We start from the raw sequence: 56,342 nt of genomic DNA, 5'->3' as shown, positions 1-56,342 counted from the left end.
GTCGCGGCCCGGCTTCCGGGCGCCCGTTCGCCGAACGGCGCTGTCAGGCCAGGCTGGTGAGCACCGCCGGGTCGTACGGGACGGTCCGGGCGAGGTTGCCGCGCAGCGCCTTGGCGGCCCAGTCCGGGTTGGCGAGCAGGGTGCGGCCGACGGCGACGAGGTCGAACTCGTCGCGCTTGAGGCGGGCCAGCAGCTCGTCGATGCCGGTCACGCCGGCCTGGCTGGTGTAGCCCTGGGCGAACTCGCCCTCGCCGTACTGCTGGTCCAGGCCGACCGAGCCGACCGTCACGGCGGCCTTGCCGGTGAGCTTGCGCGCCCAGCCGGCCAGGTTGAGGTCGCTGCCGTCGAACTCGGGCTGCCAGTAGCGCCGGGTGGAGCCGTGGAATGCGTCGACCCCGGCGTCGGCCAGCGGGGTCAGCAGCTGCTCCAGCTCGGCCGGGCTCTGCGCGATGCGGGCCCCGTAGTTGCCGACCTTCCACTGGGAGAACCGGAAGAAGACCGGGAAGCCCGGGCTGACGACCGCGCGGACGGCCTGCACGATCTCGGCGCCGAAGCGGGCGCGGGAGGCCGGGTCGCCGCCGTAGCGGTCGGTGCGCCGGTTGGTGCCGCTCCACAGGAAGTCGTCGATCAGGTAGCCGTGCGCGCCGTGCAGTTCGATGCCGTCGAACCCGAGCCGCTCGGCGGTCGCCGCGGCCTCGGCGAAGGCGGCGACGGTGTCGTCGACGTCCCGCTGGGTCATGGCCCGCCCGGCCGGGGCGCCGTCCAGGCCGATCCCGGACGGGCCTTCGGCGGGCGGCTCCGTCCCGGTGCGCACGACCCCGGTGTGCCACAGCTGCGGGATGATCCGGCCGCCGGCCTCGTGCACCCGCTGCACCACGCGGGCCCAGCCGGCCAGCGCCTGTTCGCCGTGGAAGTGGGGCACGTGGTCGTACGCGCGGGCGGCGGCGCGGTCGACGTAGGTGCCCTCGGTGATGATCAGTCCGACCTGGTGGGCGGCCCGGCGGGCGTAGTACTCGGCCACCTCCTCGCCCGGCACGCCGCCGGGGGACTGCATCCTGGTCATCGGGGCCATCACGATGCGGTTGGGGACCGTCAGATCACCCACGACGAACGGCTCGTCCAAGCTGGACATGCTTTTCTCCCGAGTTCTCGGCACTCATGGTGTGAACATTCCGTGTGCGCCCTCTCCGTTGCTCCGGCGAATCGCCGCCGGGTCGCGCGGAAAATGCTGTGGCCGGATGCACATGGGTAACGCACGATTATCGACCCTGTTGATCGCGGCGTCCAGCGGGTGCCGTCATCCGTCCTGCATTGCCTCAGGCGATGCAGGGCATCGACACAATCATGTTGACCGTGTCCGGGAGATCACGGATAGTGGTGCAGGTGGTTCCGCGTCGCCTTCTGGGTCGCAACTGGAGAATTGATTCCCTTGCCGACCAGTGCCGCGGAAAGGAATTTCCCAGGAACGAAAGGTGGCGGAACCCAGGGTGAGCGAGAGTCGCCTTACCGCGCAGATTTCCCATGACTTGGACGGCAAGCGGGCCGTGGTCACCGGCGGCAGCCGGGGCATCGGCGCCGCGATCGTGCAGCACCTGCTCGACGCCGGCGCCACCGTCGTCACCTCCGCCCGCAACCCCACCGAACACACCCCGTCCGCGGCCAAGTTCATCCAGGCCGACCTCAGCTCGAAGGACGGGGTGCGGGCGTTCGCCGACGCCGCGCTGGACTCCCTCGGCGGGGTCGACATCGTGGTCAACAACGCGGGCGGCTGCCGGGCCTTCCAGACCGCGCTGGAAATCGAGAACGACTGGCAGTACACGGTCGACATCAATTTCCTGGCCGCCGTCCGGCTCAATGCCGCACTCGTGCCGGCCATGCGCGCGGCGGGCGGCGGGGTCATCGTGCACCTCTCCTCCATCGCGACCATTTCCTCCTACCCGATGATCCTGCACTACGCCGCCGCGAAATCCGCGCTGGAGGTGTACAGCAAGGGTCTCGCGGTCGAGTTGGCGCCGGACGGAATCCGGGTCGTCGCGATCTCCCCGGGAAACGTGATGACTCCTGGGGCGGATGAGGCGCGCGAGAAGATCGTCGACTATCTCGGCATGGAATCGGAGGGGGACTGGGCCGACGAGGTCCCGCTCGGGCGGATCGGCCAGACCGAGGACATCGCCGAGGCGGTCGGCTTCCTGGTCTCCCGGCGCGCCTCGTGGATCACCGGCAGCAACCTCGTCATCGACGGCGGCAAGAGCGCGTCCCTGTGACCGCCCGCCAGGACTGGAAGGACTGACACGATGACCGCGACAGAAGAAGGGCCGCGGGCCTATCCGTTCGGTCCGGCCGAGCAGCTCGACGTGGACCCGAAGCTGGCCGAGGCCTGCGGCGAGCAGCCGGTGCTGCGGGTGAGCCTGCCCTACGGCGGCGACGCCTGGCTGGTCACCCGCCACGCCGACGTCAGGACGGTGCTGGCCGACCCCCGGTTCAGCCGGGCCGCCGCCGCCGGCGAGGACGTGCCCCGCATCGTCTCGGCCGGCCTGCCCCGCACCTCGATGCTGAGCATGGACCCGCCGGAGCACAGCCGGCTGCGGCGCAGGGTCGCCAATCCCTTCACCGTGCGCCGGGTCGAGGCGATGCGCCCGCGCGCCCAGCAGATCGTCGACGAACTGCTCGACACCATGATCGCCGAAGGCTCGCCCGCCGACCTGACCCAGATGCTGACCTGGCCGCTGCCGATCACGATGATCTGCGAACTGCTCGGCGTGCCCGTCGAGGACCGCGACCGGTTCAACGCCTGGGTGGACGGCCTGCTGATGCTCTCCGACCCGGCCCGCTCCGCACGGGACCGCGGGCACCTCAACGACTACCTCGGCGGCCTGGTCGCCGAGCGCCGCGTCGAGCCCACCAGCGACCTGCTCGGCGAACTGGTCGCCGTGGAGGACGAGGAGAACCGGCTCACCGAGGAGGAGTTGGTCAGCCTCGGGGTCAGCCTGCTGTCCGCCGGCCAGGAGGCCACCGCCAACCAGATCGGCAACTTCGTCTACACGCTGCTGACCAGGCCCGACCTCTGGCACGAGCTCGTCGCCGATCCCGGCCTGATCCCCGACGCGGTCGAGGAGCTCTCCCGGATCATCCCGATCAGCGCCACCGCCGGCTTCACCCGGATCGCCACCGAGGACGTGGAGCTGGGCGGGCAGACCGTCCGCGCCGGCGACGCGGTGGTCACCGAGTTCTCCCTGGCCAACCGGGATCCGGAGGTGTTCGACCGCCCCGAGGAGATCGACTTCCACCGGGGGATCGTCCCGCACGTCACCTTCGGGCACGGCATCCACCACTGCCTCGGCGCGGCGCTGGCCAGGATGGAACTGCGCGTCGTCCTGGACTCCCTGGTGCGCCGCCTGCCCGGCCTGCACCTCGCCGTGCCGGCCGACCAGGTCACCTGGCGGACGGAACGCCTCATCCGCGGAGCGGACGCGCTGCCGGTCGCCTGGTGAGACGCCCGCCGGCCGGAACGACCGCCCGGGCCCGACGGGCCGGCGGCCGCTCCGGCCGGCCCGCCCCAGGTCACACGTCGACATCAACCGGATGCCGGACATCACCCGGACGCTACGGGAGGACTCAGCATGGCCGAACCACCGGAGGCGATCACCGCGGCCGTGCGTGATCCGGACAAGGGACTCGCCGAGGCCATGGCGGCCATCATGGAGGGCTACGGCGACCGGCCCGCCCTCGGCGAACGCGCCCGGGAGCCCGTGACCGGGCGCCTGCTGCCCCGCTTCGAGACCGTCAGCTACCGCGAACTGTGGGCCCGGGTGCGCGCCGTCGCCACCGAGTGGCACCACCACCCGGACCACCCGCTGAGCGCCGGCGACCGGCTCTGCATCCTGGGCTTCACCAGCACCGACTACGCCACGCTCGACCTCGCGTGCCTGCACGCGGGCGTGGTGGTCGTGCCGTTGCAGTCCAGCGCGCCGCTGTCCCAGCTGGCGCCGATCGTCGCGGAGACCGAACCGCGCGCCCTCGCGGCGAGCATCGAGCGGCTGGACACCGCCGTCGAAGCCGTCCTCGGGGCGCCCTCGATCCGGCGCGTGATCGTGTTCGACTACCGCCCCGACGTCGCCGAGCAGCGCGACGCCCTCGCATCCGCCCGGCGGCGCCTGGCCGGGGCCGGCCGCCCGGTGGCCGTCGACCCGCTGGCCGCCGTGATCGACGCCGGAGCCGGCCTGCCGCCCGCGCCCCTGTTCGTCGCCGCCCCGGGTGAAGACCCGTTGGCGCTGCTCATCTACACCTCCGGCAGCACCGGGACCCCGAAGGGGGCGGTGTACCCCCAGCGGCTGGTCCGCACCGCGTGGAACGGCTTCAGCTACGGCGCGGAGGACGCGCCCCCGGTCAGCGTCCACTACATGCCGCAGAGCCACCTCGCCGGCCACTGGGCACTGATGGGCTCGCTCTCCCGGGGCGGCGTCGGCCACTTCACCGCCAGGAGCGACCTGTCCACCCTGCTCGACGACATCGCCCTGGTCCGCCCCACCGAGCTGACCATGGTCCCGCGCATCTGCGACCTGCTCTTCCAGCGGTACCGCAGCGAACTGGACCGGCGCTCCGGCGAACCCGGCGACGTCGACACGGCGGTCAAGACCGACCTGCGGGAGAACGTCCTGGGCGGGCGCGTCACCAAGGCCTTCTGCGGCACCGCCCCGCTCTCCGCCGAAGTGGCCGCCTTCGTCGAGTCCTGCCTGGGCTTCCACCTGTACACCGGCTACGGCTCCACCGAGGCCGGCGGGGTGCTGCTCGACTCGGTGGTGCAGCGCCCGCCGGTCATCGACTACAAGCTGGTCGACGTCCCGGAGCTCGGCTACTTCCGGACCGACTCGCCGCACCCGCGCGGGGAACTGCTGCTCAAGACCGCTACCGCCATCCCCGGCTACTACAAGCGGCCCGAACTCACCGCCGAGATCTTCGACGCGGACGGCTACTACCGGACCGGCGACATCATGGCCGAGACCGGGCCGGACCGGCTGGTCTACGTCGGTCGCACCAAGGACGTCCTGAAGCTCTCCCAGGGCGAGTTCGTGGCCGTCTCCCGCCTGGAGACCGCCTTCGTCGCCAGCCCGCTGATCCGGCAGGTCTTCGTGTACGGCAACAGCGAGCGCGCCTACCCGCTCGCCGTGGTGGTCCCCGCCCCGGACGCGCTGGCCAGGGCCGGCGGGGACACCGAGTCGCTCAAACCGCTGCTCATCGAGTCGCTCCAGCGGATCGCCAAGGAGGCCGAGCTCAACTCCTACGAGATCCCGCGCGACATCCTGATCGAGACCGAACCCTTCAGCGCCGCGAACGGACTGCTCGCCGACAGCCACAAACCGCTGCGCCCCCGGCTCCGGGAGCGCTACGGCGAGGCCCTGGAACGGCTCTACGCCGAACTCGCCGACGGGCAGGAGCGCCGGTTGCACGACCTGCGCCGGGCCGGGCCCGACCAGCCGGTGCTGGACACGGTCGGCCGGGCCGCCCAGGCGCTGCTGGGCTGCGCGGGCGCCGAGTTGAGCGCCGACGCGCACTTCACCGACCTGGGCGGGGACTCGCTGTCCGCGCTGTCCTTCGCCGCCCTCATGACGGAGATCTTCCGGGTCGAGGTCCCGGTCGGGGTGGTGATCAGCCCGGCCAACGACCTGGCACGGGTGGCGGGTTACATCGAGGAGCGGCGCCGCTCCGGCGCCGCGCGGCCCACCGCCGCCTCCGTCCACGGCGAGCACGCCGCCGAGGCCCGCGCCGGCGACCTCACCCTGGACAGGTTCCTCGACGCGGCGACGCTCGCCGCCGCCCCGACGCTGCCCCGCCCCGACGGCGCCGTCCGCACCGTCCTGCTCACCGGGGCCACCGGCTACCTCGGCCGCTTCCTGTGCCTGGAGTGGCTGGAACGGCTGGCGCCCGCGGGCGGCAGGCTGGTCTGCGTGGTCCGCGGCGCCGACGCGGCCGTCGCGGCGAAGCGGCTGGAGGCCGCCTTCGACAGCGGCGACGACGAACTGCTCCGGAGGTACCGGGAGTTGGCCGACGGGACGCTGGAGGTGCTGGCGGGCGACATCGGCGAGCAGCGCCTCGGCCTGGCCGAGGACACCTGGCAGCGGCTGGCCGACACCGTGGACCTGATCGTCCACCCGGCCGCCCTGGTCAACCACGTGCTGCCCTACGACCAGCTGTTCGGGCCCAACGTCGTCGGCACGGCCGAACTGATCCGGCTGGCGCTCACCGCCCGGCTCAAGCCCGTCACCTACGTGTCCACCGTCGCCGTGGTGGCCGGCGCCGCGGCCGCGGCCCTCGACGAGGACGGCGACATCCGCGTCACCAGCCCGGTGCGCCACCTCGCCCGGGGCACCGGCGGCGACGCGCACGGGTACGACGGGTACGCGCAGGGGTACGCGACCAGCAAATGGGCCGGCGAGGTGCTGCTCCGCGAGGCCCACGACCTGTGTGGACTGCCGGTCGTCACCCTGCGGTCGGACATGATCCTCGCGCACGGCAGGTACCGGGGGCAGCTGAACGTGCCCGACGTGTTCACCCGCCTGCTGCTCAGCCTGCTCGCCACCGGCATCGCCCCGGGCTCCTTCTACCGGGGCGGCGGGCGCGCCCACTACGACGGCCTGCCGGTCGACTTCACCGCCGAGGCCGTCACCGCGCTGGGCGCGCGGGCCACCGAGGGCTACCGGACCTTCAACGCGCTGAACCCGCACGACGACGGCGTCTGCCTGGACACCTTCGTCGACTGGCTCATCGAGGCCGGCCACCCGATCCGGCGGGTCGACGACTACGACGACTGGCTCGCCCGGATCACCACCGCGCTGCGCGCCCTGCCGGAGAAGCAGCGCCAGCACTCACTGCTGCCCCTGCTGCGCGCCTTCGCGCGGCCCGGGGAGGCCGTCCCCGGGTCGGCGATCCCCGCCGCCGGGTTCCGGGCCGCCGTGCGGGCCGCCAAGGCCGGCGCCGACCAGGACATCCCGCACCTGTCGGCGGCCCTCGTCCGCAAGTACGTCACCGACCTGCGCCACCTCGGCCTGCTTCACCGCTGAGAGCACCACCGCACCACCGCGCCACCATCCCCGCATTCGACCCGACGGACACAGGAGTTCGGCATGGCACAGAGCATCGGCGAGACGGTCATCTCGGGTCTGCGGCGGCTGGAGGCGAACGACTTCGCCGGCTTCCGGGCGCTGTGCACCGAGAAGGCCACGGTGTGGCAGAACGACGGCAAGGACGAGCAGGCGATCGACGAGCGGCTCGTGCACTTCAAGGCCTTCGCCGCCGGTGTCGAGTCCCTGCGGTTCGAGGTCCTCCGCCAGTTCGAGAAGCCGGACGAGGTGCTCCAGCAGCACGTCATCCACCTGCTGTCGGCCGACGGGGTCGTCCAGGAGGTCCCGACCGTCGTGTACTTCCGGTTCGAGGGCGGCCTGATCGACCGGATCGAGGAGTGCCTCTACACCGTGCCGAAGGGCAGCACGGCCTGACGGACCGACCGCCCGCGCGGACCGGGCGCGCGGGCCCGGCGAGCAGCCGCCGGCCGCCGGGGCGGCCCCCGCTCAGCCGTCGGCACGCCCGGCGGTGAGCAGGACGGGGAGCGACCGGTGGCCGTTGGAGATCAGCGACGCGACCGGGCTCAGCTCGGCGCCCGGGGCGAGCGTGAGGTCCGGGAAGCGCTCGAAGAGCTTGCGCAGCGCCGTCCCGGCCTCCATCCGGGCCAGCGGCGCGCCCAGGCAGAAGTGCGGGCCGTGTCCGAAGGCGAGGTGGTCCTTCACGGGCCGGGTGACGTCGAAGACGTCGCCGGTGGTGCCGTACCGGCAGGGGTGGCGCCCGGCGGCCGCGTACGAGGGGAGGATGACCTCTCCCCGGCGGATCGTCACCTCGTCCGACAGCCGGATGTCCTCGACGGCGAAGCGCAGCGGCAGGTGCGCCAGCGGGGCGTCGCGGCGCAGCGCCTCCTCCACGACGTCGCTCCACTGCGCCCGGCCCGCCCGGACCGCGGCGAGCTGTTCGGGGTGGGTGAGCAGCAGCGCGATGCCGTTGTCGATCAGGTTCACCGTCGTCTCGTAGCCGGCCGAGACCACCAGCAACAGGGTGTCGCGGAGCTCCTCCTCGGTCAGCGCGGCGCCGTCGCCCTCGGTGTCGCGGGCGGCGATCAGCAGGGACGTCATGTCGTCGCCCGGGTGCCGGCGCTTCGCGGCGATCAGCCCTTCGAGCATGGTGAAGAACGCCGCCGCGTTGGCTTCGGACTCCTCGGGCGTGAGGGTGGTGGAGAAGACCCGGTCGACGATGTGCCGGAACCCCTCCTGGAGGTCGTCCGGCAGGCCCAGGAGCCGGCTGATCACCTGGATCGGCAGCGGGTAGGCCAGCCGCTCGCGGAGGTCGACCGGCACGCCGGGCGGCGTCGCGGCCAGGTCGTCGAGCAGCGCGTCGGTCAGCTGCTCGATGCGCTCGGCGAGGGCGCCGATCTGACGGGCCGTGAAGGCGGAGCCGACGAGCCGGCGCAGCCGGCGGTGGTCGGCGCCGTGCGCGTTGAACATGTTCCGGACGGTGATCCACAGGGCCAGCGGCCAGGTGGGGACGACCTCGGCGAAGTCCGGCCAGTGCTGGTGGCCGTCCTTGGAGACCCGGGGGTCCTTGAGGAGCTCTTCGAGCAGGACGGGGTCGGCCACGGCCCAGGCCTCGACGCCGAGGATGTCGACGGGCGTCGCCGGGCCGCGGGCGCACAGTTCGGCGGTCTCGGCGTCACGGTCGCGGCCGGTGGGGTCCAGGACGAGGCGGGGGCGGTCCAGCGGGCGGTCCATGGGGCTCCTTCGCTCGGGTCGGGGCGGGCGGGAGGCGCCGGAACAGCGCACCGGATCGAGGATGCGGCCGCAACCCCGCCGCAGTCGAGAGGGCGTCCCGGCCCAGGGTGGCGGACGTACGGCAGCAGCGGTGCCCGACCGTCAGGCGGGCGCTGCGGCGCGGGAGTCCCGGAGGCTGCGGCGGGCGGCGGCGGTGATGAGCAGGACCCAGAGCAGGCTGAGGCCGCCCAGGGCGTAGACGCCGCCGTGCAGGAAGGCGAGGTCCAGGTCCGTGCCGGCCGGCGGGGCCCAGCCGTCGGGGTCGACGAGGACGGTGGTGGTGGTGCCGGCGGAGGAGGACCCGGAGCAGCCCGAGCCCTGGAACCTGGGGTGCGGCAGCGGCTTCCCGTCCGTGCGGCGGATCGCGCAGGACCAGCTGATCCGGCCGCTGCGGTCCTTCGAGCTGTGGGCCTCGGTGACGATGACCTCGGTCCGCTCCCCGCGGTGCGCGAGCACCTCCGCCCGGATGGTGGTGGGTGGCAGGGCCAGCAGCAGGACGCCCAGCAGGACGCCGGGCCAGAGCACCCAGCCGGCGGCCCGGACCACCATCAGCCCGCCCAGCGAGGCGATGAGCACCAGCACGGCGAGGACCGTGAACAGGGCGGAGTAGTCCGGGTCCACGGCGAGCGCCATCAGGCCGACGAGCAGCAGCGGGGCGAGCACCGCGACCAGGACCGCCGCCCGGCGGATGGTGCGGGGCGCGAGCGGCTTGTCCTTCCGGGGCTTCCGCTTGGCGCTCTTCGGCCGCTGGGCGGCGGCGGCCGCCGCGCTCAGTGGCCGCTTCTGCTTCTTCCTGCCCTGTGCCATGTGGCCCCCGTTCGGTGCTGCGTCGGACTGCTCGCGACAGTCTGACCTGCGGTGCGGGGGCGCGGAAGACCGGGGGCCGCAAGCCGTCACGGCCGGCCGGGTCAGGCCGGTCAGACCCGCCCGAGTCCGGCCTGCTCCAGGTCGAGGTCGCGCTGGAGGCGGCGCAGGGTGGTGTCGCTGATGAGGTGTTCCTCGTAGAGGCGGTGCAGCCGGGCGTTCTGCACGGTGATGACCTCGCGCCGGAGTTGACGGTAGGCGGCGTCGGCGGTGGTGCCGTCGGGGGTCTCGGGGGTGCGGTCGAGGCGGGCGGCGAGGCCGCGCCGGACCCGGTCGATCGCGGTGTCGGGCATGACCTCCAGGGCGGCGAGGTGGTCGACGTGGTCGAGGGCGGCGCGGTTGAGGGCGGCGCGGGCGTCGTCCTCCTCGCGGGCGGTGTGCTCGGGCTCCAGGGCGAGCCCGGAGCGGTGGACCACGGCGGCGAGGGTCAGGCCCTGCACGACCAGGGTGAGGACGACCACCGCCGTGGTCAGCACCAGGACGAGCGGGCGCCCGGGGATCCGGTTGCCGTCCGCGGTGAGCAGCGGGATGGACAGGGCCGCCGCCAGCGGCATGACGCCCCGGGTGCCGGCCCAGGTGACGACCCCGGCGACCCGCCAGGACAGCCGGCCGCGGGAGGGCTTGACCCCGCGGGTCAGCGGCAGCGTCCACAGCACGCGGACGGCGATCAGCACGGCCGCCAGCGCGAGCGCCTGGAGCGGCCACCAGCCGGTGCCGGCCGGCAGGTCCCGGACCAGGGCGGGCAGTTGCAGGCCGACGATGCCGAAAACGACGCTCTCCAGCAGGAACACCACCACCGCGGAGACGGCGTGCAGTTGGAGCCGGATGCGGGCGTCGGTGAGGCGGTGGCCGGAGCGGCCGAGCAGGACGCCGGCGACCACGACCGAGGTCACCCCGGAGGTGTGCGCGGACTCCGCGAGCACGTACGCCGCGTACGGGGTGACCAGGGCTATCACCGTCTCCAGGACGGGGTCGACGGTGCGGCGCCGGATCAGCCACACCAGGCCGGCCACGGCGGCGCCGACCAGGCTGCCGCCCCCGCCGAGCAGCAGGAGCTCGCCGCCCGCCGCCGGCAGGTCCACCGTGCCGCCCACGGCCACGGCGACGCCGACGGCGACCTTGAACAGCACCAGCGAGGTGGCGTCGTTGAACAGGCTCTCGGCCTGCACCAGCACCTGGACGCGCCCCGGCAGCGCCAGCCGGCGGCCGAGCGCGGTGACGGCCACCGGGTCGGTGCTGGACAGGACGGCCCCCAGCACGAACGCCATCGCGGGCGGGAGCCCGGCGACGGCGACGGCGACGAAGCCCACGGCGGCGGCGGAGGCGAAGACCAGGCCGAAGGAGAGGATCGTCACCGGGCGCCACACCGTGCGCAGATCACGCAGCGACAGTTCCTCGGCGGAGGAGTAGAGCAGGGGCGGGAGCACCACCAGGGCGATGGCCTGCGGCGGTACGTGCAGCGCGGGCACGCCCGGGACCATCGCGACCGCGAGGCCGACCAGGACCAGCAGGGAGGGCGCGGGCACCCGCAACCGCTGGGCGAAGGTGGCCACGCTCGTGGCCAGAACCACCAGAACCAGAACGATCCCCACGGCGCGCATTTGCGGAAACGACCCATCACGACGATCGGGGTCGCCGCCGCCCGAGCGCTGCAGTCGTCCCCCGAGCCGACCAGACTTCCCGGCACACCGCCAGTCATCTTATCGGGTCGTTTGCGCGGGACGGCAGGGTGCCCGGCCGGTCGTGCCTCAGCGGCGCCCGAGCAGCCTCGCCAGGAAGCCGCCGCCCTTGCCCTTCGTCCGGTCGCAGGCGCAGCGGCCGGACTTGGGCACCCCGGCGAGCACCTGCTCGACGTGCATGCCGCACCCCGCGTAGCTTGCCTTGCCACACGTCCGGCAGGTGGTTCGTCGACACATCGCGCTGCTCCTCACGTCGCACCCCCGGATGGGGCGGCCAGTTCTTTCAGGATACCCCACCCGGTATTTTTGGACGTGTGCCCCGGGGTCGGCGGATCGGCGCCCCGGACCCGCCGTGCCCGGCCGGGGCTGTCCGGCCTGGCACGACGGGCGTTCCTCGTGGTGTGCCGTGCGGTCAGACGGCCTGTAGGTAGAACAGGTCCGGTCGGCTGTCCTGGACGATCTGGTAGCCCAGGCCGTCGCTGTGGTTCTGGGCGGCGACCCACTTGCCGGAGTTCACGTTCTGGAGGGCGAAGCGGTTGCTGCCCGGAACCTTCGCCATCCAGAACGCCTGGTTCTCGGGGACGACGTCGCCGCAGCCGACCGTGATGATCCAGTTGCCGTCGTCCTTTCCCCAGCGGTCGACGACCATGCACCAACCGCGCCAGCTGTCGCGGAAGTACACCAGCTCGCGGCCGTCGGAGGCGTGCTTGCGACAGACCTGCCACTTCTGGTTCGACTCGTCGCCCCAGAAGTACTGGATGACCGAGCCGTGGTTCCCGGAGGAGAGGGCGACGGTCAGCGGCCGGTCGGCCCCGGCGGTGTTGATGCGGTAGAGGCCGGGGTCGCAGGGGTACTCGCTCTCCGGGTCCGCGGCGAGTGCGGTGGCCGACGTGGGGGCGGCCAGGGCGGCGGGGGAGGCGGTGAACAGCAGGGCGCCGACGGCGGCCGCCGTGCCGAGGACGTTCAGCGGGCGTCGGGCCCGGGAGCGTCGAGGGTGCGGTTCGGGCATGGTGGACTCGCTTTCGCAGCAAATGGGTTGGGTCGTTTCCGCGATCCTGGGCATCAGCAGACGAGTCGCGCCCGGGCGGCCGCGCGCAGGGTGCCGGCCGGCTCCGGGTAGGCGCAGGAGACGGTGCCCTGCTCCGGGACGTCGAAGGTGGTGAAGGTGCCGGGGCCGTTCGGGCTGGTGTTGATCCAGTAGCCGGTGTTCCCGCTGCGGGCGCAGATGTAGCGGACCCACTCGCCGGTGACCTTTCGGGTGCCGCGGTAGAGGCCGTAGTAGCCGGGGCTGTTGAAGTTCACGGTGTCGGTGACGGTGGTGGTGCGGGTGGTCGATTTGGTGTTGGCCACGGAGAAGCCGACCTTGACGCTCACCTTGGCGAAGATCGCCTTGAATTCGGCGCTCACCTCGGTGCTGGTGTTGATCGTGGTGCTCACCGAGTCGACCTCGCTGAGGGTCTTGGTGTAACTGCCGGTGGTGCCGGGGGTGATCGCGACCGCGAGGAAGTCGGTGACGGTCGGTTCGACCCGGGCGGAGGCGATGTCCTCCCACAGGTAGTCGCGGGCGGGGTCACAGGTGGCGGTCGGCGGTGTGGTGTCGGCGTGTGCGGGCGCGGCGCCGAGGCCGAGCCCGGTCACCGCGACCAGCGCGGCGACTCCTGAGGTGAAGGCGGTGCGCCGGGTGCGCGAGCTCATGAGGGTGCTCCTCCGCTGGAAATGGGTGCACTGCGAGCCGTCATGTGCATGACGTGAATCCCCCGTGGGGAAATCTTCACGTTCGCGGCGGGGTCGCGGCCATCCCAGATTCCTGGGGGCGTACGGCGGGGCGCGCGCCTGGGGCGCGGGGCCCCGGGTCAGCAGCGCCCCCCGCCGAGCATGATCCGCGCGATCAGCTCCTGCCGGCTGCCCACCCCGGTCTTGGTGAACACCGACTTCAGGTGGTCCTGCACCGTGTACGGCGTCATCGCGAGCAGCCGGGCCACGTCCCGGGTGTCGCTGCCGCGCACCAGCAGCAGTGCCACCTCCTGCTCGCGGGCGGTCAGCCCGTACGCGGCCAGGTAGAGCGGCATCACCTCGGCCGGCGAGGCGAGCGTGGCCACCACCGTCACCTCGTCGGCCGCCGCGTCACCGCGCAGCGCCGATCCGTGCAGCAGGTACCAGCGCTCGTCCCGGGTGCGGACCCGCACCGGTGTCTGCGGCGCGGCCAGCCCGTGCGCCGCCCGGCGGGCGTGCTCGGCGGCCATCGCCACGGAGGTCGGGACGCTGAGCGAGGTGGGGGTGGGGTCGGCCAGCCGGTCGAGCAGGTCCTCGGCCGGGCCGGACATCGCCCGCAGCCGGTTGCGCCGGTCGAGCAGCAGGACCGCGGGCCCCGCGCCCTCCTGGTCCGGCGCGCCGGCCGGAACGTGGCACGCCCGCAGCGCGTTGCCCAGGTGGCGGGCGGCGGCGCCGGCGAGCTCGCGCTGGCGCCCCAGGTAGGGGCCGCGGTCCGGGGCCCGCATGAACGCCGCGCACCCCCACATCCCGCCCGCCGCGTCGAACACCGCCCGCAGCTCGTCCCCGAACCCGGCCGGCGCCACCTGCTCCCGGAACCGCACGCTCTCCTGCGGGCGCCCCTTGGTCGCCCGGCTCAGCGTCTCCGCCTGCACCCCGCTGCGCCGGATCTTCGGAAAGGTCGCCAGGTCGTCCTCCCAGACCTCCAGCCTGACGGCGTGCTCGTACGCCGTCAGGCTGAGGTCCTCGCTCTGCACCGAGTTCACCAGCCCGGTCGCCGGATCCGCCGTGTGCCAGCACACCGCGTCGAACTCCAGGACCGGGCGCAGCAGTTCGTCCGCCCGCCGGAACACCTCCGGCGCCGTCAACCCCTCCCCGGCGAGCTCCCGCATCCCCTCGATCGCCGACCGCGCCGCCACCCCACGAGCCCCACGTAATCCCATGGCGGGAAGCTAACACGCTGTTCGTACCCCCACCCACGCGCCGATCGGCGGGGTCCGCCTCCTCCTCGCGGTGGTCCGACGGCCCCCGGCATCATCCTGACGTACCGTCATGTCGACCGGGGGCGGCGTGCGCCGGGGGCTCAGCCGGGCAGCGAGTCCATGAAGGAGCTGACCGAGAAGACCGCCTTGCCGGGGCCGGCCGGGCCGTAGCCGGGCGGGGAGGAGAGGCCGAACTCCTCCAAGGTGGCGCGGTAGGCCTGGAGCAGGCGGATGTGGTACTCCAGCGGGGCGCCCTGGGGGTTGGCCTTGCCGAGCGGAGTGGTGGGTTCGGGGCACCAGGTGGTGAAGCGGGGCACCACGCCGTGGGACATGAAGAAGCGCAGGCCCTCCCGGGTGGAGGCGATGGCCTCGTCGACGGTGGTGAAGCCGAAGGGCTGCGCCATCTCGACCCCGGCGACGAAGTTGGGGATCACGTTCTCCGGGCCGAACACCTCGGTGGAGTCGAGGATGCGCCGGTGCCACTCGTCGCGGCCGACGTAGCGCTCCTTGCCGGGGCAGTACAGCTCGAACAGGCGCTTGTCCCAGACCTCGAAGTTGGGGTGGTAGATCCGCACGCCGTAGTCGTGGAAGCGCTGGACGTCCTCGCGCGGCAGGGCCTGCGCGACGACCTTGCCGATCCAGCGCCCGGGGAAGCGCTCCTCGATGGCCTTGGCGTACTGGCCGTAGAAGTCGGCCTCGTCCCGGCCGCCGACCTGCGAGGTGATGGCGCCGCCGGTGAGGGTGTACGCCTGGGAGGCGCGGGCGGTGTCGTGGCGGTCGATGAGCTCCAGCGCCTCCAGCACCTCCTCGACCGGCTTGACCCCGGTGTAGGGGCGGCCGGCGGCCTTGTGCTGGCGCCAGTTGTGGTTGATGTCGCAGTACTGGCACTCCTCCTTGGCGCCGAAGTACTGGCAGACCCGGAAGACCGTCAGGTAGATCAGGTAGCCCCACTGGATGGTCGGGGCGACCTCCATCACCGACTTCCCGTTGGCCAGGGCGTGCCGGTAGTAGTCCGGCATCGGGGGCAGGCCCACGTCGGCGATCCGCGCGCCGTCGAGGTACAGGCCGAGCGTGCCGTCCTCCCCGGCGCCGACCCGGTACGGCGAGTCCGGGTTGACGCGCACCGACACCACGGTGCGGCGCAGCCCGTACGGGCCGCCGGTGAGCACGACCTCCTCCGGCGGGCGGTTGAGCGCGGCCGCGCCGAGTTCGGGCAGGGTGCGGTGGTCGAAGGAGAAGATGAAGTACGACTTCGGCTTGACCTCGCCGCTCCCGTCGGCGCCGGTGCTGCCGCTGAGGGCGGACTCGTCGAAGGCCATGCCGCCGCGCAGCAGGTCCTCCTTGATCACGGCCTCCCGGGGCACGTCGGGGAAGCGCTCCATGAGGTCCTCGACCAGTGCGGTGCGGCTGCGGCCCTGGGTCTCCATGTGCTGGTACGTCCTTCCTGGCCCCGTTCCGTCACGGGGTCGTGGCCATTCTTCTCCCCCTTACACCGGCGGGCGCGGCGGACCGATGCATGAGGAGGCGGCGTTTCAAACGCCATACGGGCCCACGTTCACCTGATCGGGTGTAGAAGATCGTCCGGAACGTTTCCGAACCGGCCCCCGCGCCTACGGTTGTGAACCGAGCGAGACGGGGGCGCGTTCGAAGACCGCCCGCGCCGTCGGCCAGGTGACAAGCCGTCATGTCTTGCGATCCTTCATCAGAGTCAGAGGAGGCTCCATGCCCCTGTGCACCAGAGCGGGGACACCCTTCGAGCGCACTGCCGCCGCGGCGGTGGGGTCATGAGCTCCTCGGCGATCGAGCGGATCCTGCGCGGGCCGAGCGGCCTGGGCACCGCGGGCCTGAACCTGGCACCGAGTCCCCCCGTCCCGACCGCGCCCGCACCCAACACCCACGTGCCCGGCGTCCCCGCGTCCGACAGCCCCGCGCCGGGCGGTTCGAAGCCGGGCGGTTCCAAGCCGGGTGGTTCCAAGCCGAAGCCCGGCGACGCCATCCCGGGCCTCTACCACCACCCGGTGGCCGAGCCCGACCCGGTGCGGGTGGAGGAACTGGGCCTCAGGATCAAGGCCTGGGCGCTGGACGAGGTCGAGCTGTACCCGCCGGACTGGGAGAAGCAGTTCGACGGCTTCTCGACCGGCCGCTACATGGTGGCCTGCCACCCCGACGCGCCCAGCGTCGACCACCTGATGCTCGCCGCCCGCCTGATGGTCGCCGAGAACGCGGTCGACGACTGCTACTGCGAGGACCACGGCGGCTCACCGGTCGGCCTCGGCGGGCGCCTGCTACTGGCGCACACCGCGCTCGACCCGCTGCACACCACGCCGGAGTACCACCCGGAGTGGGAGGCCTCGCTGCACGAGGACGCCCCCCGCCGGGCGTACCGCTCCGCGATGGAGTACTTCACCCGGGCCTCCACGCCCTCCCAGGCGGACCGGTTCCGGCACGACATGGCGCGGCTGCACCTCGGGTACCTCGCCGAGGCGTCGTGGGCCGAGACCGAGCACGTCCCGCAGGTGTGGGAGTACCTGGCGATGCGCCAGTTCAACAACTTCCGCCCCTGCCCGACGATCACGGACACCGTCGGCGGCTACGAGCTGCCGGCCGAACTGCACGCGCTACCCGCCATGCAGCGCGTGATCGCCCTGGCCGGCAACGCCACCACCATCGTCAACGATCTGTACTCGTACACCAAGGAGCTGTCCATTCCCGGAGTGCACCTGAACCTGCCCGTGGTGATCGCCGAACGCGAGGACTGCTCGCACCGGGACGGCTACCTCAAGGCGGTCGAGGTCCACAACGACCTGATGCACGCCTTCGAGGCCGAGGCGGCCGCGCTGGCCGCGGCCTGCCCCGTCCCGACCCTCGTACGGTTCCTGCGCGGTGTGTCCGCGTGGGTCGACGGCAACCACTTCTGGCACCGGACCAACTCCTTCCGCTACACCCTGCCCGACTTCTGGTAACCACCGTTTCCGGCAGCCATCCCTCTTCCGTTGATCACCCGCTAGGAGCTGACGCATGTCCCTGACCGACGACATCACCACCCCCGCCGACACCGCCGCCATCCCCGGGCCGGCGACTCCCTACCAGGGCGACATCGCACGCTACTGGGACCACGAGGCACGGCCGGTCAACCTTCGCCTCGGCGACGTGGACGGCCTCTACCACCACCACTACGGCATCGGCGACGTCGACCAGGCCGCCATCGGCGACCCGGCCGACAGCGAGCGCGAGAAGAAGGTGATCACCGAGCTGCACCGCCTGGAGTCCGCGCAGGCCGAGCTGCTCCTCGACCACCTGGGTGCGGTTCCGGCCGACGCCACCCTGGTGGACGCCGGCTGCGGCCGCGGCGGCTCGATGGTGATGGCCCACCAGCGCTTCGGCTGCCGGGTCCAGGGCGTCACGCTCTCCGCCAAGCAGGCCGAGTTCGGCAACAACCGGGCCCGCGAGCTGGGCATCGGCGACTTCGTCCGCTCGCAGGTCTGCAACATGCTCGACATGCCGTTCGAGACCGGCCAGGTGGCGGGCTCGTGGAACAACGAGTCCAGCATGTACGTCGACCTGCACGACCTGTTCGCCGAGCACTCCCGGATCCTCGCCGTCGGCGGCCGGTACGTGACCGTCACCGGCTGCTGGAACCCCGCCTACGGGCAGCCGTCCAAGTGGGTCTCGCAGATCAACGCGCACTTCGAGTGCAACATCCACTCCCGCCGGGAGTACCTGCGGGCGATGGCCGACAACCGGCTGGTGCCGCAGGCCGTCATCGACCTGACCCCCGCCACCCTGCCCTACTGGGAGCTGCGCGCCACCTCCTCGCTGGTCACCGGCATCGAGGAGGCGTTCATCAACTCCTACAGGGACGGCTCGTTCCAGTACGTCCTGATCGCGGCCGACCGGGTCTGACCGGTTCTGGCCGGGCCTGACCGGTCCGACAGGTCTGACGGTCCGAGCGTGACGGTGGCCTCCCCGCGGGTGCGGGGAGGCCACCGCCTTCGGCTGCTGCCCGGCTACCGCCCGGTCACCGCCGGGTGAAGGTGAGGTGGGTGACGCCGCTCGGACTGGTCACCGCCTCGGTGCGGAAGCGCTGCTCCAGGCCTTCGAGCCCGTCCCAGAGCCGCTCGCCGCGGCCGAGGACGATCGGCACCACCACCACGTGCAGGTGGTCGATCAGGTCCGCCGCCAGGAAGGCCCGGACGGTGCTCGGGCCGCCGCCGATCCGGACGTCCTTCCCGTCGGCGGCCTCCCGGGCCTGGCGCAGTGCCTCCTCGGGCGTGGCGTCGAGGAAGTGGAAGGTCGTCCCGCCCGCCATCTCCAGCGTGGGGCGCGGGTGGTGGGTGAGGACGAAGACCGGGGTGCGGAACACCGGCTCCGGCCCCCACCAGCCCTGCCACTCGTGGTCCTGCCACGGGCCGCGCTGCGGGCCGAACTTGTTGCGCCCCATGATCTCCGCGCCGATGCCGTCGCTCCAGGTGCGGGCCATCGCGTCGTCGACGCCGGTGTCGCCGCCGGTGTCGCCCTCCCGGCCGTGCATCCGCCGGAAGGTCCGGGTCTGGAAGAACCAGCCGTGCAGTCGGTCGCCGGCGTGGCCGAACGGCGAGTCGAGGCTCTGCCCCTCGCCCGTTCCGTAGCCGTCGAGCGAGATCGAGAAGTTGTGGACGCGGACCAGGGACACGGGAGTTCCTCCGGTGCTCGGTGCTCCGGCGCGGACCGGGCCGCGCCTGCTGGACGGCCCACGCTAACCCGGGCGGGAGCGGTACAGCCGTCACGCTATTGTCGTGTCTTCTTCACCCGAAGCTCGCCCTGGTGGGCGATGCTTCGTCCGACCGTCCGGGAGGGGCGGCCGGAGGCACATCCGCACTTGGGGGGACAGTACCTGTGACCGTACGCCGCACCGCCGCCGCCATCCTGGCGGCCGGCCTGCTCGCCGCCGCCGCGGCCCTGATACCGGCGACCGCCGACGCGGCGCAGGACGCGGCCGCGAGCGGCCCGGCGGACCTGCCGTTCGGCTCGGCCACCACCGTCGGCCTGCACAACACCTACGACCCGGCCGCCTACCCGTACCTCGCACAGGGGCTCGACACCGGCACCGGGATGATCGAGCTGGACATCTGGACGGACATCGTCACCAAGGAGTGGAAGGTCAGCCACTCCAACCCGCTCGGCAACTCCAACAACTGCACCGCCGCCAGCACCCCGGCGCAGCTCTACAGCGGCGGCGCCAACAAGAACCTGGAGAACTGCCTCGACGACGTCCGGGTCTGGCTCGGCGCCCACCCCGGCGCCGGCCCGCTGGTCGTCAAGCTGGAGCTGAAGGCGGGCTTCTCCGCCAACCTCGGCATGGGGCCGACGGAACTGGACACGCTGATCGCCGCCCACCTGGGCCCGGCCGTGCTGCGCCCCGCCGACCTGCTCGTCAAGCCGGGCGGCGGCTCGTACGCCGGCGTCGACGAGGCGGTGCGGGCCGGCAACTGGCCGAGCCGCGCGGCGCTGGCCGGAAAGGTCCTGCTGTACGCGATCCCGGGGACGGTCGAGGAGAGCAACCCCTTCGACACCCTGCACACCGATGTCGAGTACGGCCGCCACCTGCGCGACCTCGCCGCCGCGGGCCGGATCGGCGACGCCCAGCTGTTCCCCGCCGTGCACGGCGCCAAGACCGGCGACCCGCGCGCCGCGTACACGGGCGCGGACGCCGGGATCCGGCCCTGGTTCGTGGTCTTCGACGGCGACGCCGCCACGTACCTCAACGGCGTCGACACCGCGTGGTACGACCGCTCGCACTACCTGCTGGTCATGACGGACGCGCACAACGTGGCGCCCGCCATCAGTGCCACCGACCCGACGGCCGAGCAGGCCCGCGCCCGCACCGAGCAACTGGCCCGGGCGCACGCCAGCATCGTCTCCAGCGACTGGCGCAAGCTTCCGGCCGTCCAGTCCCTGGCCCTGCCCCGGGGCTGACGCCGAGACGCCGGACGCGCCACCGGGGCGGTGAACGCCCCGGTGGCGCAGGCGTGTCCGGCCTCGGCTCGGCTCGGCTCGGCTCGGCTCGCCTTGGCTCGGCTCGGCTCGGCTCGGCTCGGCGTAGGGCGGGCCCGGACCAGCTGCTTTCCAGGTCAAGTCTGCCGCGAATACGTCGAGTTGACCCGAGATGAAGAGTTGGATCAGGGCTTTCGGCGGGCCGGGCCGGTCGCCATGCTGGTTGTCATGACCCGAACTCTACGCGCGTGGAAGTCCCGCGCCGCCGCCGTCACCGCCGTCGCCCTGATGACCCTCGCGCCCGTCGCGGTCGCCACCGAGGCGCACGCCGCGGTGAGCGGCTCGGTGTGCCTGTCCGCCCTGCCGTCGCAGGCGCGCACCACGCTCAACCTGATCGCCTCCGGCGGGCCCTTCCCGTACAGCCAGGACGGCGTGGTGTTCCAGAACAAGGAGCGCGTGCTGCCGAGCCAGTCCTACGGCTACTACCACGAGTACACCGTGGTGACGCCTGGCTCGCCGACCCGCGGCACCCGCCGGGTCGTCACCGGCCAGCGCACCCGCGAGGACTACTACACCGGCGACCACTACGTGACCTTCCGACTGATCAACTTCGGCTGCTGACCACGCTGTTCACGCTCCAGGGCTCCCGGTACCCCCGGCGCAACGGGGGACCGGGAGCGCCGCGCCGTCGCCGTGTCACACCTCGGTGAGCGCCCTGCCCGAGGGCTGCGCGGCCGCACACGGTAGCGTCGCGGCACTGTCCGAGGAGCCCCGCGAGGCTCCGTCTCCTGGGAGGTCTCCGTGCCGCAGATCCTGGTCGACCACTCCGCCGGCCTCGCCCTCGACCAGGCGGGCTTCGCCGAGGAGGTCCACCGGCTGATCGCCGCGGTGATCGACACCACCGTGGCGGACTGCAAGACGCTGTTCCGCCCGGCCGGGCGCCACGTGGTCGGCGACGGGGCGGACGGGCGCGCGGTGGTGCTGGTGGAGATCAAGATCCTGGCCGGCCGCAGCACCGCGCAGCGTGCCGAGCTGACGGCCCGGGTGCTCGCCGCGCTTCAGGCCCGCCTCGACGTGCCCGCCGCGATCGGCGTGGAGGTCACCGAACTGGACCGCGAGACCTACCGCTTCGTCCACCACCCCGGCCGGTAGCACCACCCCGGCCGGTAGCACCGGCCCGCCGGGGGCGGCGGACCTCGCCGCGTCCGATACCGCGGCACCCCGATCGGTGCCATGCTGAGGCCATGACAGATCGGACCGGAACCACCCCGCCGCCCGAGGAGCCGCAAGCCGGCCGGAGGCGACGGGAGTTGGCCGCCGCCACGGTGGGCTCGGTGGTCGAGTCCTTCGACTGGAACATCTACGCCGTCCTCGCCCCGTACTTCGCGGCGGACCTCTTCGGGCACGGCAAGGGCGGGGTCAGCGGCCTGCTCGGGGCGTACGCGACCTTCGCGGTCGGGTTCGTCGCCCGGCCGGTCGGCTCGTACCTGATCGGGCGGCTCAGCGACACCCGGGGGCGGCGCTTCGCCCTGACCCTCGGCATGTCCGTGATCGCCGTTGCCAGCCTCGGCATCGCCGTGCTGCCGGACCAGCGGACGATCGGCGCCTGGGCGGCGGTCCTGGCCGTCGCCGCACGGGTGGTGCAGGGGCTGGCCTTCGGCGGGGAGGCGCCCAGCGTCGCCGCGTACGTGACCGAGACGGCCCCGCCCCGGCACCGCTTCGCGTTCAGCTCGGTCTCCTACGGCGGGATCATCGTCGGCTCGCTGCTCTCCTACGGGGTGCTCGCGCTGCTGCTGCACACCCTCGGCAAGTCCGGTGTGACCAACGGTGGTTGGCGCTGGGCCTTCGTGGTCGCGGCGCTGCTCGGGCTGGCCGCCGTCTGGGTGCGCCGGGCGGCCCCGGAGAGCGCGGAGTTCCGCCGCGCCCGGGCGGAGTCGACGGGTGCCCGCCCGCCGTTCCTGCGGGTGCTGCGCGAGCACCGCTGGGCGGTGCTCACCGTCTTCCTCAACACCCTGGGCGGGACGGTCGGTTACTACTTCGCCCTGGTCTACCTGCCGCAGTACGCCGCCGCCTACGGGGTGGTCGACCGGGAGGAGGCGACCTCCTTCATGACCGTGGTGCTCGCGGTGGTGCTGGCCACCATGCTGCTCAGCGGCGCCGCCGCCGACCGCTTCGGCCTGCTGCCGGTGGCCCGGGCCGGGTTCGCGCTGCCGGTGCTGCTGGTCCCGGTCCTGCTGATCGGGCTGCGGCAGGGCTGGCTGCCGTTCCAGCTCGTCGCCGTGCTGCTGGGGATGCTGGTGGCGACGGTGCTCGGGACGCTCAACGTCTTCACCGGCCTGCTGTTCCCGACGGAGGTCCGCGCCCTCGGCCTCGGCGTGGTCAACGCGGCCACCATCGCCGCGTTCGGCGGCTCCTTCCCGCTGCTCGCCGAGTGGCTGCACGACCACCACCGGCTCGGCCTGATCCCCGGCTACGTCACCCTCTGCACGCTGGGCCCGGCGCTCGGCCTCGTCACCGCCCTGCGGGTGCCGTCCTTCGTCGCCGCCGTGGGGGCCCCGGCGGTCAAGGCGCGCAGCGGTCGGGTACCGTCCCAAAGCGGCTGACGTTCGATCACCTCCTGTGGTTGAGTGGGACGGGAACGAACGTGCGGAAGGGCAAGACATGGAGAACAGCGGTCCGGACGGCTGGCTGACCGGGGTCCGGTTCGAGGAGGCGCCGCAGGTGGACCTGCGCACCGACCGCGCGCACCCGGCCCGAGTCTACGACTACCTGCTCGGCGGCAAGACCAACTTCCCGGTGGACCGCGAGGTCGGCGACCGCATCCTCGGGGAGTGGCCCGGCTCGCGCGCCGCCACCGTCGAGGCCCGCGCGGTGATGCACCGGATGGTCCGCCGGCTGGTCGAGGTGCACGGCGTCCGCCAGTTCCTGGACGTCGGCACCGGCATCCCCACCACGCCCAACCTGCACGAGGTCGTCCAGGCCGTCGACCCGTCCTGCCGGGTGGTGTACGTCGACAACGACCCGATCGTGCTCGCCCACTCGCGCGCGCTGCTCACCAGCACCCCCGAGGGCCGCACCGCCTACGTCGAGGGCGACCTGCGCGAGCCGGGGAGGTTCCTCGCCGATCCCGCGGTGGCCGCCACCCTGGACCTCGACCGGCCGATCGCGCTGACGCTGATCAACATCGTGCACTTCCTCTCCGACGAGGCCGCGCACCCGCCGGTCCGCACGCTGGTCGACGCCCTGCCCTCCGGCAGCTTCCTCGCGCTGACCGCCGGCACCGCCGACTCGATTCCAGACCTGGTCGCGATCGGCTCCCGCCGCTACTCGGAGGCCGGAATCGAGAACCACCTGCGCCCCCGCGCGGGCGTCGAGCGCTTCTTCGCCGGGCTGGAACTGGACGACCCGGGCGTGGTGCTGATCAACCGCTGGCACCCGGAGCTGGGCGAGGGCCCGGTGCTCGGCGACCACGAGGTGGCGGCCTACGCGGGGCTGGGCCGCAAGCCGTAACGGCCTTGCGGCTTAACTGCCCTACGGCTTAACGGCCTTAAGGATTAACTGCCCTACGGCTTCTCCGCTCTACGGTGCCATGGTGAGCCCCGCCGCGCCCGCGTCCCGGCTGAGCACCACCGAGCGGATGTGTTCCAGAGCGCGGGCGTAGTCGGCGCGGCCAGGGTTGCGGCGGACGGCCTCGCGCAGGTCGAGCACCCGGTAGGGCGGCCCGAGGTCGGTGATCTGCGGGACGAACTCGGCGCGGCTCACCGTCCAGCGCAGCCCCGGCCGGGCGGGCGGGGTGACGGTGAAACGGGCGAGGGAGCTCCAGTTGCCGCGTGGGTCCTCGGCGCCGTCGTAGGTGAACATGTGTCCGGCGAGCTGGTCGCCGAGGCCGTAGACCGTCCAGGTGTCGCCGATCTTCTCGTAGGCCTGCGGGATGTGGGCGTGGGTGCCGAGGATCAGGTCGATGTCGGGTTGTCCGGGCGCCGGTTCGACGGCCAACTCGCGGGCGAGGGTGAGCTGCTGCTCGTTCGGCGCGTCCTGCCACTCGGTGCCCCAGTGGACGCTGACCACCACGAGGTCCGCGCCGTCCGCCCGGGCGGCGCGCGCGTCGGCGAGGATCCGGTCCCGGTCGATCAGGTTGACCGCCCAGGGCCGGCCCTCGGGCGGCGCGATGTCATTGGTCCCGTAGGTGTAGGCGAGGTGGGCGACGGTGGCGCCGCCGGCCCGGAGCAGGGCGGGCCGGCCGGCCTCGTCGGCCGTCCGGGCGGAGCCGGTGTGGGCGAGGCCGACGGCGTCCATGGCGTCGAGGGTGCGTCTGATCCCGGCGGGGCCGTCGTCGAGGGTGTGGTTGGAGGCGGTGTCGCAGGAGGCGTAGCCCGTGTCCTTGAGGGCCCGGGCGACGTGCGGCGGGGACTTGAAGGTCGGGTAGCCGGTGTACGGTCCGCCGTCGGCGCCGTAGACCGTCTCCATGTGGCAGATGGCCAGGTCGGCGCCGCTGGCCAGTGGTTTGATGCCGGCGAGCATGGCGGTGAAGTCGTATCCGCTCCCGCCGGCGTCCTCCTCGGCCTGCTGGATGATCTCGGTGTGCGGCAGGACGTCCCCGGTGGCGACCAGGGTGAACGGTCGCGGCCCGGTTGCGGTGGGCGTCGCCGTGGCGGCGGGCGGCGGGGCGGTGTCCGGGGCGCCGCAGCCCGGGAGGGCGAGGAACAGGGCGAGGGCCGCGGTGGCGGTCCGGCGGTGGGGCAGCAACATCGTCGGCTCGTCTCACGATCGGAAGGTGTGACTGGCCATCCGACTATGCGAGGCCCCGTCGACGGACCGCCGGACCCACGCCCGCAGGTCACCCGGGAGGCGCGTCACCCCCTGTACGTGGACGCCCCGAGTGTGGTGACATAGCCATGTCAACTTCGGGGCCGCGCTCGAAGCGCCAACTCGCTCGGAACGTCAAGGCGCTCGAAGCGTCAAGGCGCTGGGAACGTCACCGCGCCGGCCCCGGCTCCGTGGACGATCGAAGGGGAAGCCCATGCTGCTCCGTGTACTGGCCACGACCGGAATCGTCGCAAGCCTGTTCGCCTCGCCGGCCCTCGGCGCCGGCGCGCTCCCGACGCCGCCGGATCGGATCGTCATCGACGTCGCGACCGTCAACGGCTCCGGCTGCCCGGCGGGGACGGCCGCCGTGGCCGTCTCCCCGGACAACACCGCCTTCACCGTGACCTACAGCAGCTACCTCGCCCAGGTGGGGGTCGGGTCGAAGCCGACCGACTTCCGGAAGAACTGTCAGCTCAACCTGCGGGTGCACGTCCCCCAGGGGTTCACCTACGCGATCGCCTCCGCCGACTACCGCGGCTTCGCCCACCTGGAGAAGGGTGCGAGCGGCACCCAGCAGGCCAGCTACTACTTCCAGGGCGACCCCGCGACCGCCCAGCTGAGCCACCACTTCAACGGCCCCAAGGACGACAACTGGCAGGCGACCGACACCGTCGACGTCGCGGCCCTGGTCTTCGCCCCCTGCGGCGAGGAGCGCAACTTCAACATCAACACCGAACTGCGGGTCGGCGCCGGCAGCTCGGACCCGAACAGCACCACGAGCTTCATGACCATGGACTCGACGGACGGCAGCATCAACACCGTCTACCACCTCGCCTGGAAGCAGTGCCCCTGATCCCCGGCGCCTGATTCTCGGCGCCTGACCCCCGGGTCCTGCGCCCGACCCCCTGAGCTCGACCCCCTGCGCCCGGCCCCGGCGGAGCCCCCGACCCCCGCTGGGGCCGACGCATGCCCTCCGTCGTACCGGTGGTGACCGTCCGTCATATCGATCGTTTCTGCATGCACATGTCTGTACAGTGCTCCGGGTCGACACCCCCACTCGGCAGGCGGAGCTCCATGACGATCGCACGCAGGTCCATTCTCAAGGGCACATCCGCGGCCGGCGCCGCGCTGGTCGCGGGCGGTGCGGCCGCCCAACCGGCCGCGGCGGCGGACCCGGAGACAGGCCCGGAGGCAAGCCCGGAGACAGGTCAGGAGGCGGGGCCCGCCGCGAGCCCGCTGCTCCAGTCCACCCCGCACCGGACCGGGGCGCCCAGCGTGAGCGGGCTGCACCTGCAGTTCGGCACCGACCCGTCCGCCGACATGACGGTCTCCTGGATCACCCCGCAGTCCGTGCGCCGCCCGCAGGTCCGGCTCGGCTCACCGGACGGCGGCCTCGGCCGGGTCGTCGAGGCGCAGACCCGCACCTACCGGGACGCCCTCGGCAAGGAGGAGGTGTACGTCCACCACGCCCGCCTCACCGGCCTGCGCCCCGCCACCACCTACCTCTACACCGCCGGCCACGACGGTGCGAGCCCCGAGCCGGGCTCCTTCACCACCGCCCCGCGCGGCCGCGCGCCCTTCACCTTCACCAGCTTCGGGGACCAGGCCACCCCCAACCTCCGCCGCCAGGTGGTCTTCCCCGACGGCATGCCGTCACCGCTCGGCAAGTACCCGGTGTTCACCAGCAGCCAGGTCGGCACCCCGCACTCCGCCGACATCGTCGCCGCCGTCGAACGCGTCGGCCCGCTGTTCAACCTGGTCAACGGCGACCTCTGCTACGCCTCCTACAGCGGCCGGCACGGCCAGAGCCGTACGCTGACCTGGGCCGACTGGTTCATCAACAACAGCCGCTCGGCCCGGCTGCGCCCCTGGATGCCCTGCGCCGGCAACGGCGAGAACGAGGCCGGCAACGGCCCGATCGGCGCCCTCGGCTACCAGACCTACTTCGAACTGCCCGACTCCACGGCCGCCGACGACGCGGAGACCCGGGGCATGTGGTACGCCTTCACGGTCGGCTCGGTGCGCTTCATCAGCCTGGCCAACGACGACGTGGCCATCCAGGACAGCGGCGACCACTATCTGCGCGGCTACTCCGGCGGGGCCCAGCAGCGCTGGCTGGAGCGCGAGTTGCGGTCGGCGCGGAGCAGCCGGGCGATCGACTGGATCGTGGTCTGCATGCACCACCCGATGATCTCCAGCTCACAGCACGGCGCCGGCAGCGACCTCGGCATCCGCGAGGCCTGGGGCCCGCTGTTCGACGCCTACGGGGTCGACCTGGTGGTCAGCGGCCACGAGCACTACTACGAGCGCTCCCACCCCGTCCGCGGGACCCTGCCCAACGACACCCGCACCCCGGTGCCGTCCGGTACCGACCTGCACACGGTCGACACCAGCCGCGGCACCGTCCACATGGTCATCGGCGCCGGCGGCAACGCCGCCACCACCCAGGACGACCTGTTCGGGGAGCCCAAGGGCCGGGTGGTCGTCGCGCTGGAGGACGCGCCGCGCCCGCCGGCCCCGTACCGGCAGTCCGTGTGGCTGACCGAGGACGCCCCGTGGGCCGCCGTCCAGGACCGGCAGCACACCCACGGCTTCGCGGCCTTCGACGTCGACCCCGGCGACCGGCGCGGCGGTCTGACCAGGATGCGGGTGACGTACTACACCTTCGACGGCCCGCACGGGGACCTCACCCCGGTCGACACCTTCACCCTGCAGCGGCCCCGCACCGACCGCCACTAGCGACGGGCCGTCAGCGCCGGAACAGGCCGGTCAACGTCCGCCACCAGCCGCGCCGTTGCGCCGGGATCCGGACGGCGGCCGGTGCCTCCGCCTTCTCCACCGCCTCCGCCTCCTCCACCGCCACCGCCACCGTCGGCGCGGGTTCGGGTGCGGTGACGGCTGCCGGGTCCGGGGCGTCGACCGGCTTGGAGTCGGGGTGCGGCTCGATCTCGCGCGGGGTGAACTCCACCGGCAGCTCCACCAGATGCCGGGAGATCCAGGCGGAGGTCCAGGTCAGCTCCTCCTCCGGCACGGCGAGCCGCAGGTCCGGCAGGAGGGTCAGCAGGATGTCGATCCCGGCCTCGGCGACGGAGCGCCCGATGTCCTGGCCGGGGCACTCGTGCGGGCCGGCGCCGAAGGAGAGGTGGGAGCGGTTGCCGTACAGCGGGGTGGCCAGGTCGGGCCGGACGACCGGGTCGACGTTGCCGGCCGCGAGTCCGAGCAGCAGCAGGTCACCGGCCCTGATCTGCTGCCCGCCCAGCTCGGTGTCGACGGTCGCCCAGCGGCCGGCCACCAGCGACATCGGCGGGGAGTCCCACAGCACCTGGTCCAGCGCCTCGCCCAGGGTCATCTGACCGCCGGACAGGTGGGCGCGGAACCGGGGGTCGGTGAGCACCATCTTCAGGGTGTCCGCGATCAGGTTGACGGTGGTCTCGTTCGCGGCGAGCAGCACCACCCGCAGGTGCTCCATCACCTCGTCGTCGGTCAGCCCGGCCGGGTGCTCCAGCAGCCAGGTGACCAGGTCGCCGCCCGGGTCCTCGCGCTTGGCGGCCATCGTCCGGCGCAGGCTCGCCACCACGTACTCGTTGCTGGCGATGGCCGTCTCGGTGCCCTTCATCAGGTCCCGGGCGGCGTTCACCAGCTGCGGTCCGTACTCGTCGGGCATGCCGAGCAGCTGGGTCATGACGAGCATCGGCAGGTGCTCGGCGAACTGGGTGACCAGCTCGGCCCGGCCGGTCTGCCCGACCACCTGCACCAGCTCGGTGGTGAACCGCCGGACGTGGCGGCGCACGCCGCGCCGGTCGAAGCGGTTCAGGCCGTCCAGCACGGCGCCGCGCAGCCGTCGGTGCTCCTCGCCGTCCGCGAACACGCACAGCGGCTGCCAGGCGATCACCGGCATCAGCGGGGAGTCCATCGGGACGTCGCCGTTGCGGAACGCCGACCAGAGGCGGGAGTCGCGGGAGAACAGGGACGGCGAGCGCATCGCGGTGATGTTCGCGCCGTGGCCGAGGATCAGCCAGGCCGGGAGGTCCCCGTGCAGCAGGACCGGGGCCACCTCGCCGTGCTCGGCGCGCAGCTTCTCGTACAGGCCCGCCGGGTCGGCCTCGGCCTCCGGCCCGTACAGGCGCCGGACGCCGCCGGGGCCGAACGGTTCGAGGGCGTGCCCGTGGGCCGGGCAGCCGGGCGGCGGGGTGGGGGCGGCATCGTCGGGGAACGGGGTGCTCACGGGCTCTCCGGGGTCGGGTGGGGTCGGCGGTGCGGACGGGGGGTTCGGCCGGCGGGGCGCGCGGGCGGGCATGGCCGGCCCGGTCAGCGGGCGGTCGTCAGCGGGCGGTCGGAGCCGCGAGCTCGTACAGGTACCGCATCAGGGTCATCAGGGTGTCCCGGCTGGACTCGCGGCTGCGCGCGTCGCAGGCCACGATCGGCACCTCGGGCGGCAGGTCGAGGGCGGCCCGCAACTCGTCGACCGGGTGCGCCGGCGCCTCCGGGAAGTCGTTGACGGCCACCACGAAGGGCACGCCGCGGTCCTCCAGCCGCCCGATCACCTCGAAGCTGACCTCCAGCCGGCGGGTGTCCACCAGCACCACCGCGCCCAGGGCGCCCTCGAACAGGCCGTTCCAGAGGAACCAGAACCGCTCCTGCCCGGGGGTGCCGAACACGTACAGCACGAGCTGGTCGCTGATGCTGATCCGGCCGAAGTCCATCGCCACCGTGGTGGAGGTCTTGCGCTCGACCCCGGTCGGGTCGTCCACGCCGACCCCGGCCTGGGTCATGGTCTCCTCGGTGGTCAGCGGGCGGATCTCGCTGACCGAGCCGACCAGCGTCGTCTTGCCGACGCCGAAGCCGCCCACGATCACCACCTTGACCGCCATCGCGACGGAGTCCGGCAGCAGGTCCGAGGCGGCCGGCCCGACCACCGTGTCAGAGCCTTTGAAGTCCATGGATCACCGCCTCCAACAGGGCACGGTCGGGAAGTTCCGCCTTGGGGACGGCGGCGCGGGCCTCGATCCGCCCGTCGTCGAGCAGGTCCGCCAGCAGCACGGTGACGACGCTGGTGGGCAGTTCGAGGTAGGCGGAGACCTCCGCCACCGAGAGCGGCGAGCGGCACAGCCGCAGGATGGCCGCGTGCTCGGGCTGCATGGTGGGCGTCGGCTCCGCGCGGGAGACGATCAGGGTGACCAGGTCGAAGACGCCCGGTCCGGCCGGGCCGCTGCGGCCGCGGGTGATCACGTACAGGCGGGCGGGGTCGGGGCCGTCCCACCCGTCCTGGTCGGCCGTCGTCATGTGCCCGCCTCGCTGTGCTCGTTCATGTGCCCGCTCCGCGATGCCGGGTCAGACGGTCGCGGTCCCTGTCGCGGTCCCGCTCCCGGTCGCGACCGGGACGGCGCACCGCCCGCCGCTCCGGCCGGTTCACGCGACCACCTCGGGGTTGCGCGGGGGAGTGGCCAGGTGCTCGCCGATCCGGGCGACCAGGTCGCGCATCTGCTGGCCCACCAGTCCGGCGTCGACCCCCTCGTCGGCGAGCACCGCGAGGTACGCGCGGGAGGCGGCCGCCATCAGGTAGAAGAAGCCGCCGTCCACCTCGATCACCACCAGCCGCATCGAGCCGTCGCCGTGCGGGAACTCCTGCCCCACCGCCGCGGCCAGGCTCTGCAGCCCGGCGCAGGCGGCGGCGAGCCGGTCGGCGGTGTCCGGATCGGTGCCGTGCTGGGCGATCCGGAGGCCGTCGCCGGAGAGTACGACGATGTGGCGGATGTACGGCACGCTGTCCGCGAGGTCCTTGAGGATCCAGTCCATGTTGCTGCGGTGCGGAATCACTGCTCGCCTTTCCCTGCCGTCTCTTCACTGGTCTGACCGGCCGAACTCGCAGCCGGCCCATGGCCGTTGATCCCCTCGGTGAACGCCTCCAGCCAGAGGCCGGGCTGTACCGGCTCCTTGGCGTGGCGCCCTCCCGTCCCCGGGGCGGGGCCCGCGGCGGGCCCCGAGGCCGGGTTGCCGTACTGTCCGGCGGTCCGGGCCGAGCCGGGGTAGCCCGCCGGAGGGGTCGGCGGGCGCCGCCGCCGCTGCGGCAGGCCGTTCGCGGTGCGCTCGGTCACCACCACCTCGTCGTCCCCCGGGCCCGGCCCGCTCGGCGCCCACGGACCGGACGCCCCGAAGGACGGTCCGGCGGACGGCCCCGCCACGCCGGTCGTCGCCGCCCGCGCCCCCCACGGCCGCGACGGGGCCGCCGACTTGGGCGGGTTCGCCGGGAGCGGCCGGGGGCCGGAGAACGCGCCGATCCCGTGCGCCCGCCCGGTCGGGGGCGCGGTCGTGACCAACTCCTGCGGCACCACCAGCACGACCCGGACGCCGCCGTAGGCGGAACGGCGCAGCGAGATCTGGAAGCCGTACGCCTGGCACAGCCGGCCGACCACCGCGAAGCCCAGCCGGGGCGACTCGGTGAGGTCGTCCAGGTCCTTGGAGACCTGGGCCTCGCGCAGACTGCGCTCGGCGCGGATCCGGGCCTCGTCGGTCAGGCCGAGGCCGCCGTCCTCGATCTCGATCGCTATGCCGCTCTGCACCTCGGCGGCACTCAGGTGCACATGGGTGTGCGGCGGCGAGTAGCGGGTGGCGTTGTCGAGCAGTTCGGAGACGGCGTGGATCAGCGGCTCGACGGCCGGTCCGATCACCGACACCTGGGCCACCGGGTGCAGGTCCACCCGCTGGTACTCCAGGATGCGCGACATGCCGCCGCGCAGCACGCTGTAGAGCGCCACCGGCCTGGTCCACTGACGGCCGGGGCGGGCGCCGGACAGGACGGCGATGCTGTCGGCGAGGCGGCCGGTCAGCGCGTTGCCGTGGTCCAGGCGCAGCAGGTCGTCGAAGACCGCCGGGTCGTTGCCGTGCCGGTCCTCCATCTCGCGCAGGTCCTTGGCCTGCCGGTGGATGATCGCCTGCACCCGGCGGGCGATGTTGACGAAGGCCCGCTCGGCGGAGTCGCGCCGGTTCACCTCGTCGTCGACGGCGACGATGATCCCGCGCACCACCGACTCCAGCGCGCCCCGGAACTTCGGCGCGGCCAGCGGATCGCGCACCTGGTACGACCGGGCCAGGCTGTCCATCGACGCGCCGTACCGGGCCCGGGCCACCAGCCTCGGCAGCTCCTCCTTCGCCAGCCGCACCGCCTCGGCCTCCTGGCCGGCCAGCCGCCGCTGCAACTCGCCCACCTGCCGGGCGTGCTGCTCCCGCAACGCGGCCAGCGCACGCCCCCGGCGGGCCGACTCGGCGGCCACCACGGCCACCAGCACGGTGCCCGTCGCCCCGCACCAGAGCACCTCCGCACGGACCCCGGCGGACACCACCGCCGCGGCGGCCGCCACGGCCGCCGCCATCACGGCGGTGGGCAGCAGCCACCCGAGCAGGGGCGCGGACGGCCGTCTGGCGGGTGATGATCCAGCTCGAAGCATTCTCGGCATCCTCAAACGATCGGAACAGTACGGGGACGGGCGACGGCCGGCGCCGGAGGCATGGTGATGCAGCATAGCCAAGTTCAGGACAATACTGACGGAAACTCAAGAATCCAGCTGTACAGCCGACTTGTCCCGCCGTTCCGGACATGCCGGACATCTCGCACACCAGTCTCAGCCCCGGCCGGCCGCCGTCCCGCCACCAGGCTTCTCGCCCCGCCCCGCGCGCGCCGCCAACCCGCCCCGGATTCGCTCATGCGAAGGGTTTCTTCGCCAATTCCCCGCCCCATCAGTCCAGTTCGTGCTAAGACGCACCCTCTGCGCCAACCCCGACCGGACCGACCCCCCTCCCGGGGGCCGCCACCACCGGGGCGCCCAAGGGAAATTCCGGCGGGAGACCGCATCCGTCTGCGCACCCGTCGCGGCGGCTCCTAAGGTCGTCGCATGAACGATCACGGCCGAACGGCGGACCCCCTGGGCCAGACCCTGTGCCGACTCATGGGTGAAGTGACCTGGAAGAGCATGCTGGCGGAGGCTTTCGAGCGCCGGCATCCGATCGGCGCCACCCTGCTGCGCCAGGCGGAGCCCGGAACGCACGTGCTCGCCCTGCTGAGCGGGGTGGCGAAGGTGACCCGACGGGAGCGCACCGGAGACGTCAGGCTGCTGGCGTTCCGCGGCCCCGGTGAACTGCTCGGCGAGGTGGCCGTGCTGGACGACGGGGTCCGTTCGGCGAGCGTCCAGGCGATCTCGGACTGCACGGTCGCGGTCCTCACCAAGGGCGCGTTCCTGCGGTTCGTCACGGACCGGGACCTGTTCCCGGTGATGGTCCGCTACGCCATCGGCAGGCTGCGGGAATCGGACCTCGCCCGCAGCGGCGGCGACATCGTGGTCCGGCTGGCGGCCGCCCTGGCCGCCCTGGCCGACGTCTCCGCGGACCCGGCGGGGCCGCCGGGTCGGTGTACGGAACTCGCCCTGACCCGCGACGAACTGGCCCAGCACCTCGGGGTGTCCCGGAACACCGTCACCGCGGGCCTGGCCGAACTCGGCTCCCACCAGGTCCACGCCGGACGGAAGTCGATCGTCATCGGTGACCTGTCCGCGCTCCGGCGGGTGGCCGACGGGGCGCGTGACTGACGCGGCGCCGGCCTGCTCGGAGGGGGCTCGCACGACTGATGCTGCGTCAGTTCGTGTGACGGGCGTCACCAGGTTTCCGCACTGAGCGAGCACACCGCACGGCGCGCGCTCGCGAAGCTTGGGGCACACGGTCCGCACGGGAACCACAAGGAGCACAGATGTCGCAGTCCGACCAGCCGATGCCCGAGGCCAGCGCCCTGCCCTACAGCCGGAGCCGCCAGCTGCCGCCGTACCGGGGCATCGTGGCAGTCGACGCCAAGGACTTCACCGGCTACCCGGCCATCGAGCACGGCATGATCAGCCAGGCCGTCCCGAAGGTCCTCCAGTGGTCCTTCGAGCGCGCCGGGCTCGCCGAGGTCTGGCACGGCCGCCGGTTCCCCGCCTCCACCGGCGACGGCTACGTCTTCGGCTTCGACCCCGCGTGGATGCCGTTCCTGATCCACCCGTGGCTGCACACCCTCCAGGAGGTGCTGACCGAGTTCAACGTGCACTCGGTCGGGACGGTGCGGATCCGGCTGCGGGTCAGCCTCCACATCGGGCCGCTGCCCGACTCCGGCGGCGAGTTCGACGGCAACGGCACGCCCCGCAACGACACCCACCGCCTGCTCGACTCCCGCCCGGTGAAGGCCATGCTGGCCGCCTCCAACGAGAGCATCACCCAGGTCGCCGCCATCCTGTCCGACCGCTGCTACCAGGACGCGGTGGCGGGCGGATTCACCGGCCGCCACCCCGACCACTTCATCGAGGTGCCGGCCACCGTAGAGGGCAAGCAGTTCGACCAGCGGGCCTGGCTGTACGTGCCCGCTCCCTCAGGGAACCTCTACGACCGCCGCATCCTGGGCGACGCCGTGGTCGGGGAGCACGAGCGGGCGCAGGCCGCGGCGGCGGAGCCGGCGGCCGGGCAGGCGGACGGCGGCCGCGCGGGGAGCGGGCCGGTGAGCTACCGGGCCGACCGCGGAAACGTGAACGGCGGCGGCACGGTGCACGGCGGCCAGCACGTCACCAACGTGGAGGGCGGCCAACAGGTCACCAACGTGGAGGGCGATCAGCGGGTCACCAAGGTGCGCGGCGACTCCTTCGGGGGCGACTACGTGGCGGGCCACAAGGCCGGTACGGTCCACGGCAACCAGGGCGACACCTTCCACGGTGACAAGAAGGAGCGCCGCCGGTGAGCGCCGAGGAGCGGCCGTCCGGCGCCGGCCAGTCCGGCGACCGCCCCGACGGCCCGGCGTCCAACGGCCCGGCGCCCGGCCAGGACGGGACCGAGCCCGGATACCCGGACCCGGACGACGCCGACGACTTTGCCGACCCCGACCGGGAGTTCCTCAGCCGGCTCGGCCGCTGGGCGGCCCCCGGTGGGCCCCATCTGATCTACGCCCCGAACGGCAACATCAACACCGGCGCCGTGCACGGGGACCAGCGCGTCGAGAACGCCGGCGCGACGTCCGCCCCGGGCGGCCCGCACGTGGAGGCGCACGAAGGCCCGATCTCCGCACTGGAGATCCTGGATGCGCGGGCCGGCTTCGCCCAGCCCGAGTGGTTCCCCTCGGCGCTGGGGCAGTTGGACACCGGCCTGCTGTTCCTGGCGGGCGAGCCCGGCACCGGGCGCCGCACCGCGGCCCTCAACCTGCTGTCCCAGCACAGCGGGCACAGCATGAAGCTGCGCGCGCTCGACAGCGACGAGGACCTGTCCACCTGGCGCCCCCGCGACGCCGAGGCCCGCGGGTACCTGGTGCACGGCCTGCTGCCCACCCTCCGGCTGGGCCCGGCGGTGGTCGCCAACCTCCGCCGCCTGCTGGCGGATGCGAGGGCACGCATGGTGGTCATGCTGCCGCACGACCCGGACCTGCTCCGCAGCCTCGCCCGCGACCTGGACCTCACCCCGGTGCGCTGCGTGCCCCCACCGCCCGGCGTGGTCTTCGAGGCCCGTCTGAAGGCCGCCGTCCCCGACCCCGACCGGCGTCGGCACCTGCTGGAGCGGCTGCGGCCGGGACTGGATGACCTCCTGGCGTCGGAACTGGTCCCCGCCCAGGTCGCCGAACTGGTCGCCGAGGTGGCCAGGGCCGGTGACGAGGGCCCCGACCTCGCCGATCTCCGCAGGCGGCTCAGCTTCCTCGCCGAGAAGGAGGTCCCCGATCTGCTGAAGAAGCTGCACGACGACCCGGACGGACTCGCGTTCCTGCTGGCGACCAGCGTCTTCGAAGGACTCGACCACCGGATCGTCCGGGACGAGGCCGACCGGCTGCTCAAGCTGGCCGATGGCCGTCTCGACTCCGTCCTGCCGACGGGCGGTGACGACGGCCAGAGCGGCGCGGTGAGCCGGGAGGCTCCCCGCCCGAACCCGCGCTTCGTCTTCCGGCGGTCGCTGGACGAACTCCTGGCGACCGTCCGGGCCGAGTGCGCGCCCGGCGAGATCCGGGCGACCTCCCGCTACACCTACACAGTGGAGCCGGTGCGCTTCACCCGGCACCGCCAGGCCGAGACGGTGCTGCGGCACGTCTGGCGGCAGTACGGCGAGTTGTCCAGGCTGCTGACCGATTGGATGGACACGGTCCCCGAAAAGGCCCCCGAGCTGGCCGTGCCCTTGGGGCGTGTGGTTGGTCTGGCGGCCAGCTGGGGTGGCGGTCGGAGCGCCTTGAAACACATCGCCGACCTGGCCAAGTCGGAGCGCGGGCAGAGCCGGAGTGCGGCCGCCTTCGCCCTGAGTATCGCGGGGCAGGACCCGGTATTGGCCAGTGAGGTGAAGTACCGACTCACGGATTGGAGCTACGCACGCAGCTGGCGGCTGCGATCCACGGCCGCCGACGCCTGTGGAAGGGACTACGGAGTGTCCCGGCCGGAGTTCGCGATGTCGCTCCTGCGGCGCTGCTACCAGGGGCGGGAGGGCGACGAGTTGAGGGTCGCGGCAGCCGTCCGGCGGGCACTGCAGGCGTTGTTCGCGGCAGGAAATCAGGCGCTGGTCCTGCGCCGTCTTGCGGCCTGGGCAGACCGTTCCGAGTCTGATGCCGAACTCTCGCTCCAGGTTTTCCCTGCTCTGCTGTGGGATCCGTCCTGGCTCCAGGACCAGCTGCTCACCGACGGCGAGCTCGCCGACATCGTGATCACCTTCGTTCGGCGGTCGCTCAACGACGAGGGCCTCTTCGGCGAAACCAGCCGTGCACTGCGCTTCTGGTGCGCCTCGGCGGTCTGGAACGAACAGCTGCGCGCCGCCGTGGAGACGCTGCTGACCGCGCTCGCCCAGGAGATGAGCCTCGGTGAAATGCGCCTGTTCGTCGAGATCGACGCTGACGACAACCCCGACCTGGCCGGACGGCACATCGCCCAGCACGCCCTGGACGCCTGGCGCCGGGGTGAACCGCAGCCGTACCGGCCCGCCCCCGCCGATGGAGGAGCCCGATGACCGCCGACAGCGACCCGCCCGTCTATGCCCGCGCCACCCAGGCGCCGTGGCGGGAGACCCTGCGCCACCGCTGGTCCGGGCGGCGCGACCGCGCGCTGGTCCTGCTGGACCGGGACGGGCTCTACCACCAGGTGGGGCACCGCCGCCGCGCCCGCGCCGACGAGGACCCGGATCTGGAGGGTTCGGTGGCGGTCCGGACGGGCCTGCGCGGATTCGACGAGGCCTACCTGGTCGAGCTCGACGAGCGGTCCGGGACGCGGGCGGTCGGCCTGTCGACCCCGTACGGCACGAAGTCGGTGGACGTCCACGTCCTGTGGTGGGTGCACGACGCCGTGAACGTCGTGCGGGCGCGGACCGTGCGGGGCTGGCTGCCGGTCCGCAAGGATCTCGAACAGCGTCTGCGCCAGCTCAAGGAGCAGTTCGCCACCGCCGGGCACGGGCTGACCGAGGCCGAGCTGATGCACTACCTCGCGACGCCCCACCTCCTGCCGCACTGCGGCCTCGGCTACCGAGTCACGGACGTGTCCGCCCGGGAGCACGACGCCGAACTGCGGCTCGGGGAGCCGGACGGGGCCGACGTGCCCTACAACTGGATGGACAAGAGCGAGGACGAGTACGCGTTCTGCCGCCGGGCCGTTCAGGAGGGCCCGGTGTCGCTCGCGGCGCTCTGGCTGGCCAGACACCCGGACCAGGTCCGGGAGGTCCTGGATTGGGCGGTCGGCCACGCCGAACTGCTCCGGGGTGAGACCACCTGGCAGGACCAACTGGCGCTGATGCTCGGCAAGTTGAGCGAGCAGGAGAGGCAGGAGCTGTCCCGGATGCTGCGCGACCGCCTCATCGCGCTCGGACGGCGGGTGCCGGGCCCCGGGCCGCAGGGCGCCGGGCCGGAGTTCGTCGAGATCCGCTCGCAGGCCAACGGTTGGGCGGGCGGCGTGGCGAACGGGAGCCCGGTGTGACCGCCGCCGGCATACCCGGCGGCCGGGTGCCGACCGCACCGACCACCGCACCGACCACCGCCCCGGACGCCGCCCCGAGCCCGTCGGCGGTGGCGGCGATCGAGCGCCTGGTGGCCGCCAACAGCATGGAGCTCACCCGGGCCGACGCCAAGGCCGCCGTGTTCCTGGCGTTCACCGGCGCGGTTCTCGGGGTGTTCATCCCGCTGGGCGGGGGCGGTGGCGGATCCGGGCCCCGTGCCTGGGCGGTGCCGTTCCTGTGGTGGAGCGCGGTGGTGAGCGCGCTGCTGGCCGTCGCCTGCTTCGTGGCCGCCCTCGTCCCCCGGTACCGGAAGGGCGAGCGGCAGGCCCCGACCAGCCCGGCCTACTTCGGGCACATCGCGCCGGGTGCGGGGGTGGAGCGGCTGCGCCGCGCCTTCGAGTGCGGGGGTCGTGATCCGGTGGGGGCGCTGTTGTCCTCGCTGGCCGGGACCAGTGCGATCATCCGGGCGAAGTACCGCTGGATCGAGGTCGGAACCGCCGTGCTGCTCCTCGCGCTGCCCCAGTTCGCGCTGACCCTGCGGCTGGCCTGAGGCCGGTCTGAGGAGATGTCCCGTCCACGGTCCGCCCCAGGGCTCCTGGGGCGGGCGGCCGTCAGGACTCGACGAGGGTTGCGCGGTAGGCGGTGATCACCAGGTGCACGCGGTCCCGGGCGGCGAGCTTGGCCAGCAGGTGGCCGACGTGCGTTTTGACCGTGCCGGTGCTGACGGACAGCTGCTCGGCGATCTCGGCGTTGGTCAACCCGCGGCCGATCAGTGTCAGCACCTCCAACTCCCGCCCGGTGACGGCGCGCAGGACCCGCTCCCGCTCGTCGCCGCCGGGCGTGGCGGTCGCCGGCTCGGCGGCCGGCCGGGCGGCGAACTCGCGGATCAGCCGGCGGGTGACGCTCGGGGCCAGCAGCGCCTCCCCGGCGGCGACCACCCGGATCGCGGCCAGCAGTTCCTCGGGCGGGGTCGACTTCAGCAGGAAGCCGGACGCCCCCGCGCGCAGCGCGCCGTAGATGTACTCGTCGAGGTCGAAGGTGGTGAGGATCAGGATCCGCACGGCGCTCTCGGCGGTGATCTGCCGGGTGGCCGCCAGGCCGTCCGTGCCCGGCATCCGGATGTCCATCAGCACCACGTCCGGCTGCCCGGCGCGGGCCAGCCGGACGGCCTGCGCCCCGTCGGCGGCCTCGCCCACCACCTCGAAGGCGTCGGCGGCGGCCACGATCCCGGCCAGGCCCGCCCGTACCAGGGTCTGGTCGTCGGCCACCACGACCCGGATCGGTGGGCCGGCGGGTGCCCCGTTCGCGGCGTCTCCCGTCACGACGTTTCCTGCCCGCCCGCGTCGGCCAGCGGCAGCACGGCGCGCACCCGGAACCCGCCGCCCGGCAGCGGCCCGGCCTCCAACCGGCCCTCGTACAGCCCGACCCGCTCGGCCATTCCCGCCAATCCGTGCCCGCCGACCCCGACCGGCCCGCCGCGACCGGCGTCGCTCACCTCCAGCACCAGCGCCTCCTCCTCGAACTCCACGGCGACCCGCGCCTCGACCGCGTGCGCGTGCTTCACCACGTTGGTCAGCGCCTCCTGGACGATCCGGAACGCGGACAGCTCGACCCCGTCGGACAGCTCCCGGACCACGCCGCCCACCCGCAGCTCCACCCGCACCCCGGCCTCGGCGCTGCTCGCCACCAGCCGGTCCAGATCGGCCAGCCGGGGCGCGGGCGCGAGCCCGGCCCCGTCGGCGCCGCGCAGGACGGTCAGCAGGCCGCGCATCTCGACCATCGCGTCCCGGCTCACCGCCTGGATCGCGGCCAGCGCCTGCTCGGCCTGCGCCGGATTCCGCCCGATCACGAAACGGCCGTACCCGGCCTGGACGTTGACCACGCTCATGCTGTGCGCGATCACGTCGTGCAGCTCCCGGGCCAGCCGGATCCGCTCCTCGGCCAGCTCCGCCGTGGCCAGGTCGACCTGGTGCCGGCGCAACTCGGCGCCGTACGCCCGGTAGCGGGCCACCGCGCAGCCGAGCGCCCACGCGGTGACGACCTCCAGCGCGGACAGCACGAGGTTGTTCCACAGCTCCCGCGACCCGAACCGGCTCAGCCCGGCCCCGACCAGGCCGAACGCCAGGACGGTGAGGCCCAGCCGCATCGGCCCGGCAGCCGCGACCAGGTAGACGACCATCGCCGCCGCGACCACCACCAGGAACCCGGCCAGGTTGGCGATCGTCAGCTGCCCGGCCACCGCGACCACCACCGCCCAGGTGGCGAACACCACCCCGGCCGCGGCCACCGGCGCGAGCCGGCGCAGCCCGGCGGCCGCGCCCACCGCCACGACGCACACCAGCACCGTCACCAGCTCCGCCGACGTCGGCTTCGGGTAGCCGCGGTGGTGCGGGTCGAACACCCGGTAGGCGTCCAGCACCCGGAACCAGGTGAGCACGGTCAGGGCCAGCGAGACCGCCAGGTCGACCGCGACCCAGTGGCCCGGGCGCAGCCTCCTGGTCACCGGCGGATGCGGAGCACGGGGCATTTCCCCAGGCTAGCGGCGGCCCCCGCGCCCGGCATCGCCCTGTGGGCCTACGACCACGGGCAGAGGCCGGCCCCGCCGAACGCCGTGATCTCCCCCCACGGCGGGACGCCCCGCACCGGGCCCGGGCGGGAGCGTGGAGCCCGCGTCGGCCCCCTCGGCCGACCGGGAAACCCGGAAAGGCACCACGATGATCGAGGTACGCGACCTCACCAAGCGCTACGGCGGCGCCGTCGCCGTGGACGGGCTGACCTTCACGGTCCGGCCGGGACAGGTCACCGGCTTCCTCGGGCCGAACGGCTCGGGCAAGTCCACCACGCTGCGGATGATCCTCGGCCTGGACGCCCCGACCAGCGGGCGGGCGACCGTCAACGGCCGGCCGTACGCGGCCCTGCGCCACCCGCTGCGGGAAGTCGGGGCGCTGCTCGACGCCGGCGCCGTCCACCCCGCCCGCTCCGCCTACCACCACCTGCTCGGCATCGCCGTCACCAACGGCATCGGGCCGTCCCGGGTCCGCGAGGTGCTGGCCCGCACCGGCCTGGAACAGGCGGCCCGCCGCAAGGCCGGGCGGTTCTCCCTCGGCATGAAGCAGCGCCTCGGCATCGCCGCCGCCCTGCTCGGCGACCCGCCCGTCCTACTGCTCGACGAACCGGTCAACGGGCTCGACCCGGAGGGCGTGCACTGGATCCGCACCCTGCTGCGCGACCTGGCCGCCGAGGGCCGGACCGTCCTGCTCTCCTCGCACCTGATGAGCGAGACGGCCGTCACCGCCGACCACCTGGTGATCATCGGGCGCGGCCGGCTCGTCGCGGACCGCCCCACCGCCGACTTCCTCGCCGAGAACGCGCGCACCGACGTCCTGGTCCGCTGCGCCCGGCCGGCCGAACTGGCCCGGCTGCTGCGCGCCGCCGGGGCCGTCCCGGTCACCGAGGAGCCCGGCGGGGCACTGGCCGTCGGCGGCCTGGAACCGGCGGCGATCGGCGAGCTGGCCGCGGCGCACGGCCTCGGCGTCCACGAACTCACCGTCCGGCAGGCCTCGTTGGAGCAGGCGTTCCTGGACGCCACCGGCGAGACCGTCGACTACCGCGCCACCACCGGTACGTCCGGAAGGCGGACCGCATGACGGTCACCACCACTACGTCCGGAAAGAGGACCACATGACCGCCCCCACCACCCGAGGCGCACTGGCCGGCGAGTGGGTCAAGCTGCGCAGCGTCCGCGCGACCCCGCTCACCGCCGTCGTCGCGCTCGCCGCCGCCCTGTTCATCGGCCTGATCGACTACGGCAGCGCCGCCGACAACTGGGACGTCTGGACGGCCGTCCAGCGCGAGCGCTTCGACCCCGTCCGCTACGGCTTCTCCGGCGGCTTCTACGTCGCTGTCCTGGCGATCGGCACGCTGGGGACCCTGGCCGCCTCCAGCGAGTACACCACCGGCCAGATCCGCAGCACCCTGGCCGCCGTGCCCCGGCGGGGCCAGGTGTTCGCGGCCAAGGCGCTGGTGGTCGGCGGGGTGTCGGCGCTGCTCGGGCAGCTGCTGGCGTTCCTGACCTTCCTGCTCGGCCAACGGGCCCTGGCCGGGAAGCACCTGGCCGTGTCGCTCGGCGACCCGGGCGTGGCGCGCGCGGTCGTCGGCTGCGGCGTGTTCCTCTCCGTCTTCGCCCTGCTCGGCCTGGCGCTCGGCTTCCTGGTGCGCCACACCGCGGGCGCCGTCGCCGTGCTGTTCGGCCTGTTCTTCCTCTCGCCGATGCTGCTGGCGCCGCTCGGTGACGGCGCCACCCGGTTCGGCCTGCAGAGCGTCTTCGAGGGCCTGGGCAGCACCGTCGCCTCCGCGGGCGGCATCGACCGGCTCGGCGCGGCCGGCTGCCTGGCCACCCTCGCCGGCTACCTCGCCGTCGCCCTCACCCTGGCCGCCCTCGGCCTGACCCGCCGGGATGCCTGACCCTCCCGCCGGGACGCCTGACCCGCCGGGAGGCCTGAGCACTACGGGACGCCTGAGTACTGTCGGTGGCGGCTGCGATGATCCGCCCATGGACCTCGCCCACGCCCTCGACGGACTCGACGCCCACCCCTGGGCGGCCGTCTCGCACGCCTACGGACCCGCCGAAAACCTGCCCGGCCTGCTGCGCGCGCTCGCCGCCGGCGGCGAGCAGGCCGACGAGGCGCTCGCCGAGCTCTACTCGTGCATCCTCCACCAGGGCTCGGTGTACACGGCCAGCGCGGACGCCGTCCCCTATCTGGCCCGGATCGCGGCGGCCGGCTGCGGGACGGTCGAAGTCCTGGGCCTGCTCGGCGGGTTGGCCGAGAGCGAGGGTGAGTGGGACGGAGCGCGGGACGGGGATCGGGACGGGGAGCGGGAGGGCGGCGGGGAGGTCCCGCCCGCCCCCGTCCGGGCCGCTGTCGTCGGCCAACTCCCGTTGCTGCTGCCGCTGCTGGCGGACGGCAGCGCCGCCGTCCGGCAGGCCGCCGCCTGGGCCGTCGGCCAGACCAGGGCCGTCGAGGCCGCCCTGCCCGCGCTGCGTCGCCGCTGGGCGAGCGAGACCGACCCCGTCGTCCGCGGTGAACTGCTCACCGCTCTCGGCCGGTTGGACCGGTCCGGGGCCGCGGCCGAGGTCGGGCCGCTGCTGGGCGAGGGCACGCCGGCGCCGCTGCGCCTGGCCGCGGTCCTCGCCGGGTTGGACGCGGGCGAGCCGTGGACGGGCGCCCACCACGCCGCCGTCCTCGCCCTGCTGCCCGCCGACCCGGTCGCCGTCGACCGGTACGACCTGGACCGCCGGGAGCCGTTGCGCGTGATCACCGAGGAGCTGCTGCTGCGCGGGACGCCCGCCGACCGCGACGCCGCCTACGCCCTGTTCGACCGGGCCCTGTGCGACGAGCGCCCCGAGGTGCGGGCCGAGGCCGTCTGGGCGGCCGACCACGCCTGCCAGCTGTCGCGCAGCGCGCCCCGGCGGCTGCTTCCGGCGCTCGCCCAGCTCGTCGCCGACCCCGACGTGGCGCACCTGCTCGGCAACCTCGGCCCGGCCGCCGCCGAGGCCGCCCCGGGGCTGGCCGCCCGGGCCGCGCAGGCCGAGGACGGGCCCGCCGACGAGGCCCTGGCCGCGCTCGTCCTGGTCGCACCCCGGACGGCGGCCCCGCTGCTCGCCCGTGCCCTGGGCCGGCGCCCGCGCGCGCTGGAGGCCGCGGCCGGCCAGCGGGCCCCCGCCGACGCGCCGTTCCCCTTCGACCCCGAGCTGCTCGCGGCCGTCCGCGCCCGGCTGACGGCCGGGCAGCTCGGCGGCAACGAGCACCACCAGCTGTTCCGCCTGGTGCGCCAGTGGGGCCGCGCGGCCGCCTCGGCCCTGCCCGAGCTGTGCGCGGTGCTGCCGCACCGCCCGGAGGCGGCGGCCGCCGTCGCGGCCGTCGCGGTGGACGGCCCGGCGGCGGAGCGTGACCGCGCCGCCGCCGCGCTGCGGGAGGTGCCCGGTTCCGTCGCGGCGGCCCGGGCGCTGTACGACCTCACCGGTGATCCCGAGGCGCTGCTCGGGGTACTCGCCGACCGGCTCGCGGCCGGCCCGTACGCGGTCGCCGAGGCCGCCCGGGCCGCCGCCGGCCTGGGCCCCGGGGCCCTCCTGCTGGCCCCTGCCCTGCGCGCCGCGCTGAGCGCCGGAGGCGTGCCCGACACTTCCCCGATGCCCGACACTTCCCCAGTGCCCGATACCTCGCCGGTGCTGGAGGCCGACCTGGCGGTGGCCGACGCGCTGTGGCGGATCACCGGGGCCGCGGCCGAGGTCGTCCCGATCCTGGACGGCGTCCTGCGGCGCGCCGATGACGGGGCGTGGTTCGACCGGACGGCCGTCCGCGCGGCCCGCGTCGCCGCCCTCCTGGGGCCGGCCGCCCGCCCGCTCACCGCCAGGCTCGACGGGCTGCTCGCCGACCGGGTGAAGGCCCCGGCCGCCGTGCTGGCCCTCCTCGCGGTGGCCGACGGCGCCGCTCTCGACCGAGGGCGCCTGGTCGAGGCCGCCCTGCGCGCGGCCGAGACCGGGTCGGACCTCCGGGGCGCGGGCGAGGCCCTGGCGGCCCTGGGCACCACCGCCCTGGACGACGGTCAGCGCCGCCGCCTGGCCGACCTCGCCGGGCGCGACCGCCGGATCGTCGGGGGCTGTTTCGCGGGCGCCGGCATCCGCGACGACGAGGCCCTGCGCGCCCTGCTGGCCGCCGTGGCCGGAGGCTGAACGGCGAACGCGGTGCCGGCCTCCCCGCCAGGGGTGAGGCCGGCACCGCGCCGGTGTCGTGCGTCAGGGCAGCGGGATCCGCACGACCTGCGGGTCGTGGTCGCTCAGCTGGGTGCTGAACTCGCTGTTGATGTGCACGATGTCGTAGCTGTACGGCTTCGCCGCCAGCGCGCCGGAGATGAGGATGTGGTCCAGCACCTGGGAGTTGCCCTCGTACACGTAGGTGTAGCGCTCGGGCAGCGGCAGGGTGCGCGGCAGGTCGGTCAGCGAGCCGCCGGCGGTGAGGATGTCGGCGGTCTGCGAGAACTCGAAGTCGTTGAGGTCGCCGAGCACGATGACCGCCGCGTTCGGGTCCACCGCCAGGATCTGGTCGGTGAAGCTCTTCACCGCCGTCGCCTGGTTGTGGCGCTGGGTCTCGGACGGGTGCGCGGGCGGCTGGTAGCGGCCGAACAGGGGCTGGTCCCCGCCCTTGGAGTTGAAGTGGTTGGCGATCACGAAGACCGGCTTGCCGTTCCAGCGGAACTCGCCGGCGAGCGGCTTGCGGCTGGAGTTGAACGCCGTGTTGGTCGGGTCGATCCGGCCGGGGGAGTAGGCGAGTTGGGGCGTGCCGCCGTTGTTGACCACCGAGTCGGCGGTGGTGGAGCCGGCGCCGGGGCGGTCGGTGAAGCTCAGGCCGCGGTCGGTGCGGAACAGGAACACCTGGCGGATGTTGCCGCCGGGCTGGCCGCCGTCCTGGCCGTCCACCGGGTCGATCTGGCGGTAGGAGTAGGCCGGGCCGCCGGCCGCCGAGATGGCGGCGGTGAGCTTGGCGAGGGTCTGGTCGGGGGCGGTGGTGCCGTCGTCGGTGGGGCCGCTGTTGTCCTGGATCTCCTCCAGGGCGACGAGGTCGGGCGCGCGCAGGTTGGTGACGATGCCCGCCGCGAGGCCGTCGAACTTGCTCTGCGGGTCGGCGGGGGAGAGGTTCTCCACGTTGAAGGTGGCGGCGGCGAGCTGGCCGGCCGTCGGGGCGGCGGTGACCTCGGGGGCGAGGTTGCCGGAGGTGACCGCCGGGGTCGCGGTGACCTGGAGCTTGAAGTTGCCGAAGGAGTAGTCGAGCACGCCGACGGTCGCGCCGGTCAGGGTGTCGCCGACGTTGGCGGCCGGGGTGGGCGCGAGCGCGTTCGCCAGGGTCACCCGCTCCGGGTTGCCGTCGTTCGCCTGGAGCAGGATGCCGCCCCGGTTGGTGCGGGTGGTGCTGCCCTGGGGCACGACGGGGAGGTCGCCGTACTTGTTGCTGGGGCCGACCACGGCCGCGTTGTCGATCTCGACCCGCATGCCCTCCAGCGAGGCCCAGAAGTCGATGCCGTCGGTGGCGGGTTGGTAGTTCCCGGCGGTCTCGACGTCCCCGCCGGTGACGCTGGAGATCACCGCCGCCGGGGGCACCCGCCCGCCGAGGCCGACCAGGGTGGGCGCGGGCAGCGGCGCGTTGTGGGCGAGCACCGTGACGCTGGGCGCGGTGAGTTCGGTGATCGACAGGTTGGTGGTGCCGCCGCTGCCGCCGGGGCGGTACTGGCTGACGGTGGCGCTCACCGTGACGGAGTCGCCGACGGCGACGGTGGGCGCGCCGGCGGTGTAGACGTAGACGCCCTCGCTGGTGCCGGGGTCGTTGTCGGGCTGCGGGTCCTGGTACCAGAAGCCGTTGGGCCCGACGGCGGTGACCACGCCGGGCACCGCGCTCACGGCGCTGCCGGCGAGCGGGGAGGTGCGGGCCGCGCCCTGGATGTCGTGTATTCGGGCGCCGGTGGTGGTGCCGCCGCCGGTGGAGGCGGAGTTGCGCGGCGTCGGGGCGCCGATGGTGAAGTCCGCCGCGTTGTTGTCGGTGTCGGTGGCGCCGCCGCCGACGCGCAGGGCGGCGGTGGCGTTGGACAGGTTGCCGGTCGGCGAGCCCTCGGCGGAGCTGGCGCTCGACCCGTAGCCGACCAGGTCCTTCACTCCGGGCTGCGTCGCGCAGCCCGAACCGCAGGTCAGCGCCGTGCCGTTGGTGACCAGCGCGACCTTGCCGGAGGTCGCGGCCAGGTTGAGGGTCCCGGTGGCGTCCGGCGTCGGCAGCGCCGCGCCCGTCCCGGCCCCGGCGGCCTCCTGCACCAGGAGGAAACGCCCCGGCGCGATCGTGCCGGACAGGGTGGTCCGGCCCCAGGACGTGCCGCCCGCCGAGGCGTACTGCACCGTCCAGCCGGTGACGGACACCGGCGCGGTGCCGCGGTTGTACAGCTCGATGAAGTCGTTGGCGTACGGGGCACCGGAGTTGCCGCCCCCGCCGTACACCTGGCTGATCACCACGTCGGGTGACGCCGCCTGGGCGACGCCGCCGGGCAGCGCCAGCAGCGCCCCCACCACGGCTGCGGCGGACGCCCCCGCCATCGCTCTGCGCCGGACTCGCTGGGTACTCCGCATGAGCTTCCTCCTGACGGCCGCTCGGGCTGGTGGCCCGGCGGTCTGAGCACGGACAAGAAAGTTCGGGCGCTGCGGTTCTAGCAACGCCACCCGATCCCTACCGTGCGCGGCGGGCGACGGCCAGATGTACGGCGGAAGAATGGTTCGTGAGGCGACAAGTGGGAAGCGGGGTTCCGGGCAAGCCCAGCGGGACGCGCTGTCAGTGCCGCCCCCTAGGTTGGGGGTTGTCGGTGAGCGGGGCCGCGAACAGGCCCCGTCTCGCCTCCCGTCTCCGTTGCCCGAAAACCCGAAAGGGGACTTCGTCGTGTCCGTCGCCGTGGAAGAGCAGGTCACCTACCTCGAACTGTCCGAGGAGGAGGGGAGCGCGCACAAGTTCTACGAGGTGCGGCTCGCCGGCAGTACGGTGACGGTCCGGTACGGGCGGATCGGCGAGGAGGGGCAGGCCAAGTCGACCAGCTTCCCGAGCGCCGAGAAGGCCGCGGCGTCGGCGGCCAAGAAGATCGGCGAGAAGGTCCGCAAGGGCTACGCGCCGGCCGTCCAGGGCGTGCGCCAGCGCCGGGCGGTGACCAGGCGGCAGCTCGTCAGCACCCGTTCGACGGCGAACCAGGCGCCGCTGCTGTGGCGGTTCCGCTCCGGCTCGCCGGCCTTCGGCGTCTTCGTCGGCGAGGAGCACGCCTGGGTCGGCAACGAGCGCGGCGACGTCTACACCCTCACCCACGACGGCGAGGTCACCGCCCGGTTCGGCCTGCCGGACGGCGTCAAGTGCATCGTCGCCGACGACTGGTGGATCTACGCGGGCTGCGACGACGGCAAGGTGTACGACCTGGGTGGGAAGGTCCCCCGGGTGGCGTACGAGATAGCCGAGGACGTGGACATCTTCTGGCTCGACATCCACGACGGCGTCCTCGGCGTCGCCGACGAACGCGGCGGGCTGACCACCGTCGACCACGAGGACGAGTTCCAGTGGCGCCGCAAGGCCGAGGGTCGCTCCGGCTGGATGGTGCGCTGCGACGCGGACGGCGTCTACCACGGCCACTCGCGCGGCGTCGCCCGCTACGCGGCGCGCGGCGGCGACCAGCTGTGGCACACCGCGACCAAGGGCGAGGTGCTGTTCGGCTGGCAGGAGGCCGACGAGGTGTTCGCCGGCACCGGGCGCGGCTGGGTGCACCGGCTGCGCAAGTCCGACGGCTCCGAGGTCGCCGCCTACCGCTGCGACGCCGCCGTGTTCTCCTGCGCGGCCTCCCCGGACGGCGAGTACGTCTTCGCCGGGGACAACCACTCCTCGGTGTACTGCTTCGCCGCCGACGGCACCCGGTTGTGGAAGCTCGCCACCGGCTGCGGCTCCGCGTACAGCATGCAGTACCGGGACGGGCGGCTCTACCTGGTGACCACGGACGGCTCGCTCGCCTGCCTGGACGCGAGCGAGCAGGCCGTCCGGGCGGCCGAGGGCGGGACGCTGCCGGCCACCGCCGAGGTGCGTAACGCCGGCTGGGAGGCGGTTCGGCCGGGCACGGCCCTGGAGACGGTGGTCACCGGCACCGGCGGCCTGCCCGGCGGCGGGATCGAGGTCGAGTGCGTGCAGGACGGCGCCCGGCTGCGGGTGCGGGTGGTGTCGGCGGGCTTCGACCCGGGCCGGCGGGTGCAGTTCCCGAAGGACGTCCGGGTCGCGGGGGCGCGGTACCTGGTCGCCGAGGTGCGGGAGTCCGCCTCGGGCGGCTTCTACCGGGCGCGCGGCGAGATCAAGCGCCTGCTCTGAACACCCCCGGTGCGGCGGCGGACACCACGTCGCCGCCGCACCGGGCCGGGATCAGGCCGGAGTTCAGGCCAGAGCTGAGACCTGAGCTCAGGCCAGCCGCAGCACCAGCTTGCCGGTGTTCTCCCCGCGGAAGAGCATCCCGAGGACGGTCGGGAAGTCGTCCACCGTCCCCTCCACCACGTGCTCCTTGACCTTGATCCGGCCGTCCGCGATCCAGCCCGCGAGCTCCCGGGCCGCCTCCGGGTAGCGGGGCGCGTAGTCGAACACCACGAAGCCCTCCATCCGGGCCCGCCGCACCAGCAGTGACAGGTAGTTGGACGGGCCCTGCACGGCGGTCTCGTTGTTGTACTGGCTGATCGCCCCGCAGAGCACCACCCGGGCGTGCATCGCGAGCCGGGTGAGCGCGGCGTCCAGGACGTCCCCGCCGACGTTGTCGAAGTACACGTCGATGCCGTCGGGCGCGTGGTCGCGCAGCGCCTTGCGGAGGTCCTCGGAGTGGTAGTCGATCGCCGCGTCGAAGCCCAGTTCCCCGGTGAGCAGCGCGCACTTCTCGGGGCCGCCCGCGATGCCGACCACCCGGCAGCCCTTGATCCTGGCGATCTGCCCGACCAGGCTGCCGACGGCCCCGGCGGCGCCGGAGACCACCACGGTCTCGCCCTCCTTGAGCGCCCCGACGTCCAGCAGCCCGAAGTAGGCGGTCATCCCGGGCATGCCGAGCGCGCCGAGGTACGTCGACAGCGGCGCGAGCGCGGGGTCGACCTTCAGCGCGCCCTTGCCGTCCGAGACCACGTACTCCTGGACGCCGAAGCTGCCGACCACGTGGTCGCCGACGCGGAATTTCGGGTGGTCGGACTCGACGACCTCGACCACGGACCCGGCCCGCATCACCTCGCCCAGCCCGACCGGCGGCAGGTAGGACGGCCGGTCGTCCAGCCACCCGCGCATCGCCGGGTCCAGCGACACGTACCGCGTCCGCCCCACGAACTCCCCGGGCCCGGCCGCCCCCACCGGCTTCGACCCGTGTGCCCAGTCCTCCGCCCGCACCTCCCCGACCGGCCGACGGGCGAGGCGGATCTGACGGTTGGTCGCGGTCATGACGTCTCCTGGGGGCGCGTGCGGGCCTGCACTGGAGGCCCGAGTCTAAGCAAGCGCTTAGTCATCTGACCAGTGCCCGCCCGGCGCGTCGACGTCAGCGGCCTGGCCGGTAGTAGGCGTCGAGGGGTGCGCGCGCCTCGTCGAACAGGGCCGGGCCGTCCTGGGCCACCGTCGGCCAGGCGCCCGACTGCGGGTTGAGCTCGACGAGTTGCTCGGTGGAGAGCGCGAAGACCACCCGGCCGAGGCCGGAGCGGACGATGCCGCCGGCGCACATGCCGCAGGGCTGGCAGCTGGTGTAGAGGGTGGTGCGGGCGGCCAGGTCCGGGTCGAGTTCGCGGGCCGCCCAGCGGGCGAGCTTCAGCTCCGGGTGGGCCGTGATGTCGTCGTCGCGCCGCACCGTGTTGTGCGCCTCGGCGAGGATCGTGCCGTCCGGGCCGGCCAGCAGGGAGCCGTACGGTGCGTCGCCCAGGGCGACCGCCCGGGCCGCGAGGGCGACGGCGCGCCGCAGGAGGGTTTCGTCGGCCGGGGTGATCACGATCGGTCCTTCCAGTGGGTGGCCACGGTGGTGAGCGCCTGCCAGGCCGCGCGGGGCCGACGGGTCTCCTCCGGATCGCCGTGGTAGGGGTCGAGGACGACGGTGTCCGCGCCGAGCAGCCGCAGCTGGTCGAGGTCGTCGAGGACCTGCTCGACGGTGCCTACCCCGGCGGGCCGCTCGGGATCGTCGACCGGCGCCTCGGTGATCCGCAGGGCGATGCGGGGGGAGAACCCCGGCAGCGAGTGCTCCGCCAGGATCGAGCGCATCAGGGGCAGGGGGAGCCGCAGCGGGTGCCAGGCGTCGCCGAACCTGACCGCGCGCCGGATCGCCGCCCCGCTGTGGCCGCCGACCCAGACGGGCGTCGGGGCGGCGTGGCCCCCCGTCCCCATCCCCGCCCCCGGAGTCTCCGGACGCCAGGCGTCCCGCAGCACGCCCAGGTACTCGTCGGTCAGCCGGCCGCGCGCGGCGAACGGCACGCCGAGCGCGTCGAACTCCTGCCGCGCCCAGCCGACGCCCACCCCGAGGACGAACCGGCCGCCGCTGAGCCGGCTGAGGTTGGCGGCCAGCCGGGCCGTCAGCAGCGGGTGCCGGTAGGGCAGGATCAGCACGCTCGTGCCCAGCCGCAGGTCCGTGGTGAGACCGGCCAGCCAGGACAGCGTGGTGAACGGCTCGTAGAACGGCTCCGGGTACCGCACGGCCACGTCCGGGGTGATGGTCACATGGTCCGACAGCATGAGGAGGTCGAAGCCGAGCCCCTCCGAGGTCCGCGCCCATTCGCGCAGCACGCCGGGGTCCGTCCCGGGCCCGAAGTTCGGTACGTTGACGCCAAGTTGCATGGACCGAGGCTATCCCGGTGATCATGGCCGACGGAACCGAACCATCCCGGTGATCATCGCTCTCCGCCGTGGTTCTGCCGGTAGGATCGCACAATGGCCGTGAATCTCGACGACGTCGACTGGCAGATCATCGGACAGCTGCAACGGGAGGCCCGGATCTCCCTCAGCGAGCTGGGGCGGCGGGTGAACCTCAGCTCGTCCGCCACCACGGAACGGGTGCGGAACCTGGAGACGCTGGGCGTCATCACCGGCTACCACGCCGTGGTCGACCTGGCCAAGGTCGGCTACCCCGTGCTCGCCGTCGTCCGGCTGAAGTACCCGGGCAACCGGCACGAGCCGCTGCGCCGGCTGCTCGCCGAGCGGCGGGAGCTCCTGGAGTGCCTGCGCACCACCGGCGACGACTGCTACACCCTCAAGGTCGCCGCGACCTCCATGGAGCATCTGGAGACGCTCGTGGACGAGCTGGCCGGCTTCGGCAGCACGACCACGAGCGTCGTCTACAGCCAGACGCTGCCCACCCGCGGCCCCGACCGGCCCTGAGCCGCCGCGCCCCTCGGCGCGGCCGGTCGCCGGGTCAGCCGTGCCCGGCCGAGGGCTGCCAGCCGAGGGCGGGGCCGAGGCGGGTGGCGAGGTCGGTGAGGATCTGCACGTAGTCCTGGTGGTCGAAGGTGAACGGCAGGGCGAAGGCGACCTCGTCGACCTCCTGGTAGCCGGCGTGGGCGTGCAGCCGCTCGGCGATCTCCTCGGACGGGCCGACCAGGTCGGGCGCGAACACCATCCGGGCCGGGCCCTGCGGGGCGAGGGTGCGCGGGGTGCGGGCGAGGGCGTACGCCTGGTACTTGGCGAGCTGTTCGGGGCTGGCACCGTCGGTGGGGATGACGACGAGGCCCTGGGAGACGCGGGCGCGCTCGCCGTGGGGGTGCTGGGCGCGGAAGGCGCGGATCTGGGTGCGCTGGATCTCGGCGAAGTCCTCGGACTCCCCGGGCTCCCCGGCCTTGACGATGCTGCTGGTGAGCAGGTTGAGCCCGTGCTCGCCGGCCCAGCGGGCGGAGCGCAGGCTGCCGGCGCCGTACCAGAGCCGGGAGGCGAGGCCGGGGGAATGCGGCTGGACCCGGCGGGAGTACACCTCGATGCCCTCGGTGCCGGCGAAGTCGGAGGCGGGTTCGCCGCGGACGAGGCCGAGGAGGCGCTCGGCGCGGCCGGTCCCGAAGTCCTCGTGCTCGCCGGTGTCGGGGTGGAGCGCGCCGCGGACCCGGTCGTAGTGGGTGGGCGGGCCGACGCTGAAGCCGGGGTTGAGGCGGCCGCCGGACAGGATGTCGACGGTGGCGAGGTCCTCGGCGAGGCGCAGCGGGTTCTCCCAGCCGAGCGGGGTGACGGCGGTGCCGAGGTGGATGCGGCTGGTGCGCTGGGAGGCGGCGGCGAGGACGGCGACGGGGGAGGAGATCCCGTACTGGAGGTGGCGGTGGCGCAGCCAGGCGCTGTCGAAGCCGAGCTGCTCGCCGAGGGTGATGAGGTCGAGGGTGGACTCGTGGCCCCGGCGCGGGTCGGCCTCGTCGAACAGTCCGATGGTCAGGAAGCCGAGTTTCCGCAGCGGTCGTGGGGTCGGCGGCATGGTGGGTGGCTCCGGGTGGTGTGAGGCGGCCCCGGGAGGGCCGGGCGGGTGGTGCCCGTCGAACGTACGCAGGCGGCTCGCGTCCCCACAAGATCGGCGCGGGATCGGACATCGGCGCGCAACACGGCGCAATCCCGTCTCCACATCGACCCGGTACGGGGCGCGGCGGGCCCCCCTCCCCCGGGCGGGGGTCCGCCGCGCGTCCGGGTGGGTCAGCAGCTGCGCAGCTCCGGGCTCTGGTTGCGGATCTGGTTGTGCAGCGAGGTGAACTCGCGGTAGGCGTCGCCGTCCTCGGTGCCGGGGCGGAAGGCGCCGACGCGGTGGCAGTTGACGAAGGCGAGCTTGACGCCGAAGTGGTCCTCCAGGCTGCCGCGGATGGCGTTGCTGGCGAGCGCGCGCAGCAGCTGGGCGCGCTCCTCGTCGGTGGGCGTGGTGTTGTCGGTGGTGAACTCGTCCTCGGTGGCGCTGAGTTCGGTGCTGAGCCCGGCGACGACCTGGTAGGCGTAGGGGAGGGAGGCGCGCACGGTGTCGAGGAAGTCGGCCTGGTTGACCCGGCCGTGCTCGGCCTGGGCGAGGAGGGCGGGGGAGACGTCGAGCGACATGGGTGTCCTCTTTCGCGGAGTCTGGTTATCGAAGATGAAAACCATTGCAAGATGGACTGTCGGCGATGTCCGGACGCCCTGTCAAGTGCCGTCCCCCGAAGGGCTGACGGGCGGCGCCTCCCGGTCGGCCCTGATGACGAACAGGGCGATCAGCGCCGCGAGCACGGCGAAGGCCAGGCCCATGTCGAACGCCCTGGAGATGCCGTGCGCCAGCACCTCGGAGGAGTACGGCGCCGGCAGCTTTCCGGTGGCCCGGAACCGGGCCGCCTGCTCCGGGGTGGCCTGCCGCAGGAACGCGCCGACCTGCCGGCCGGCCTCGGTGCGGCCGGCCGCGCCGTAGACCGTGACCAGGATCGACAGCCCCAGCGAGCCGCCCACCTGCTGGGTGGTGTTGAGCATGCCGGTGGCCGCGCCGGTCTCGTGCGGGGCGACCCGGGAGACCACCGTCAGCGTGGCCGGGACGAAGATCGAGCCCATCCCGAGGCCGAACAGCAGGGTCGGGCCGAGGACCCCGGTCAGGTAGCCGCTGTGGGCGTCGAGCCGGGTGGACCAGAACGCCCCGCCCGCCACCAACAGCGAGCCCACCACCAGGAACGGCCTGCGCCCGTACCGCAGCTGGTTGCGGGCGGCGAACTGGGCGGCGACGACGCTCGCGGCGCTGATCGGCAGGAAGGCGAGGCCGGCCCGCAGCGGGCTGAACCCGAGGACGTCCTGAACGAACAGGGTCATGAAGAAGAAGATGCTGAACATGGTCGCGGCCACGCAGAGCAGCAGCCCGTAGGCGCCGGAGCGGTTGCGGTCGCGGAACAGGTGCAGCGGGGTGATCGGCTGCGGCGCCCGCCGTTCGTGGAACAGGAAGGCCGCCAGCAGCAGCGCGGCGAGGCTGAACGAGGTGAGCGTCACGGGGTCGGTCCAGCCGTGGTCGGAGGCCCGGATGAAGCCGAAGACCAGCGAGACCATGCCCGCCGTGGCGGCGAACGCGCCGGTCAGGTCGAAGCGTCCGGGGTGCCGCTCGGACTCGTTGATGTAGAGCGGCGCCAGCAGCGCGATCGCGATGCCGATCGGCACGTTGACGAACAGCACCCACCGCCAGGAAAGCCAGGAGGTCAGTATCCCGCCGGCGAGCAGGCCGACGGCGCCGCCCGCCCCCGCGACGGCCGAGTACACGCCGAAGGCGCGGTTGCGGGCCGGGCCCTCCGGGAAGTTGGTCGCGATCAGGGCGAGCGCGGTCGGCGAGGCGATCGCCGCGCCCAGGCCCTGGAGTGCGCGCGCGGCCAGCAGCCAGCCGGAGGACTGCGCGACGCCGCCGAGCAGTGAGGCGAGGCTGAAGATCAGGACCCCGGCGACGAACACGCGCCGGCGCCCGAGGATGTCGCCCATCCGCCCGCCCAGCAGCAGGAGCCCGCCGAAGGTGAGGGTGTAGGCGTTGACGACCCAGGACAGGTCGGTGGTGTTGAACCTCAGCGCCTGCTGGATGTGCGGCAGGGCGATGTTCACGATCGTGACGTCGAGGACCACCATGAGCTGGGTGGCCGCGATGACGGTGAGGGCTGTCCCCGGGTGCTGGCCGCGTCGTGCGGGTGCGGGCGGCGCCGGGGCCAGGGCGCGCGAGGTGACCATGGCAGGTCCCCAATGGCTCGGGAGCGAACGACGGTGAGGGGCGGGTCCGTCCACTGACACCGGCAGTATCCCCGAGGTATAGGGAACACAATCGTTCATTACCGACAACCGGCTGATTCCGGACCCACACCACTCCTCCGGGCGCGGTGCGGCGGCGGAAAACCCGGGGCACGGCCCGCCGCGGTCGTGTCAGGATGCTCGGCATGTCTGCTCGTGCACTGAGCTTCGGCGCGATCGCCGAAGCCTACGAACGTTTCCGGCCGGGGTACCCTGACGAACTCTTCGACACGGTGGCGGCGTACGCGGGCCGGCCGGTGCGGACCGCACTGGAGATCGGTGCGGGCACCGGCAAGGCGACCCGGCTGTTCGCCGGGCGCGGGGTCGACGTCACGGCGACGGAGCCCGACGCGGCCATGCTCGCCGAACTGCGCAGGACGGCGCCCCCGAACGTGCGGACCGTCCGGGCCGCGTTCGAGGACCTGCGGCCGGGCGGGACGTACGACCTGGTCTACGCGGCGGCGGCCCTGCACTGGACGCGCCCGGAGGGCCGGTGGTCACGGGTGGCCGAACTGCTGGAGCCGGAGGGAGTGTTCGCCAACCTCGGCGGGCCGTTCCAGCTGGCCGACCCGGCCGTCGAGGAGGCCGTGCGGGCGGCCCGGGCGCCGTTCCTGGAGAGCGACGACGTCCCGTCCCCGGACGGGACCGCTCCCGAGGAGGAACTGCAGTGGCCGGGTACGGAGCTGGAACGGTCCCGGCTGTTCCGTGACGTCCGGCAGTCCGTCATCCGGCGGCGCCTGCTGGTGAGCGCCCCGTACTACCTCGGTCACCTGTCGACCGTCTCGGCGTACCTCCAACTGCCGCCGCCGAGGCGGCGGCGGGCCTTCGAGGCGATCGCGCGGGTGCTGCCCGAGACGGTCGAGATCGCGGCCGACCTCACCGTCCATCTCGCGCGCCGGTGATCCGGGCGGCCGGGACACCGACTCGCGCGCCGGTGATCCGGGCGGTCGGGACACCGGCTGTGAC

Annotated in this window: 47 protein-coding genes and 1 pseudogene; 24 read left to right on the top strand and 24 right to left on the bottom strand. The window is 73.4% G+C overall.

All coding sequences use genetic code 11. The features are described from left to right. Positions 1-43: 43 nt before the first annotated feature. Complete coding sequence (locus ACFWPT_RS32940; protein WP_380376062.1) at positions 44-1,132, bottom strand: NADH:flavin oxidoreductase; 1,089 nt, start codon at positions 1,130-1,132, stop codon at positions 44-46. A 355-nt stretch (positions 1,133-1,487) separates the two neighbouring features. On the opposite strand from ACFWPT_RS32940, the gene ACFWPT_RS32935 reads away from it, so the two are divergent. The 4 genes from ACFWPT_RS32935 (at position 1,488) to ACFWPT_RS32920 (ending at position 7,493) form a co-directional block, all read left to right on the top strand. Further along, positions 1,488-2,264 (top strand): SDR family oxidoreductase, encoded by a 777-nt coding sequence (locus ACFWPT_RS32935; RefSeq protein WP_380486269.1) that lies wholly within the window; start codon positions 1,488-1,490, stop codon positions 2,262-2,264. Between the two features lie 30 nt (positions 2,265-2,294). Further along, positions 2,295-3,491 (top strand): cytochrome P450, encoded by a 1,197-nt coding sequence (locus tag ACFWPT_RS32930; protein WP_380486267.1) that lies wholly within the window; start codon positions 2,295-2,297, stop codon positions 3,489-3,491. Between the two features lie 129 nt (positions 3,492-3,620). Beyond that, positions 3,621-7,058 (top strand): carboxylic acid reductase, encoded by a 3,438-nt coding sequence (car, locus tag ACFWPT_RS32925; protein ID WP_380486265.1) that lies wholly within the window; start codon positions 3,621-3,623, stop codon positions 7,056-7,058. 63 nt (positions 7,059-7,121) lie between these two features. Continuing rightward, a complete protein-coding gene (locus tag ACFWPT_RS32920; RefSeq protein ID WP_380376054.1) occupies positions 7,122-7,493 on the top strand; it encodes a nuclear transport factor 2 family protein in 372 nt (123 codons plus the stop codon). 72 nt (positions 7,494-7,565) lie between these two features. On the opposite strand, the gene ACFWPT_RS32915 is transcribed toward ACFWPT_RS32920, so the two are convergent. The 7 genes from ACFWPT_RS32915 to ACFWPT_RS32885 all read right to left on the bottom strand — a co-directional run bounded on the left by ACFWPT_RS32915 (position 7,566) and on the right by ACFWPT_RS32885 (position 15,791). After that, a complete protein-coding gene (locus ACFWPT_RS32915) occupies positions 7,566-8,810 on the bottom strand; it encodes a cytochrome P450 (protein ID WP_380486263.1) in 1,245 nt (414 codons plus the stop codon). A 141-nt stretch (positions 8,811-8,951) separates the two neighbouring features. Further along, positions 8,952-9,656 (bottom strand): hypothetical protein, encoded by a 705-nt coding sequence (locus ACFWPT_RS32910; RefSeq protein ID WP_380486261.1) that lies wholly within the window; start codon positions 9,654-9,656, stop codon positions 8,952-8,954. A gap of 110 nt (positions 9,657-9,766) precedes the next feature. Further along, positions 9,767-11,314, bottom strand: a complete 1,548-nt coding sequence (locus ACFWPT_RS32905; RefSeq protein WP_380486259.1) for a Na+/H+ antiporter — start codon at positions 11,312-11,314, stop codon at positions 9,767-9,769. A 490-nt stretch (positions 11,315-11,804) separates the two neighbouring features. After that, on the bottom strand, positions 11,805-12,401 hold the full coding sequence (locus ACFWPT_RS32900; RefSeq protein WP_063345942.1) for an RICIN domain-containing protein: 597 nt from the start codon (positions 12,399-12,401) through the stop codon (positions 11,805-11,807). Positions 12,402-12,454: 53 nt separating this feature from the next. Continuing rightward, positions 12,455-13,087, bottom strand: coding sequence for a hypothetical protein (locus ACFWPT_RS32895; protein WP_063345941.1), 633 nt, complete (start codon positions 13,085-13,087; stop codon positions 12,455-12,457). Positions 13,088-13,245: 158 nt separating this feature from the next. Continuing rightward, a complete protein-coding gene (locus ACFWPT_RS32890) occupies positions 13,246-14,325 on the bottom strand; it encodes a helix-turn-helix transcriptional regulator (protein ID WP_380486257.1) in 1,080 nt (359 codons plus the stop codon). A 140-nt stretch (positions 14,326-14,465) separates the two neighbouring features. Beyond that, on the bottom strand, positions 14,466-15,791 hold the full coding sequence (locus ACFWPT_RS32885; protein ID WP_380486255.1) for a radical SAM protein: 1,326 nt from the start codon (positions 15,789-15,791) through the stop codon (positions 14,466-14,468). Positions 15,792-16,157: 366 nt separating this feature from the next. Between ACFWPT_RS32885 and ACFWPT_RS32880 the strand changes: the two are divergent. Both ACFWPT_RS32880 and ACFWPT_RS32875 read left to right on the top strand, forming a co-directional pair. Then, positions 16,158-17,327, top strand: a pseudogene (locus tag ACFWPT_RS32880) (family 2 encapsulin nanocompartment cargo protein terpene cyclase); the annotation flags it as partial. Between the two features lie 55 nt (positions 17,328-17,382). After that, a complete protein-coding gene (locus ACFWPT_RS32875) occupies positions 17,383-18,267 on the top strand; it encodes a geranyl diphosphate 2-C-methyltransferase (RefSeq protein WP_380486253.1) in 885 nt (294 codons plus the stop codon). Positions 18,268-18,382: 115 nt separating this feature from the next. Here ACFWPT_RS32875 and ACFWPT_RS32870 read toward each other — a convergent pair whose 3' ends face one another. After that, positions 18,383-19,036, bottom strand: coding sequence for a dihydrofolate reductase family protein (locus ACFWPT_RS32870; protein ID WP_063345937.1), 654 nt, complete (start codon positions 19,034-19,036; stop codon positions 18,383-18,385). 203 nt (positions 19,037-19,239) lie between these two features. Here ACFWPT_RS32870 and ACFWPT_RS32865 point away from each other — a divergent pair, with 203 nt between their 5' ends. The 5 genes from ACFWPT_RS32865 to ACFWPT_RS32845 all read left to right on the top strand — a co-directional run bounded on the left by ACFWPT_RS32865 (position 19,240) and on the right by ACFWPT_RS32845 (position 23,847). Beyond that, complete coding sequence (locus ACFWPT_RS32865) at positions 19,240-20,319, top strand: phosphatidylinositol-specific phospholipase C domain-containing protein (RefSeq protein ID WP_380376042.1); 1,080 nt, start codon at positions 19,240-19,242, stop codon at positions 20,317-20,319. A gap of 306 nt (positions 20,320-20,625) precedes the next feature. Further along, positions 20,626-20,958 carry a ribonuclease domain-containing protein gene (locus ACFWPT_RS32860; protein ID WP_244293569.1) on the top strand — a complete coding sequence of 111 codons (333 nt, stop codon included), beginning with the start codon at positions 20,626-20,628 and terminating at the stop codon, positions 20,956-20,958. Between the two features lie 180 nt (positions 20,959-21,138). After that, the gene (locus ACFWPT_RS32855; RefSeq protein WP_380376040.1) at positions 21,139-21,489 is read left to right on the top strand and encodes a 5-carboxymethyl-2-hydroxymuconate Delta-isomerase; all 351 of its coding nucleotides are present in this window, start codon (positions 21,139-21,141) and stop codon (positions 21,487-21,489) included. A 92-nt stretch (positions 21,490-21,581) separates the two neighbouring features. Beyond that, positions 21,582-22,940: an MFS transporter gene (locus ACFWPT_RS32850; protein ID WP_380486250.1), complete on the top strand. Its 1,359-nt coding sequence runs from the start codon at positions 21,582-21,584 to the stop codon at positions 22,938-22,940. Between the two features lie 58 nt (positions 22,941-22,998). Further along, positions 22,999-23,847 carry an SAM-dependent methyltransferase gene (locus tag ACFWPT_RS32845; RefSeq protein WP_063345934.1) on the top strand — a complete coding sequence of 283 codons (849 nt, stop codon included), beginning with the start codon at positions 22,999-23,001 and terminating at the stop codon, positions 23,845-23,847. Positions 23,848-23,916: 69 nt separating this feature from the next. Here the strand turns inward: ACFWPT_RS32845 and ACFWPT_RS32840 are convergent, their stop codons facing one another. Then, on the bottom strand, positions 23,917-25,086 hold the full coding sequence (locus ACFWPT_RS32840) for a CapA family protein (protein WP_380486248.1): 1,170 nt from the start codon (positions 25,084-25,086) through the stop codon (positions 23,917-23,919). Between the two features lie 271 nt (positions 25,087-25,357). On the opposite strand from ACFWPT_RS32840, the gene ACFWPT_RS32835 reads away from it, so the two are divergent. Both ACFWPT_RS32835 and ACFWPT_RS32830 read left to right on the top strand, forming a co-directional pair. Next, a complete protein-coding gene (locus tag ACFWPT_RS32835; protein ID WP_380486246.1) occupies positions 25,358-25,996 on the top strand; it encodes a DUF4360 domain-containing protein in 639 nt (212 codons plus the stop codon). A 221-nt stretch (positions 25,997-26,217) separates the two neighbouring features. Further along, entirely contained in the window at positions 26,218-27,882 is a 1,665-nt protein-coding gene (locus ACFWPT_RS32830) for a purple acid phosphatase family protein (protein WP_380486244.1), read from the top strand. A 10-nt stretch (positions 27,883-27,892) separates the two neighbouring features. Here ACFWPT_RS32830 and ACFWPT_RS32825 read toward each other — a convergent pair whose 3' ends face one another. The 5 genes from ACFWPT_RS32825 to ACFWPT_RS32805 all read right to left on the bottom strand — a co-directional run bounded on the left by ACFWPT_RS32825 (position 27,893) and on the right by ACFWPT_RS32805 (position 32,588). Beyond that, the gene (locus ACFWPT_RS32825; protein ID WP_380486242.1) at positions 27,893-29,368 is read right to left on the bottom strand and encodes a cytochrome P450; all 1,476 of its coding nucleotides are present in this window, start codon (positions 29,366-29,368) and stop codon (positions 27,893-27,895) included. A gap of 97 nt (positions 29,369-29,465) precedes the next feature. Continuing rightward, on the bottom strand, positions 29,466-30,083 hold the full coding sequence (locus tag ACFWPT_RS32820) for an ATP/GTP-binding protein (RefSeq protein WP_063345929.1): 618 nt from the start codon (positions 30,081-30,083) through the stop codon (positions 29,466-29,468). Further along, positions 30,064-30,426 carry a DUF742 domain-containing protein gene (locus tag ACFWPT_RS32815; protein ID WP_063345928.1) on the bottom strand — a complete coding sequence of 121 codons (363 nt, stop codon included), beginning with the start codon at positions 30,424-30,426 and terminating at the stop codon, positions 30,064-30,066. The genes ACFWPT_RS32820 and ACFWPT_RS32815 overlap by 20 nt, the downstream gene beginning before the upstream one ends. Positions 30,427-30,552: 126 nt before the next feature. Continuing rightward, positions 30,553-30,939 (bottom strand): roadblock/LC7 domain-containing protein, encoded by a 387-nt coding sequence (locus ACFWPT_RS32810; RefSeq protein ID WP_208869028.1) that lies wholly within the window; start codon positions 30,937-30,939, stop codon positions 30,553-30,555. A 17-nt stretch (positions 30,940-30,956) separates the two neighbouring features. Continuing rightward, on the bottom strand, positions 30,957-32,588 hold the full coding sequence (locus tag ACFWPT_RS32805; RefSeq protein WP_380486240.1) for an ATP-binding protein: 1,632 nt from the start codon (positions 32,586-32,588) through the stop codon (positions 30,957-30,959). A gap of 498 nt (positions 32,589-33,086) precedes the next feature. On the opposite strand from ACFWPT_RS32805, the gene ACFWPT_RS32800 reads away from it, so the two are divergent. The 5 genes from ACFWPT_RS32800 (at position 33,087) to ACFWPT_RS32780 (ending at position 38,647) form a co-directional block, all read left to right on the top strand. After that, positions 33,087-33,722: a Crp/Fnr family transcriptional regulator gene (locus tag ACFWPT_RS32800; protein ID WP_380486238.1), complete on the top strand. Its 636-nt coding sequence runs from the start codon at positions 33,087-33,089 to the stop codon at positions 33,720-33,722. 158 nt (positions 33,723-33,880) lie between these two features. Beyond that, positions 33,881-34,894, top strand: coding sequence for a hypothetical protein (locus ACFWPT_RS32795; RefSeq protein ID WP_380376029.1), 1,014 nt, complete (start codon positions 33,881-33,883; stop codon positions 34,892-34,894). Beyond that, a complete protein-coding gene (locus ACFWPT_RS32790) occupies positions 34,891-37,122 on the top strand; it encodes a hypothetical protein (RefSeq protein ID WP_380486236.1) in 2,232 nt (743 codons plus the stop codon). Before ACFWPT_RS32795 ends, ACFWPT_RS32790 begins: the two co-directional genes overlap by 4 nt. Beyond that, positions 37,119-38,078 carry a hypothetical protein gene (locus ACFWPT_RS32785; RefSeq protein ID WP_380486234.1) on the top strand — a complete coding sequence of 320 codons (960 nt, stop codon included), beginning with the start codon at positions 37,119-37,121 and terminating at the stop codon, positions 38,076-38,078. Before ACFWPT_RS32790 ends, ACFWPT_RS32785 begins: the two co-directional genes overlap by 4 nt. After that, on the top strand, positions 38,075-38,647 hold the full coding sequence (locus ACFWPT_RS32780) for a Pycsar system effector family protein (protein ID WP_380486232.1): 573 nt from the start codon (positions 38,075-38,077) through the stop codon (positions 38,645-38,647). Before ACFWPT_RS32785 ends, ACFWPT_RS32780 begins: the two co-directional genes overlap by 4 nt. Before the next feature lie 61 nt (positions 38,648-38,708). Here the strand turns inward: ACFWPT_RS32780 and ACFWPT_RS32775 are convergent, their stop codons facing one another. Both ACFWPT_RS32775 and ACFWPT_RS32770 read right to left on the bottom strand, forming a co-directional pair. Further along, positions 38,709-39,419, bottom strand: a complete 711-nt coding sequence (locus ACFWPT_RS32775) for a response regulator (RefSeq protein ID WP_380486229.1) — start codon at positions 39,417-39,419, stop codon at positions 38,709-38,711. After that, on the bottom strand, positions 39,416-40,624 hold the full coding sequence (locus ACFWPT_RS32770; protein ID WP_380486227.1) for a sensor histidine kinase: 1,209 nt from the start codon (positions 40,622-40,624) through the stop codon (positions 39,416-39,418). The genes ACFWPT_RS32775 and ACFWPT_RS32770 overlap by 4 nt, the downstream gene beginning before the upstream one ends. Positions 40,625-40,811: 187 nt before the next feature. Here ACFWPT_RS32770 and ACFWPT_RS32765 point away from each other — a divergent pair, with 187 nt between their 5' ends. The 3 genes from ACFWPT_RS32765 (at position 40,812) to ACFWPT_RS32755 (ending at position 44,830) form a co-directional block, all read left to right on the top strand. Continuing rightward, complete coding sequence (locus ACFWPT_RS32765; RefSeq protein ID WP_380486225.1) at positions 40,812-41,744, top strand: ATP-binding cassette domain-containing protein; 933 nt, start codon at positions 40,812-40,814, stop codon at positions 41,742-41,744. Between the two features lie 34 nt (positions 41,745-41,778). Continuing rightward, the gene (locus ACFWPT_RS32760) at positions 41,779-42,561 is read left to right on the top strand and encodes a hypothetical protein (RefSeq protein ID WP_380486223.1); all 783 of its coding nucleotides are present in this window, start codon (positions 41,779-41,781) and stop codon (positions 42,559-42,561) included. A gap of 88 nt (positions 42,562-42,649) precedes the next feature. Further along, a complete protein-coding gene (locus ACFWPT_RS32755) occupies positions 42,650-44,830 on the top strand; it encodes a HEAT repeat domain-containing protein (protein WP_380486221.1) in 2,181 nt (726 codons plus the stop codon). Positions 44,831-44,893: 63 nt separating this feature from the next. On the opposite strand, the gene ACFWPT_RS32750 is transcribed toward ACFWPT_RS32755, so the two are convergent. Next, on the bottom strand, positions 44,894-47,263 hold the full coding sequence (locus tag ACFWPT_RS32750; protein WP_380376014.1) for a lamin tail domain-containing protein: 2,370 nt from the start codon (positions 47,261-47,263) through the stop codon (positions 44,894-44,896). 304 nt (positions 47,264-47,567) lie between these two features. Between ACFWPT_RS32750 and ACFWPT_RS32745 the strand changes: the two genes are divergently transcribed. Next, positions 47,568-49,019 carry a WGR domain-containing protein gene (locus tag ACFWPT_RS32745; RefSeq protein ID WP_244293240.1) on the top strand — a complete coding sequence of 484 codons (1,452 nt, stop codon included), beginning with the start codon at positions 47,568-47,570 and terminating at the stop codon, positions 49,017-49,019. 87 nt (positions 49,020-49,106) lie between these two features. On the opposite strand, the gene ACFWPT_RS32740 is transcribed toward ACFWPT_RS32745, so the two are convergent. The 3 genes from ACFWPT_RS32740 to ACFWPT_RS32730 form a co-directional block, all read right to left on the bottom strand. Beyond that, positions 49,107-50,114, bottom strand: coding sequence for an NADP-dependent oxidoreductase (locus tag ACFWPT_RS32740; RefSeq protein ID WP_380486219.1), 1,008 nt, complete (start codon positions 50,112-50,114; stop codon positions 49,107-49,109). Positions 50,115-50,208: 94 nt separating this feature from the next. Further along, positions 50,209-50,649 carry a nucleoside deaminase gene (locus tag ACFWPT_RS32735; protein WP_380486217.1) on the bottom strand — a complete coding sequence of 147 codons (441 nt, stop codon included), beginning with the start codon at positions 50,647-50,649 and terminating at the stop codon, positions 50,209-50,211. Beyond that, positions 50,646-51,485, bottom strand: a complete 840-nt coding sequence (locus ACFWPT_RS32730; protein ID WP_380486215.1) for a TIGR03619 family F420-dependent LLM class oxidoreductase — start codon at positions 51,483-51,485, stop codon at positions 50,646-50,648. The genes ACFWPT_RS32735 and ACFWPT_RS32730 overlap by 4 nt, the downstream gene beginning before the upstream one ends. A gap of 93 nt (positions 51,486-51,578) precedes the next feature. On the opposite strand from ACFWPT_RS32730, the gene ACFWPT_RS32725 reads away from it, so the two are divergent. Beyond that, on the top strand, positions 51,579-52,025 hold the full coding sequence (locus ACFWPT_RS32725) for an Lrp/AsnC family transcriptional regulator (RefSeq protein ID WP_380486213.1): 447 nt from the start codon (positions 51,579-51,581) through the stop codon (positions 52,023-52,025). 34 nt (positions 52,026-52,059) lie between these two features. Here ACFWPT_RS32725 and ACFWPT_RS32720 read toward each other — a convergent pair whose 3' ends face one another. From ACFWPT_RS32720 to ACFWPT_RS32710, 3 genes are all read right to left on the bottom strand, one after another. After that, positions 52,060-53,097, bottom strand: a complete 1,038-nt coding sequence (locus tag ACFWPT_RS32720; protein WP_380486211.1) for an LLM class flavin-dependent oxidoreductase — start codon at positions 53,095-53,097, stop codon at positions 52,060-52,062. A 212-nt stretch (positions 53,098-53,309) separates the two neighbouring features. After that, complete coding sequence (locus tag ACFWPT_RS32715; protein WP_063345914.1) at positions 53,310-53,699, bottom strand: SCO5389 family protein; 390 nt, start codon at positions 53,697-53,699, stop codon at positions 53,310-53,312. An 81-nt stretch (positions 53,700-53,780) separates the two neighbouring features. Beyond that, the gene (locus ACFWPT_RS32710) at positions 53,781-55,319 is read right to left on the bottom strand and encodes an MFS transporter (protein WP_380486209.1); all 1,539 of its coding nucleotides are present in this window, start codon (positions 55,317-55,319) and stop codon (positions 53,781-53,783) included. A gap of 203 nt (positions 55,320-55,522) precedes the next feature. On the opposite strand from ACFWPT_RS32710, the gene ACFWPT_RS32705 reads away from it, so the two are divergent. After that, positions 55,523-56,278 carry a class I SAM-dependent methyltransferase gene (locus ACFWPT_RS32705; RefSeq protein WP_380381042.1) on the top strand — a complete coding sequence of 252 codons (756 nt, stop codon included), beginning with the start codon at positions 55,523-55,525 and terminating at the stop codon, positions 56,276-56,278. Positions 56,279-56,342: the final 64 nt, after the last annotated feature.

Origin of the sequence: Kitasatospora sp. NPDC058478 (assembly GCF_042720345.1) — a bacterium.
Classification (GTDB): Bacteria; Actinomycetota; Actinomycetes; order Streptomycetales; family Streptomycetaceae; genus Kitasatospora.
The sequence above is the reverse complement of the archived record's forward strand: the minus strand, read 5'-3'. Positions and strand labels throughout refer to the sequence as shown.

Bases quoted from the DNA above. Each gene is read 5' to 3' on its own strand.
- ACFWPT_RS32940 (WP_380376062.1), bottom strand. From the start codon at position 1,132: ATGTCCAGCTTGGACGAGCCGTTCGTCGTGGGTGATCTGACGGTCCCC.
- ACFWPT_RS32930 (WP_380486267.1), top strand. From the start codon at position 2,295: ATGACCGCGACAGAAGAAGGGCCGCGGGCCTATCCGTTCGGTCCGGCC.
- car (WP_380486265.1), top strand. From the start codon at position 3,621: ATGGCCGAACCACCGGAGGCGATCACCGCGGCCGTGCGTGATCCGGAC.
- ACFWPT_RS32920 (WP_380376054.1), top strand. From the start codon at position 7,122: ATGGCACAGAGCATCGGCGAGACGGTCATCTCGGGTCTGCGGCGGCTG.
- ACFWPT_RS32915 (WP_380486263.1), bottom strand. From the start codon at position 8,810: ATGGACCGCCCGCTGGACCGCCCCCGCCTCGTCCTGGACCCCACCGGC.
- ACFWPT_RS32910 (WP_380486261.1), bottom strand. From the start codon at position 9,656: ATGGCACAGGGCAGGAAGAAGCAGAAGCGGCCACTGAGCGCGGCGGCC.
- ACFWPT_RS32905 (WP_380486259.1), bottom strand. From the start codon at position 11,314: ATGCGCGCCGTGGGGATCGTTCTGGTTCTGGTGGTTCTGGCCACGAGC.
- ACFWPT_RS32900 (WP_063345942.1), bottom strand. From the start codon at position 12,401: ATGCCCGAACCGCACCCTCGACGCTCCCGGGCCCGACGCCCGCTGAAC.
- ACFWPT_RS32895 (WP_063345941.1), bottom strand. From the start codon at position 13,087: ATGAGCTCGCGCACCCGGCGCACCGCCTTCACCTCAGGAGTCGCCGCG.
- ACFWPT_RS32890 (WP_380486257.1), bottom strand. From the start codon at position 14,325: ATGGGATTACGTGGGGCTCGTGGGGTGGCGGCGCGGTCGGCGATCGAG.
- ACFWPT_RS32885 (WP_380486255.1), bottom strand. From the start codon at position 15,791: ATGGAGACCCAGGGCCGCAGCCGCACCGCACTGGTCGAGGACCTCATG.
- ACFWPT_RS32875 (WP_380486253.1), top strand. From the start codon at position 17,383: ATGTCCCTGACCGACGACATCACCACCCCCGCCGACACCGCCGCCATC.
- ACFWPT_RS32860 (WP_244293569.1), top strand. From the start codon at position 20,626: ATGACCCTCGCGCCCGTCGCGGTCGCCACCGAGGCGCACGCCGCGGTG.
- ACFWPT_RS32850 (WP_380486250.1), top strand. From the start codon at position 21,582: ATGACAGATCGGACCGGAACCACCCCGCCGCCCGAGGAGCCGCAAGCC.
- ACFWPT_RS32845 (WP_063345934.1), top strand. From the start codon at position 22,999: ATGGAGAACAGCGGTCCGGACGGCTGGCTGACCGGGGTCCGGTTCGAG.
- ACFWPT_RS32840 (WP_380486248.1), bottom strand. From the start codon at position 25,086: ATGTTGCTGCCCCACCGCCGGACCGCCACCGCGGCCCTCGCCCTGTTC.
- ACFWPT_RS32835 (WP_380486246.1), top strand. From the start codon at position 25,358: ATGCTGCTCCGTGTACTGGCCACGACCGGAATCGTCGCAAGCCTGTTC.
- ACFWPT_RS32830 (WP_380486244.1), top strand. From the start codon at position 26,218: ATGACGATCGCACGCAGGTCCATTCTCAAGGGCACATCCGCGGCCGGC.
- ACFWPT_RS32820 (WP_063345929.1), bottom strand. From the start codon at position 30,083: ATGGACTTCAAAGGCTCTGACACGGTGGTCGGGCCGGCCGCCTCGGAC.
- ACFWPT_RS32815 (WP_063345928.1), bottom strand. From the start codon at position 30,426: ATGACGACGGCCGACCAGGACGGGTGGGACGGCCCCGACCCCGCCCGC.
- ACFWPT_RS32810 (WP_208869028.1), bottom strand. From the start codon at position 30,939: ATGGACTGGATCCTCAAGGACCTCGCGGACAGCGTGCCGTACATCCGC.
- ACFWPT_RS32805 (WP_380486240.1), bottom strand. From the start codon at position 32,588: ATGCTTCGAGCTGGATCATCACCCGCCAGACGGCCGTCCGCGCCCCTG.
- ACFWPT_RS32800 (WP_380486238.1), top strand. From the start codon at position 33,087: ATGGGTGAAGTGACCTGGAAGAGCATGCTGGCGGAGGCTTTCGAGCGC.
- ACFWPT_RS32795 (WP_380376029.1), top strand. From the start codon at position 33,881: ATGTCGCAGTCCGACCAGCCGATGCCCGAGGCCAGCGCCCTGCCCTAC.
- ACFWPT_RS32785 (WP_380486234.1), top strand. From the start codon at position 37,119: ATGACCGCCGACAGCGACCCGCCCGTCTATGCCCGCGCCACCCAGGCG.
- ACFWPT_RS32770 (WP_380486227.1), bottom strand. From the start codon at position 40,624: ATGCCCCGTGCTCCGCATCCGCCGGTGACCAGGAGGCTGCGCCCGGGC.
- ACFWPT_RS32765 (WP_380486225.1), top strand. From the start codon at position 40,812: ATGATCGAGGTACGCGACCTCACCAAGCGCTACGGCGGCGCCGTCGCC.
- ACFWPT_RS32760 (WP_380486223.1), top strand. From the start codon at position 41,779: ATGACCGCCCCCACCACCCGAGGCGCACTGGCCGGCGAGTGGGTCAAG.
- ACFWPT_RS32755 (WP_380486221.1), top strand. From the start codon at position 42,650: ATGGACCTCGCCCACGCCCTCGACGGACTCGACGCCCACCCCTGGGCG.
- ACFWPT_RS32750 (WP_380376014.1), bottom strand. From the start codon at position 47,263: ATGCGGAGTACCCAGCGAGTCCGGCGCAGAGCGATGGCGGGGGCGTCC.
- ACFWPT_RS32740 (WP_380486219.1), bottom strand. From the start codon at position 50,114: ATGACCGCGACCAACCGTCAGATCCGCCTCGCCCGTCGGCCGGTCGGG.
- ACFWPT_RS32730 (WP_380486215.1), bottom strand. From the start codon at position 51,485: ATGCAACTTGGCGTCAACGTACCGAACTTCGGGCCCGGGACGGACCCC.
- ACFWPT_RS32725 (WP_380486213.1), top strand. From the start codon at position 51,579: ATGGCCGTGAATCTCGACGACGTCGACTGGCAGATCATCGGACAGCTG.
- ACFWPT_RS32720 (WP_380486211.1), bottom strand. From the start codon at position 53,097: ATGCCGCCGACCCCACGACCGCTGCGGAAACTCGGCTTCCTGACCATC.
- ACFWPT_RS32715 (WP_063345914.1), bottom strand. From the start codon at position 53,699: ATGTCGCTCGACGTCTCCCCCGCCCTCCTCGCCCAGGCCGAGCACGGC.
- ACFWPT_RS32710 (WP_380486209.1), bottom strand. From the start codon at position 55,319: ATGGTCACCTCGCGCGCCCTGGCCCCGGCGCCGCCCGCACCCGCACGA.
- ACFWPT_RS32705 (WP_380381042.1), top strand. From the start codon at position 55,523: ATGTCTGCTCGTGCACTGAGCTTCGGCGCGATCGCCGAAGCCTACGAA.